This window comes from Sphingomonas silueang (assembly GCF_040049155.1).
Lineage (GTDB): Bacteria > Pseudomonadota > Alphaproteobacteria > Sphingomonadales > Sphingomonadaceae > Sphingomonas > Sphingomonas silueang.
Map to the genome: position 1 here is coordinate 1 of NZ_JBDZDK010000017.1, position 56,999 is coordinate 56,999.

Annotated in this window: 49 protein-coding genes, 2 tRNA genes and 1 pseudogene (1 of these 52 running past the window's edge); 36 read left to right on the forward strand and 16 right to left on the reverse strand. The window is 69.9% G+C overall.

What is annotated here, in order from left to right; all coding sequences use genetic code 11:
• A pseudogene (locus ABLE43_RS15070) lies at positions 1 to 110 on the forward strand (IS5/IS1182 family transposase); the annotation flags it as partial.
• Here the strand turns inward: ABLE43_RS15070 and ABLE43_RS15075 are convergent.
• The 3 genes from ABLE43_RS15075 to ABLE43_RS15085 all read right to left on the reverse strand — a co-directional run bounded on the left by ABLE43_RS15075 (position 100) and on the right by ABLE43_RS15085 (position 2,486).
• On the reverse strand, positions 100 to 387 hold the full coding sequence (locus ABLE43_RS15075; protein ID WP_348979202.1) for a hypothetical protein: 288 nt from the start codon (positions 385 to 387) through the stop codon (positions 100 to 102). The pseudogene ABLE43_RS15070 and the gene ABLE43_RS15075 overlap by 11 nt on opposite strands.
• Positions 388 to 1,050: 663 nt before the next feature.
• The gene (locus ABLE43_RS15080) at positions 1,051 to 2,241 is read right to left on the reverse strand and encodes a tyrosine-type recombinase/integrase (RefSeq protein ID WP_348979203.1); all 1,191 of its coding nucleotides are present in this window, start codon (positions 2,239 to 2,241) and stop codon (positions 1,051 to 1,053) included.
• A 154-nt stretch (positions 2,242 to 2,395) separates the two neighbouring features.
• A tRNA-Ser gene (locus tag ABLE43_RS15085) sits at positions 2,396 to 2,486 on the reverse strand.
• A gap of 90 nt (positions 2,487 to 2,576) precedes the next feature.
• Here ABLE43_RS15085 and ABLE43_RS15090 point away from each other — a divergent pair.
• The gene (locus ABLE43_RS15090) at positions 2,577 to 3,437 is read left to right on the forward strand and encodes a peptidylprolyl isomerase (protein ID WP_348979204.1); all 861 of its coding nucleotides are present in this window, start codon (positions 2,577 to 2,579) and stop codon (positions 3,435 to 3,437) included.
• Between the two features lie 149 nt (positions 3,438 to 3,586).
• Here ABLE43_RS15090 and ABLE43_RS15095 read toward each other — a convergent pair whose 3' ends face one another.
• From ABLE43_RS15095 to sdhC, 6 genes are all read right to left on the reverse strand, one after another.
• Positions 3,587 to 4,231 (reverse strand): nucleotidyltransferase family protein, encoded by a 645-nt coding sequence (locus tag ABLE43_RS15095; RefSeq protein WP_348979205.1) that lies wholly within the window; start codon positions 4,229 to 4,231, stop codon positions 3,587 to 3,589.
• Positions 4,221 to 5,132 carry an XdhC family protein gene (locus tag ABLE43_RS15100; protein WP_348979206.1) on the reverse strand — a complete coding sequence of 304 codons (912 nt, stop codon included), beginning with the start codon at positions 5,130 to 5,132 and terminating at the stop codon, positions 4,221 to 4,223. Before ABLE43_RS15100 ends, ABLE43_RS15095 begins: the two co-directional genes overlap by 11 nt.
• A gap of 50 nt (positions 5,133 to 5,182) precedes the next feature.
• Complete coding sequence (locus ABLE43_RS15105) at positions 5,183 to 5,752, reverse strand: ATP-dependent Clp protease proteolytic subunit (RefSeq protein WP_348979207.1); 570 nt, start codon at positions 5,750 to 5,752, stop codon at positions 5,183 to 5,185.
• 396 nt (positions 5,753 to 6,148) lie between these two features.
• Complete coding sequence (gene sdhA / locus ABLE43_RS15110; protein WP_348979208.1) at positions 6,149 to 7,969, reverse strand: succinate dehydrogenase flavoprotein subunit; 1,821 nt, start codon at positions 7,967 to 7,969, stop codon at positions 6,149 to 6,151.
• Positions 7,969 to 8,355, reverse strand: coding sequence for a succinate dehydrogenase, hydrophobic membrane anchor protein (gene sdhD, locus ABLE43_RS15115; protein WP_348979209.1), 387 nt, complete (start codon positions 8,353 to 8,355; stop codon positions 7,969 to 7,971). Before sdhD ends, sdhA begins: the two co-directional genes overlap by 1 nt.
• Entirely contained in the window at positions 8,355 to 8,765 is a 411-nt protein-coding gene (gene sdhC / locus ABLE43_RS15120; RefSeq protein ID WP_348979210.1) for a succinate dehydrogenase, cytochrome b556 subunit, read from the reverse strand. The genes sdhD and sdhC overlap by 1 nt, the downstream gene beginning before the upstream one ends.
• Positions 8,766 to 8,937: 172 nt before the next feature.
• On the opposite strand from sdhC, the gene ABLE43_RS15125 reads away from it, so the two are divergent.
• From ABLE43_RS15125 to ABLE43_RS15135, 3 genes are all read left to right on the forward strand, one after another.
• Positions 8,938 to 10,311: a methyl-accepting chemotaxis protein gene (locus tag ABLE43_RS15125; protein WP_425475278.1), complete on the forward strand. Its 1,374-nt coding sequence runs from the start codon at positions 8,938 to 8,940 to the stop codon at positions 10,309 to 10,311.
• A gap of 187 nt (positions 10,312 to 10,498) precedes the next feature.
• Positions 10,499 to 11,194 (forward strand): SDR family NAD(P)-dependent oxidoreductase, encoded by a 696-nt coding sequence (locus ABLE43_RS15130; RefSeq protein WP_348979212.1) that lies wholly within the window; start codon positions 10,499 to 10,501, stop codon positions 11,192 to 11,194.
• Positions 11,191 to 12,126, forward strand: a complete 936-nt coding sequence (locus ABLE43_RS15135; protein ID WP_348979213.1) for a 50S ribosomal protein L11 methyltransferase — start codon at positions 11,191 to 11,193, stop codon at positions 12,124 to 12,126. The genes ABLE43_RS15130 and ABLE43_RS15135 overlap by 4 nt, the downstream gene beginning before the upstream one ends.
• 136 nt (positions 12,127 to 12,262) lie before the next feature.
• Here ABLE43_RS15135 and phhA read toward each other — a convergent pair whose 3' ends face one another.
• Positions 12,263 to 13,129, reverse strand: a complete 867-nt coding sequence (gene phhA / locus ABLE43_RS15140; protein WP_348979214.1) for a phenylalanine 4-monooxygenase — start codon at positions 13,127 to 13,129, stop codon at positions 12,263 to 12,265.
• 21 nt (positions 13,130 to 13,150) lie between these two features.
• On the opposite strand from phhA, the gene ABLE43_RS15145 reads away from it, so the two are divergent.
• Positions 13,151 to 13,807: a TIGR02117 family protein gene (locus tag ABLE43_RS15145; RefSeq protein ID WP_348979215.1), complete on the forward strand. Its 657-nt coding sequence runs from the start codon at positions 13,151 to 13,153 to the stop codon at positions 13,805 to 13,807.
• Positions 13,798 to 14,544 (forward strand): alpha/beta hydrolase, encoded by a 747-nt coding sequence (locus ABLE43_RS15150; RefSeq protein ID WP_348979216.1) that lies wholly within the window; start codon positions 13,798 to 13,800, stop codon positions 14,542 to 14,544. The genes ABLE43_RS15145 and ABLE43_RS15150 overlap by 10 nt, the downstream gene beginning before the upstream one ends.
• Here ABLE43_RS15150 and ABLE43_RS15155 read toward each other — a convergent pair.
• Together ABLE43_RS15155 and ABLE43_RS15160 are read right to left on the reverse strand one after the other, a co-directional pair.
• On the reverse strand, positions 14,524 to 15,669 hold the full coding sequence (locus tag ABLE43_RS15155; protein ID WP_348979217.1) for a sensor histidine kinase: 1,146 nt from the start codon (positions 15,667 to 15,669) through the stop codon (positions 14,524 to 14,526). The two genes, ABLE43_RS15150 and ABLE43_RS15155, sit on opposite strands and share 21 nt — an antisense overlap.
• Entirely contained in the window at positions 15,659 to 16,930 is a 1,272-nt protein-coding gene (locus tag ABLE43_RS15160) for a sigma-54-dependent transcriptional regulator (protein ID WP_348979218.1), read from the reverse strand. Before ABLE43_RS15160 ends, ABLE43_RS15155 begins: the two co-directional genes overlap by 11 nt.
• Positions 16,931 to 16,972: 42 nt before the next feature.
• Here ABLE43_RS15160 and ABLE43_RS15165 point away from each other — a divergent pair, with 42 nt between their 5' ends.
• The 5 genes from ABLE43_RS15165 to ABLE43_RS15185 are packed head-to-tail and all read left to right on the forward strand — an operon-like array spanning position 16,973 to position 25,124.
• On the forward strand, positions 16,973 to 18,277 hold the full coding sequence (locus ABLE43_RS15165) for an efflux RND transporter periplasmic adaptor subunit (RefSeq protein WP_348979219.1): 1,305 nt from the start codon (positions 16,973 to 16,975) through the stop codon (positions 18,275 to 18,277).
• Positions 18,278 to 18,290: 13 nt separating this feature from the next.
• Complete coding sequence (locus tag ABLE43_RS15170; RefSeq protein WP_348979220.1) at positions 18,291 to 18,968, forward strand: ABC transporter ATP-binding protein; 678 nt, start codon at positions 18,291 to 18,293, stop codon at positions 18,966 to 18,968.
• Positions 18,969 to 18,981: 13 nt separating this feature from the next.
• Complete coding sequence (locus ABLE43_RS15175) at positions 18,982 to 21,408, forward strand: FtsX-like permease family protein (protein ID WP_348979221.1); 2,427 nt, start codon at positions 18,982 to 18,984, stop codon at positions 21,406 to 21,408.
• Positions 21,409 to 21,439: 31 nt separating this feature from the next.
• Positions 21,440 to 23,869, forward strand: a complete 2,430-nt coding sequence (locus ABLE43_RS15180; protein WP_348979222.1) for an ABC transporter permease — start codon at positions 21,440 to 21,442, stop codon at positions 23,867 to 23,869.
• Complete coding sequence (locus ABLE43_RS15185) at positions 23,862 to 25,124, forward strand: TolC family outer membrane protein (protein WP_348979223.1); 1,263 nt, start codon at positions 23,862 to 23,864, stop codon at positions 25,122 to 25,124. The genes ABLE43_RS15180 and ABLE43_RS15185 overlap by 8 nt, the downstream gene beginning before the upstream one ends.
• 85 nt (positions 25,125 to 25,209) lie before the next feature.
• Here the strand turns inward: ABLE43_RS15185 and ABLE43_RS15190 are convergent, their stop codons facing one another.
• The 3 genes from ABLE43_RS15190 to ABLE43_RS15200 all read right to left on the reverse strand — a co-directional run bounded on the left by ABLE43_RS15190 (position 25,210) and on the right by ABLE43_RS15200 (position 29,614).
• The gene (locus ABLE43_RS15190; RefSeq protein WP_348979224.1) at positions 25,210 to 27,057 is read right to left on the reverse strand and encodes a GGDEF domain-containing protein; all 1,848 of its coding nucleotides are present in this window, start codon (positions 27,055 to 27,057) and stop codon (positions 25,210 to 25,212) included.
• 112 nt (positions 27,058 to 27,169) lie between these two features.
• Positions 27,170 to 27,661: a peptide-methionine (S)-S-oxide reductase gene (locus ABLE43_RS15195; protein WP_348979225.1), complete on the reverse strand. Its 492-nt coding sequence runs from the start codon at positions 27,659 to 27,661 to the stop codon at positions 27,170 to 27,172.
• 6 nt (positions 27,662 to 27,667) lie between these two features.
• On the reverse strand, positions 27,668 to 29,614 hold the full coding sequence (locus ABLE43_RS15200; RefSeq protein WP_348979226.1) for a S9 family peptidase: 1,947 nt from the start codon (positions 29,612 to 29,614) through the stop codon (positions 27,668 to 27,670).
• 139 nt (positions 29,615 to 29,753) lie between these two features.
• On the opposite strand from ABLE43_RS15200, the gene ABLE43_RS15205 reads away from it, so the two are divergent.
• From ABLE43_RS15205 to ABLE43_RS15225, 4 genes are all read left to right on the forward strand, one after another.
• Complete coding sequence (locus ABLE43_RS15205) at positions 29,754 to 30,173, forward strand: VOC family protein (protein WP_348979265.1); 420 nt, start codon at positions 29,754 to 29,756, stop codon at positions 30,171 to 30,173.
• On the forward strand, positions 30,170 to 30,892 hold the full coding sequence (locus ABLE43_RS23190; RefSeq protein WP_425475279.1) for a DUF1428 domain-containing protein: 723 nt from the start codon (positions 30,170 to 30,172) through the stop codon (positions 30,890 to 30,892). Before ABLE43_RS15205 ends, ABLE43_RS23190 begins: the two co-directional genes overlap by 4 nt.
• The gene (locus ABLE43_RS15220; protein ID WP_348979227.1) at positions 30,892 to 31,677 is read left to right on the forward strand and encodes a VOC family protein; all 786 of its coding nucleotides are present in this window, start codon (positions 30,892 to 30,894) and stop codon (positions 31,675 to 31,677) included. The genes ABLE43_RS23190 and ABLE43_RS15220 overlap by 1 nt, the downstream gene beginning before the upstream one ends.
• Positions 31,678 to 31,750: 73 nt before the next feature.
• On the forward strand, positions 31,751 to 34,174 hold the full coding sequence (locus ABLE43_RS15225; protein WP_348979228.1) for a prolyl oligopeptidase family serine peptidase: 2,424 nt from the start codon (positions 31,751 to 31,753) through the stop codon (positions 34,172 to 34,174).
• Here the strand turns inward: ABLE43_RS15225 and ABLE43_RS15230 are convergent, their stop codons facing one another.
• Complete coding sequence (locus ABLE43_RS15230) at positions 34,175 to 34,624, reverse strand: tRNA (cytidine(34)-2'-O)-methyltransferase (protein WP_348979229.1); 450 nt, start codon at positions 34,622 to 34,624, stop codon at positions 34,175 to 34,177. It abuts the gene before it with no gap.
• 142 nt (positions 34,625 to 34,766) lie between these two features.
• On the opposite strand from ABLE43_RS15230, the gene ABLE43_RS15235 reads away from it, so the two are divergent.
• The 20 genes from ABLE43_RS15235 to ABLE43_RS15330 all read left to right on the forward strand — a co-directional run.
• On the forward strand, positions 34,767 to 37,238 hold the full coding sequence (locus ABLE43_RS15235) for a putative bifunctional diguanylate cyclase/phosphodiesterase (protein ID WP_348979230.1): 2,472 nt from the start codon (positions 34,767 to 34,769) through the stop codon (positions 37,236 to 37,238).
• Between the two features lie 45 nt (positions 37,239 to 37,283).
• Entirely contained in the window at positions 37,284 to 39,233 is a 1,950-nt protein-coding gene (locus ABLE43_RS15240; RefSeq protein ID WP_348979231.1) for a beta-propeller domain-containing protein, read from the forward strand.
• Between the two features lie 209 nt (positions 39,234 to 39,442).
• A complete protein-coding gene (locus ABLE43_RS15245) occupies positions 39,443 to 42,400 on the forward strand; it encodes a TonB-dependent receptor (protein WP_348979232.1) in 2,958 nt (985 codons plus the stop codon).
• Between the two features lie 163 nt (positions 42,401 to 42,563).
• Positions 42,564 to 44,960 carry a glycoside hydrolase family 2 TIM barrel-domain containing protein gene (locus ABLE43_RS15250; protein ID WP_348979233.1) on the forward strand — a complete coding sequence of 799 codons (2,397 nt, stop codon included), beginning with the start codon at positions 42,564 to 42,566 and terminating at the stop codon, positions 44,958 to 44,960.
• A 60-nt stretch (positions 44,961 to 45,020) separates the two neighbouring features.
• Positions 45,021 to 45,884: a glycoside hydrolase family 16 protein gene (locus ABLE43_RS15255; protein WP_348979234.1), complete on the forward strand. Its 864-nt coding sequence runs from the start codon at positions 45,021 to 45,023 to the stop codon at positions 45,882 to 45,884.
• A 59-nt stretch (positions 45,885 to 45,943) separates the two neighbouring features.
• Positions 45,944 to 46,029: transfer RNA gene (locus ABLE43_RS15260), tRNA-Leu, on the forward strand.
• Between the two features lie 405 nt (positions 46,030 to 46,434).
• Complete coding sequence (locus ABLE43_RS15265) at positions 46,435 to 48,024, forward strand: right-handed parallel beta-helix repeat-containing protein (protein ID WP_348979235.1); 1,590 nt, start codon at positions 46,435 to 46,437, stop codon at positions 48,022 to 48,024.
• Positions 48,025 to 48,364: 340 nt separating this feature from the next.
• Positions 48,365 to 49,063, forward strand: a complete 699-nt coding sequence (locus ABLE43_RS15270; protein ID WP_348979236.1) for a flagellar hook-basal body protein — start codon at positions 48,365 to 48,367, stop codon at positions 49,061 to 49,063.
• Positions 49,060 to 49,827 (forward strand): flagellar hook-basal body protein, encoded by a 768-nt coding sequence (locus ABLE43_RS15275; protein WP_348979237.1) that lies wholly within the window; start codon positions 49,060 to 49,062, stop codon positions 49,825 to 49,827. Before ABLE43_RS15270 ends, ABLE43_RS15275 begins: the two co-directional genes overlap by 4 nt.
• A gap of 10 nt (positions 49,828 to 49,837) precedes the next feature.
• Positions 49,838 to 50,473: a hypothetical protein gene (locus ABLE43_RS15280; RefSeq protein ID WP_348979238.1), complete on the forward strand. Its 636-nt coding sequence runs from the start codon at positions 49,838 to 49,840 to the stop codon at positions 50,471 to 50,473.
• On the forward strand, positions 50,470 to 51,039 hold the full coding sequence (locus tag ABLE43_RS15285) for a flagellar basal body L-ring protein FlgH (RefSeq protein WP_348979239.1): 570 nt from the start codon (positions 50,470 to 50,472) through the stop codon (positions 51,037 to 51,039). The genes ABLE43_RS15280 and ABLE43_RS15285 overlap by 4 nt, the downstream gene beginning before the upstream one ends.
• On the forward strand, positions 51,039 to 52,154 hold the full coding sequence (locus ABLE43_RS15290) for a flagellar basal body P-ring protein FlgI (protein WP_348979240.1): 1,116 nt from the start codon (positions 51,039 to 51,041) through the stop codon (positions 52,152 to 52,154). The genes ABLE43_RS15285 and ABLE43_RS15290 overlap by 1 nt, the downstream gene beginning before the upstream one ends.
• An 11-nt stretch (positions 52,155 to 52,165) precedes the next feature.
• The gene (locus ABLE43_RS15295; protein ID WP_348979241.1) at positions 52,166 to 52,510 is read left to right on the forward strand and encodes a flagellar basal body rod protein FlgB; all 345 of its coding nucleotides are present in this window, start codon (positions 52,166 to 52,168) and stop codon (positions 52,508 to 52,510) included.
• A 2-nt stretch (positions 52,511 to 52,512) separates the two neighbouring features.
• Entirely contained in the window at positions 52,513 to 52,932 is a 420-nt protein-coding gene (gene flgC / locus ABLE43_RS15300; protein WP_348979242.1) for a flagellar basal body rod protein FlgC, read from the forward strand.
• Entirely contained in the window at positions 52,929 to 53,246 is a 318-nt protein-coding gene (gene fliE, locus ABLE43_RS15305; RefSeq protein ID WP_348979243.1) for a flagellar hook-basal body complex protein FliE, read from the forward strand. The genes flgC and fliE overlap by 4 nt, the downstream gene beginning before the upstream one ends.
• A complete protein-coding gene (gene fliF, locus ABLE43_RS15310; RefSeq protein WP_348979244.1) occupies positions 53,246 to 54,472 on the forward strand; it encodes a flagellar basal-body MS-ring/collar protein FliF in 1,227 nt (408 codons plus the stop codon). Before fliE ends, fliF begins: the two co-directional genes overlap by 1 nt.
• On the forward strand, positions 54,459 to 54,758 hold the full coding sequence (locus ABLE43_RS15315) for a hypothetical protein (protein WP_348979245.1): 300 nt from the start codon (positions 54,459 to 54,461) through the stop codon (positions 54,756 to 54,758). Before fliF ends, ABLE43_RS15315 begins: the two co-directional genes overlap by 14 nt.
• A gap of 3 nt (positions 54,759 to 54,761) precedes the next feature.
• Entirely contained in the window at positions 54,762 to 55,430 is a 669-nt protein-coding gene (locus ABLE43_RS15320; RefSeq protein WP_348979246.1) for a FliH/SctL family protein, read from the forward strand.
• On the forward strand, positions 55,427 to 56,737 hold the full coding sequence (locus tag ABLE43_RS15325) for a FliI/YscN family ATPase (protein WP_348979247.1): 1,311 nt from the start codon (positions 55,427 to 55,429) through the stop codon (positions 56,735 to 56,737). Before ABLE43_RS15320 ends, ABLE43_RS15325 begins: the two co-directional genes overlap by 4 nt.
• Positions 56,730 to 56,999, forward strand: partial view of a hypothetical protein gene (locus ABLE43_RS15330; RefSeq protein WP_348979248.1) — the 5' portion only. Its footprint extends 174 nt past the window's final position; the window shows 270 of its 444 coding nt (coding positions 1-270); the start codon lies at positions 56,730 to 56,732; its stop codon lies beyond the right edge, outside the window. The genes ABLE43_RS15325 and ABLE43_RS15330 overlap by 8 nt, the downstream gene beginning before the upstream one ends.

The following is a 56,999-nucleotide window of genomic DNA, read 5'->3' on the forward strand; positions in this document are numbered from 1 at the left end:
GCCGCCTCAAGGACTGGCGACGCATCCACACCCGCTACGACCGATGCGCCCACGCCTTCATGTCGGCCATCGCACTCGCCGCTTCCGTCATCTTCTGGATCAATCAATGAGTCCTGAGCCTAGCGCCTTGATCTTGAGCTGATCGAAGGCGGACCCCGCCTTGAGGAGAGGGTCGAGCGCGGTGATCTTGCCGCTGGCGATCGCCATCGCCTTTTCCATTGCGGGCGAATAGAGGCCGCGCGCCGCGCGACTGAGTCGATCGTCGCCAAGCACGCCGATCGCGGTGAGCTTGTCGATCGAACGCTGGGTTTCCAGCGCGCGATCAAGGGCGCTGCCAGTGCCGAAGCCCGCCGCTAGATCGGCGAGTGATTTTCCTGATCCGGTCATGGCTGTCCCGCCCTTTTGTCCGTTTGCGCCTCAATATAGGAAGCGCACCCGAACCTTACACCTGACGTCATGACGGCATTTGTTCCGGAGCAAAGCCCGCCACCCCGCAAAGGGCGGCCGCCCCTGCTATGACCTCCGATGGAAGCCCCCCATCGTCACCGCGCGCAAAGAAAATGGCGCGGTGATGCGAGACATGGACCGGCGCATGCATCCAGCGCTGCGGTTCAAGTCCCTAGATGCGCGGGCCGGACAAAACCGAGCACTTTTTAATACTGGCCTTAAGCGGCTCAAAAATACGATCGCGGGCAGTCGACTTACGATCGTAAGCTCGTCACCAGACTTCTTGGATTTCGGAAGAACGTGGCCCACTTTCCATGACGTTTCACTCGAAGGCAAGACCGGTTTCGGCGTTAGCGGACGCTAATGCGAAGGTCGCAGGATGGCTTGAACTGGTCGCAAATGGCCGTTCCGCTTACTTGATCGAGGCTGCCGCCAGCGCCCCGCAGCAAAAGTTGGTCGTTGGAAGCAGTTAACTGCGACCGATGCCAGCTTAGCGCAATTAGCTATCGGTGGGAAGGTCAAGGACTAACACGGACCGCACTGCCCTAAAAGTTCTTGACGTACTTTCCACTCTAGAACTACTTTTGTTGTTCGAGTGCAAGGTCAGGCGTTGGACTCATCGTCCTGGCTATCCGCCAACGGAGGGGGCGTCTTTTTGCAGAACGCCGCCCATTCACGCATGAGCAGCCGGCGTTTGTCGAGAAAGTCGGTCCGACGATAGGCCGCCTCGACTTTATTCGAAACGGTGTGAGCAAGCACCGCCTCTGCGATCTCCCCCGAATAGTCAGTCTGCTCCGCGACCCAGTCCCGGAATGCCGACCGAAACCCGTGCACCGTCACCGCGAGGTCCATGTCACGTAGGATCTTGAGGAGCGTCATATCCGACAGCGGCTTCTTCACGTTCTGGCCCGGGAACACCAAGTCGCTGGCGCCAACCTTGAACGTCTTGGCGTGCTCGAACACCGCCACCGCTTCGGGTGCGAGGGGCACGACATGCACTCGCCCCATTTTCATCCGCTCGGCGGGGATCGTCCACAATGCAGCTTCGAGGTCGAGCTCAGACCAAGTCGCCCCCCGGATTTCGCCCGACCGCGCCGCCGTCAGGATGAGTGCTTCCAGCGCGACGCGGCCCACCGATTCCCGCTCGCCTAGCTTTTCAAGGAAGTTCGGTACGGATGCATAAGGCAGGGCCGCGAAATGGTTCTCCTTTTTGGGCTGACGAGGCAGCCCCTTGGAAAGTGATCGCATCGGCGCCTCGGTCGCACGAAAGCCGCGTGCGTATGACCAGTCGAGAACGGTGCCGATGCGCTGCCGTACACGGCGCGCCGTTTCGGGCTTCGTCAGCCAGATCGGAGCCAGCACGTCCCGGATCAGGGGGCCTTCGATTTCGCTGACCAAGCGGTCACCCATCTTGGGGAAGGCGTAGCTCTTCAGCGTCGCGATCCACTGATCCTGATGCTTGCCGTTCTTCCACGCCTCCTTGTGTTCCCCATGGACCATCTCGGCGGCCTTGCGGAACGTCGGAATGACCTGTCGCTCCTGCTTCCGCTCCGCGACAGGGTCGATGCCTTGTGCGATCTTCTGGCGCGTGAGGAACGCAGCCTCTCTGGCATCCTTGAGAGAAACCGCTTTCAGTGAGCCCAGTCCGATGTCCTGGCGTTTTCCCTTATTCTGGACGCGAAGGACCCAGCTGGCTGCCCCTTTGCCGTTGATTTCGAGAAACAGGCCGTCCCCGTCCGAATAGCGTCCGGGCTCGATCAGCGAACGGATTTTAAGCGCCGTGAGCTTTCCCATGCCACCTCACCTCAATTTTTCCCCACACTCTTCCCCACACCTCGCGTGAGATTGTGTCGGATCGACTGAAACGCAGCGGCATCAAAAAAGCGCTGATTTCTGCGGTTTTGTAGCAGATTTCTGGGGGTTTTGCGAGGCCCATAGAGGGCTAAAATGGCGGAGCGGGAGGGATTCGAACCCTCGATACGGTTTTGCCGTATACTCACTTTCCAGGCGAGCGCCTTCGACCACTCGGCCACCGCTCCGCATATGCCGGAAGCATGGCGCATTAGGGGGGGAAAGCGTTTCGTGCAAGCGGTTGCGCGATCGGGAATCGGCATGGCAGGATGCACGCCATGCCAGCCCTTCTCGCCCTCGCCGCGTTGCTTCAGACGCCTGCCGCCCCGCCGCCGCCGACCCCGGCCGATGCCGTCCCCGCCGACTGGCGGGCGATCCCGGCGGACGAGCTGCTGGTGATGACGCTGGCGGGCGACCGGCGGATCGTGATCCGGCTGGCACCGCGCTATGCGCCGGTGCATGTCGCCAATCTGCGCAAGCTGGCGGCGGCGCACTGGTGGGACAACACCTCGGTCTATCGGGTGCAGGACAATTATGTCGCGCAATGGGGCGACGTTACCGAGAAGAAGCCGTTGCCGCCGGGCGTCGTCGCCAATCCGCCCGCCGAATATGAGACGACGCCCTATGACGCGGTGACGACGATGACCCGGCGCGATCCCTATGCGGCGCGGAGCGGGCACAGCGCCGACGGCTGGCCGGTGGCGGGCGACGGGCAGCGGGGATGGCTGGCGCATTGCTACGGCATGGTCGGGGTCGGGCGCGACATGGCGCCGAGCACCGGCAGCGGTGCGGAACTCTATGCGGTGATCGGGCACGGCCCGCGCCATCTCGACCGCAATATCGCGCTAGTCGGGCGCGTGGTGGAGGGGATGGAGCATCTGTCGTCGCTGCCGCGCGGCACCGGCACGATGGGCTTCTATGGCCCCGAACAGACGCCGACGCCGATCCTGTCGGTCCGGCTGGCGAGCGAGCTGCCCGCCGCCGAACGCCCGCGGTTCGAGTATCGCGCCGCGGGCAACGCCCGCTATGCGCTGTGGCTCAAGGGACGCGAAAATCGCGAGCCGCCGTTCTTCACGGTGCCCGCGGGCGGGGCGGACATCTGCAACGCGATGCCGCCGGTGCGCCGCGCGCCGGAGTGACGCGGGTTCGGCGTCCTGCGACGGACGCTATACCTGGCGCTTGCGGCACGCCCCTCGACGTCGCCCGCGACGAACGGGTCGATGTGCCGGGATCGCCGGATACGGCGTGATTCCGCGAGATCGGACCCGGCGCTTCCGCGCCGATAGCGTCAGCGCAGCTGCTCGTCGCGCCACCAGGGTTCGGCACGGGGCAGGGTGATCGCGTCATGCTCGCCCGGTGCCTCGGCGATCGCGCGCAGCTTTTCCAGATCCTCGGGCGTGTCGATGTCGATGAGTTCGGCGGGTGCGGTGACGACATGCCGCCCGGCGCGCACCAGGTCGCGGGCGCCGGCATCGCCCTCGAGCGCTTCGAGAAAGTCGAACCGGCCCTTGCCGAACACCGCGGGGGGGCAGGGCCTGGTTCCGTCGCTCGATGCGACAACCGCATCGTCACGGGTCGCACCGTCGAGCAGGCGATAGACATGCGCGGCGGTGATGCGCGGCATGTCGGCCAGCGCGATCACGACGCCGTCGACCCCCGCGGCGCGGGCGCGCGTGAGGCCGAGTTGCACCGAACGCGACATGCCCGCCGCCGGATCGTCGTTGACGATCACGTCGAACCCGCGCGACGCGAAGTCGAGCGTGGTGCCGTCGATCACCGCGATGCGGGTGCGGAACGGCATCGCCTCCAGCGCGGTCACGACGTGGAAGGCGACCGGCTTGTGCAGGAACGGTTGCGCCAGCTTGTCGGCGTCGCCGAAGCGGCGCGATCGCCCCGCCGCCAGCAGGATCAGGGCGGTATCCTCAGCGCGCATGAAAGCTCCTCACCATGGCCGCCGCGATCGACAGCGCGATTTCGGAGGGGCCGATCGCCCCGATGTCCAGCCCGACCGGGCCGTCGATCCGGTCGAGATCGGCCTCGCCGACACCCGCCGCCGCCAGCCGTTCGCGGCGCGCGGCATGGCTGCGCCGCGAACCGAGCGCCCCGACATAGGCGGTGGGCGCCTTGAGCGCCTCGACCAGCGCGGGATCGTCGATCTTGGTGTCGTGGCTGAGCGTCACGACGGCGGTCGCCGCATCGGGCCTGAGCGCGGCCAGCGCCTCGTCGGGCCAGCGGTCGTCGAGGGTCACGCCGGGGAAGCGCTCCTCGGTCAGGAAGCGGGCACGCGGGTCGATTACCGTGGTGGCGATGCGGAGCGCGCGCGCCATCTCCGCCAGCCCCTGCGCGATCTGCACCGCACCGACGATCAGCAGGCGGCGGGGCGGGTCGTAGCGGTTGCGGAAGCCGTCCTGCTCGCCCGGCTGCGTCCGCCCGCTCGCGAGGTCGGTCGTAAGGGTGATGCCGTCCCCGGCGGCGCGGGCGGCGGCGATGGTGTCGAACAGCACGGGATCGAACCCGTGCCGCGACACCGGCTGCACCATCACCTCGATCTCGCCGCCGCACGGCAACCCGACTTCCCATGCGGCGGCATCGGCGACGCCATAGCGCTTCACCACGAACGGCGCGCCCGCGATCACCTCGGCGGCGGTGGCGAGGATGTCGCTCTCGACGCAGCCGCCCGATACCGAACCCTCGAACCGTCCGTCGCCGTGCACCAGCATGTGGCTGCCGCGCGGGCGGGGGGCCGACCCCCAGGTCGAGGTGACGGTCGCCAGTGCGAGCGGCGCCCCGGCCCAGGCATGAGCGGCGGCGAGGACGGAATCATTATCGGCCATAGGCTTGCCATGTGGGGCAGGGCGGCGGATTGCGCCAGCCCCGGAACGGTTCAGATGACGTCGAGCACGAGGCCGCGCACCTTGGCCTCCTCGGCATCGATATACCAGTTGGACGGCGCCTTATCGACCAGTTCCTCGAACGGCACCTGCGATCCGGCGACGATGGCGCGGAAGCCCTCTTCCTCGATACGGATCGAATGTTCGATCTCGTGCAGCTTGGCCTTCAGCGTGGCGCTGAGCGACTTGAGCGGGCCGGACAGTTCGATCGTGCTGGTCATCTGCCGCTCGTGCAGCATCAGCCGGGTGTGCTTGGTCAGGAACCGCTTGTTGACCGGGAAGGCCGACATGAAGGTCGAACCCGCCGAATAGACCGCGACCTTGCCGAGGAACAGCGCCTCGCGCCCGGTATAGTCGCGCAGCAGGCGGATGTCGTCGCCCATCGCGCGCGCGACCTCCGGGTCACCGCCCAGCGTCGAGATCGACACGACCAGCGGGCCGTCGGTCGGCGCACCGAGCACCTGGTCGCGGAAGCTCTGGTACATCGCATGATCGACCGGCCCGGCGAGGTGGACGTGCGGGCGGGCGAGCAGCGGATAGTCGTTGATGGTGGTATCGGACATGGCGGGAACCCCCTGTGGAAAAGTCTGCGCCGGAACCGGGGGGCGGGGGGTAAGGTTCCGGGCGTTGGTGGTGGAATGGTAGATTTGTTTCACGCGAAGGCGCGAAGGCACGAAGGAGATAGTGGTTCGCGCAGAGGCGCAGAGGCGCGGAGAGAATGCGCTTGCGGATGGCGTCCGCCGCGCAAGCGGCCTTCCGACGTCTGATTCCGCACAATGTACGGTATCGCTGTTGCGAGACGGGGCCACGGGCGCGGCCTCTCCGCGCCTCCGCGCCTCCGCGCGAACCAACTTCTTATACTGCGCCTTCATCGCGTCTTCGCGCCTTCGCGTGACAACGAAAAAGGGCGACCGGCCCGCAGACCGATCGCCCCTTCCAAAACCCGAGGAGAGCCAGCGTCAGTACACGCGCTTCTTCGGCTTGATATATTCCGCCTCGTCGGTGAGCGTATAGTCGTGCACCGGGCGGTAATCGATCGCCGTGGTGCCGAGCGCGCCGCCCCAGCCGTCGAAGGTCGCGATGGTGTGCTTCATCCAGTGCGCGTCGTCGCGCTCGGGGAAGTCCTCGTTCACATGCGCGCCGCGGCTTTCCTTGCGGTTCTGCGCCGACCTGATCGTTACCACCGCCTGCGACAGCAGGTTGTCGAGTTCGAGCGTCTCGATCAGGTCGGTGTTCCAGATCAGCGAACGGTCGGTGACATGCACGTCGGCGAGCGACTTGTAGATGCCGTCCATCAGCTCGACGCCCTCGTTCAGCAGCGCGTCGTCGCGGAACACGGCGCAGTGCTTCTGCATCGTCTTCTGCATGTCGAGCCGGATCCTGGCGGTCGGCGTCGATCCGTTGGCGTTGCGGAACTTGTCGAGCCGCGCGAGCGCCAGATCGGCCGAGTCCTTGGGCAGCGGCTTGTGCGGCGTGCCGGGCTTCAGCGTCTCCTTGAGGCGCAGGCCGGTCGCGCGACCGAACACCACGAGGTCGATCAGCGAGTTGGAGCCGAGCCGGTTGGCGCCGTGCACCGACACGCAGGCCGCTTCGCCGACCGAGAACAGCCCGGGCACCACCGCATCGGCATCGTCGCCGCGCTTGGTGACGACTTCGCCGTGATAGTTGGTCGGGATGCCGCCCATGTTGTAGTGGACCGTCGGCGTCACCGGCAGCGGCTGGCGCGTCAGGTCGACGCCGGCGAAGATCTTGCCGGTTTCGGTGATGCCGGGCAGGCGCTCGGCCAGCACCTTGGGATCGATATGGTCGAGGTGCAGGAAGATATGGTCGCCGTCCTTGCCGACGCCGCGCCCTTCGCGCATCTCCATCGCCATCGAGCGGCTGACGACGTCGCGCGACGCGAGGTCCTTGGCCGAGGGGGCGTAGCGTTCCATGAACCGCTCGCCGTCCTTGTTGGTGAGGTAGCCGCCTTCGCCGCGCGCGCCCTCGGTAATCAGCACGCCCGCGCCGTAGATGCCGGTCGGGTGGAACTGCACGAACTCCATGTCCTGCAGCGGCAGGCCCGCACGCAGCACCATGCCGCCGCCGTCGCCGGTGCAGCTGTGCGCCGAGGTGGCGGAGTAATAGCAGCGGCCATAGCCGCCGGTCGCCAGCACCACGGCATGCGAACGGAAGCGGTGGATCGAGCCGTCCTCCATGCACAGCGCGATGACGCCGCGGCACACCTTCTGACCATCGGGGCCGTCCTCCATGATGAGGTCGAGCGCGAAATATTCGATGAAGAAGTCGGCGTCATACTTCAACGACTGCTGGTACAGCGCGTGGAGCATGGCGTGGCCGGTGCGGTCGGCGGCGGCGCAAGTGCGCTGCACCGGCGGGCCTTCGCCCATGTTCTGCATATGCCCGCCGAACGGGCGCTGATAGATCGTCCCGTCCTCGTTGCGGCTGAACGGCACGCCCGCGTGTTCCAGCTCGATCACCGCCTGCGGTGCCTCGCGCACCATATATTCGATCGCGTCCTGGTCGCCCAGCCAGTCCGATCCCTTGACGGTATCGTACATGTGCCACGACCAGTGGTCGGGCGAATTGTTGCCGAGCGAGGCGGCGATGCCGCCCTGCGCCGCCACGGTGTGCGACCGGGTCGGGAACACCTTGGTGATGCAGGCGGTCTTCAGGCCCGCCTCGGCGATGCCCTGCGTCGCGCGCAGGCCCGATCCACCGGCGCCCACGACGACCGCGTCATAGGTGTGGTCGATGATCTTGTATGCGTCGGTGGCCATTATGCGGGCGTCCCGGTGAAAGCGATCTTGAGGATCGAGAAGGCGGCGAGCAGCCACGCCGCGCCATAGGCGAAGTTGACCGCGATCATCAGCACGACCTTGGTCTCGTCATGCTGGTAATCCTCGATCACCGTCTGGAGGCCGAGCTTGGCGTGATAGACGACCGAGGTGACGAGCAGCAGCAGCGGCACCGCGCCCCATGCCGAACCGACCCACGCGACCATCGTGTCATAGCCATAGTCGGGCAGCAGCGCGAGGCTGAGGATCAGCCACGTCATCAGCAGCAGGTTCGACCCCGCCGTCAGCCGCTGTTGCCAGAAATGATGCGCGCCCGTCCTGGCGGACCCGAGGCCGCGGACGCGACCGATGCTCGTACCGTTACCCATCAGTGCTTCCCCACGATCAGCCAGGCCCACAGCGCCACCGTCGCCGCGACCGCGAACACGATCGTGGCGATCGCGCTCCGGCGGTTGCCCTTGAGTTCAAAATTGGCGCCGACATCCATGAAGAAGTGGCGCACGCCGTTGCCGACATGCTGGAACAGCGCATAGCTCAGCCCGATGCCGAAGAGATAGCCGAGCACCGCGTACGGCCCGGTGAACCACGACAGGAACCGCGCATAGCTGTCCGCGCCCCCGGCAAGCGCCGCCGCCCACCACACGAATACCGCCAGGCCGACCGTACCCATCGCCACGCCGGTGCCGCGGTGCAGCACCGACACGATCATGTTGGGACCTGGCCGCCAGATCGACAGATGCGGCGAAATCGGGCGATTCTTGGGGCGGACGCTGGCCAATTCAGTCTTCCTTCGGCGGATCGAAGCCTTTCGGCACGTTGCGGCCTATCTACGCCCCCGTCCCTATAGTGCAAGAGTGCACGCGGGCCCGGGTCCAAGTTCGTATTCCCGCGCAACCTGCCGTTAACGCCTGCGCGTTAACCTCGATTCGTCCAGATCAGGCGAGAGCGCGATGCCAACAGGGGGTTTTCAGCACGTGGCGACCAAGCAGCTTCCACCGGCCGAAAGCGTCAGCGCGACGATCGACCTCGCCGAGCGCCTGCGGGTGTTCAACATCACCGACGACGATGTGCTGGGCGCGCGGGCGCTGTGGACCGTGATCGAGCCCGGCGCGCGCGAGATCGCGACCAGCCATTTCGATCAGGCCCGGCGCGTCGGCGCGCTGCCCAGCCTGCATACCGATTTCGAGCGGATGGTGCAGCTCGGCATCAACTATCTGCGCAACCGGTTTACCGACCTGACCGGCATCGCCTGGGTCCAGTCGGTCGAGCGGACGATCGCATCGGCCTTTTCGCAGGGGATTTCGCTGACCGCGATCCTGTCGATGGGCGACATGGGCGCGCGCACCACGCTCGAGGTGCTGCGGCGCGGCATCGACGACGACGTGACCTTCCGCCAGGCGGCGGAGCTGCTGTTCCGGATGCGCTCGCTCGAAACCGAAATCTTCGTGGCGCTCTACAACGCCTATTTCCAGCACGACCTCCAGGTCGCGCGCGACCAGCTGGCGCACGAGTTCCGCGACAATATCGGCGCGACGGTCGAGCGGGCGGGGCATGAAAGCGACGCATTGCGGGCGCGCGCCGGGCGCACCTCGGCCAGCGCGCGGGGCATGCTGGGCAAGGCGTCCGAAGTCGCCGCCGCCGCCGAACAGTCGGCGGTCGCGATGCGCGAGGCGGCGGCGACCTCCGCCGGGCTGATCCGCGCGATCGAGGATGCGCGCACCGAAGTGGAGGCGGCGGCCGAGATCGCCACCCGCGCGTCGAAGCAGGCGGGCACTGCGGTCGGCATGTCCGAAACCCTGTCCGATCATGCCAAGTCGATCGAATCGATCCTCGGCCTGATCCGCGACATCGCCGGGCAGACCAACCTGCTGGCGCTCAACGCCACGATCGAGGCGGCGCGTGCCGGAGACGCCGGGCGCGGCTTCGCGGTGGTCGCGCAGGAGGTGAAGAGCCTCGCCAGCCAGACCGCGCGCGCGACCGACGACATCGCCGCCAAGATCGCCGCGATCCAGGCCGCGACCCGGTCCACCGTCGAGACCAACGCCTCGATCCGCGCGACGGTGAGCGAGGTGCAGGAAAGCGCGATCCGCATCCGCCACGCGATGGAGGTGCAGGCGCAGACCGTGACCGCGATCACCGCCGCCGTCGACGAAACCGCGCTGGCCGCCGATTCGATGTCCTCGACCATCGCCGCGATCCGCGAGGACACCGAAACCGTCGCCTCCGCGATCGACCGGGTGGGCGAGGGGTTCACCTCGCTCGACCAGGAACTGGGCGCGCTCAAGAACAGTGCGGTGGATTTCATCGGCAAGGTCGCGGCGTAGGGGGAGGCACCCTTCGCCATACCCACTCCGTCATCCCGGCGAAGGGCGGGATCCGCCGTGCCACTGGATCCGAACCCGGCGGCGCTTGCGGAGCCATGGATCCCGGCCTTCGCCGGGATGACGAGAAGGTAATCGAACCGCTGTCACCGGTTCCAAGCGCTGCGGTTTGCTTCTAAAGCCTGCGCCCATGGCCAATATCCTCCTCACCGGCGGGTCGCGCGGGATCGGCGCGGCGATCGCCGCGCTGCTCGCCGACGACCACCAGCTCGCCGTGCAATCGACCACCGGCGATTTCGCCGCCGACTTCGCCGATCCCGCCGCCCCCGCCGAGCTGTGGGCACGGGCGCTGGACCGGTTCGGCGGGCGGATCGACATCGTCGTCAACAACGCCGGGGTGTTCGACGCCAACCCGATCGACCTGCCGCATGACCGGTGGGTCGCGGGCTGGGAGCGGACGATGCGGATCAACCTGACCGCCGCCGCCGAACTGTCGCGGCTGGCCGTCGCGCACTGGCTGGAGACGGACACGCCCGGCCGGATCGTCAACATCGCCAGCCGCGCGGCGCATCGCGGCGACAGTCCGGCCCACTGGCATTATGCCGCGTCGAAGGCGGGAATGGTCGCCATGACCAAGACGATCGCCCGCGCCCATGCGCGCCACGGCATCCTCGCCTTCGCCATCTGTCCCGGCTTCACCATGACCGGCATGGCGGAGGATTATCTGGAGAGCCGGGGCGGGGACAGGCTGCTCGCCGATATCCCGCTCGGCCGCGTCGCCATGCCGGAAGAGGTCGCGACCATGGCCCGCTTCTGCGCGCTGGAGGCGCCCGCGTCGATGACCGGCGCGGTGCTCGACGTGAACGGCGCGAGCTACGTCCGATGAGCTGGAAGCTGACGCTGCCCTGCACCCGCGCCGAGGCGGAGGCGATCGACGCCGCCGAGGATCTCGGGATCGATCCGCCGCCGGTGCTGATGACGACCGAGACGGTCGAGGACGATACCGAGACGTGGCGGCTCGACGCCTATTTCGAGGCGGCCCCCGACGACGCGATGATCGCCGCCGTCGCCGCGCTGGTGCCGAGTGCGGCGGGCCATCCGCCTGCCGTCGAGCAACTGGGCGACGAGGATTGGGTGACGATGAGCCAGGCGGGGCTGGAGCCGCTGCACGTCGGGCGCTTCTATGTCCATACCGCCGCGCAAGGGGCCGCGCCGCCGCCGGGAACGCGCGCGTTCCTGATCGATGCGGGCCGGGCGTTCGGGACGGGGCATCACGAGACGACCAGCGGGTGCCTTGCCATGCTCGACGCCTTGGCCGATGCGTCCTTTGCCAACGTGATCGATTTCGGGACGGGCACCGGGCTGCTCGCCTTCGCCGCGCGGGAGCTGTGGCCGGACGCACGGGTGATCGCGACCGATATCGATCCGGTCGCGATCGAGGTGACTGCCGCCAATGCCCGGCTGAACGCGGTCGGGCGGGTCGAACTGGTGGTCGCCGACGGTGCGCTGTCCGACGCGATCACGGCGGCGGCGCCCTATGACCTGCTGATCGCCAACATCCTCGCCGGGCCGCTGATCTCGATGGCCCCGGAGGTCGCGGCGGTGGCGGCGCCGGGGGCGACGATCGTGCTCGCCGGGCTGCTGGAGACGCAGCGCGAGGGCGTGGTCGCCGCCTATGCCGCGTGCGGCGCGACGCTGGACGCAGTGGACCGGCGCGGCGACTGGAGCGTGCTGCGGCTGACCGCCGGGCAGGAACGCTTCGTGCCGACCGCGCCGATCGATCCCAAGGGAAGGGACGGCTGGGCGCTGGACCTCTGAGTTCCTCCCCGGCACGGGGAGGGGGACCAGCCGCAGGCTGGTGGAGGGGGGTATCCGCGTCGCGACCGCTGCGTCCGTGGCGCTCCCCCTCCACCACCGCCTTCGGCGGCGGTCCCCCTCCCCGTGCCGGGGAGGATCAGGGTTTCGACCGTGCGTATGCCTGCGTGCCGTGCGTGACCACGATGTCGCCCTCGACGATCGCGTCGACCGCGATCTCGGGCTGGTCGCGGATCGCGGCGTAGACCGGCGCGAAGTCGGTCTCGACCGTCAGCCGCAGCAGTTCGTCGAACGACGGGATGACGAAATAGGTCTGCTGGAAATCGTCGATGCGATAGTCGGTGCGCATGACGCGCGGCAGGTCGAGCATCACCCGGTTGGGGCTGGGGTCGTCCAGCGAGAAGCGGGTTTCCGCCGCGCTCGACACGATGCCCGCGCCATAGATGCGCAGACCATCGTCCTCTTGCACCAGCCCGAATTCGACCGTGTACCAATAGAGCCGCGCCAGTTGCTTCAGCGACCCCAGTTCCAGCGCGCGCAGGCCGCCGCGGCCATAGGCGGCGAGATAGTCGGCGAACACCGGGTCGGCCAGCATCGGCACATGGCCGAACACGTCGTGGAACACGTCCGGTTCCTGGAGATAATCGAGCTGGTCGGGCCGCCGGATGAAGTTCCCCGCGACGAAGCGGCGGTTGGCCATATGGGTGAAGAACACGTCGTCGGGCACCAGCCCCGGCACCGCCACCACCCGCCAGCCGGTCAACGCCTCCAGCCGGTCCGACAGTTCCTCGAAATCGGGAATGCCCGATTCGGACAGCTTCAGCGCGTCCAGCCCGCGCAGGAACGCCGCCGACGCGCGGCCGGGCAGCAGCGCCATCTGCCGCGCGTACAGCGTGTCCCACGTCGCATGGTCCTCCGGCGTATAGGCGTCCCACCCCTGCGCGATGGTCCAGTCGGCATTGGCCCCGGCGGGCGGGCGGTCGAGCACATGGGTTTCACTTGCCATGAACGCAGCGTAGCATGGGCCATGACGATCCGGAAAGCGCTCAGCGGTATATCGGGTATGCTCGGCGGCATCGTGCTGATCCTGCTGTGCTATGTGCTGGCCGGGCTGATCGGCGGGGCGATTCCGGCGGGGGGCGTGCAATCGTCGGAAAGAGCGGTGCGAATCTATGTCGAGGACAACGGCATCCACACCGGCGTCGTCGTGCCGCGTGCCGCGCTGGGCCTGGGCTTCGACGATCTGGTACGGCCGGGCGACCTGCGCGATTCGCGCTATGCCGCGCATGGCTGGCGGTCGTTCGGCTGGGGCGAGCGCGGCTTCTATCTCGGCACGCCGACCTGGGCCGATGCGAAGCCCGCCACCATTCTCGCCGCCGCGATCGGCAGCGACGCGGTGGTGATGCATGTCGATCACCTCGCCGATCCCGCCGGGCAGCCGGGGGTCTATCCGGTGGAGCTGAGCGCGGCGCAGTATCGCCGCCTCGTCGCCGCGATCCGGGCGAGCTTCGCGTCGGGCGGCGCGATCCCCGGCTATGGCCCGTCCGACGCCTTCTATCCGGCGCGGGGCCGGTACAGCGCGGTCCGCACCTGCAACGCATGGACCGGCGCGGTGCTGCGTGCGGCGGGCGTGCCGATGGGGGCATGGACCCCGTTCCCGCGCACGGTGACGGCATGGCTGTGATCCCGCCCGGCCCGCCGCCGCTGGGGCAGTTCCTCGTCGAGACGCCGCGCGCCGCGCTGGCGCTCGCCGGGCTGCCGTTCCAATGGCGCGATGCGCTGGCCGGGGTGCCCAAGGGTGACGGGGGGCCGGTGCTGCTGCTGCCGGGGCTGTTCAACAGCGACCGCTCGATGGCGCTGATGGCGCGCTATCTCCGCGCGATCGGCCATGCGCCGCACGGCTGGGGGCTGGGGCGCAACTTCGGACAACGCAGCATCGGGCGCGAAGGCGCGGCGCTGCTCGCGCGGATCGAGGGGCTGGCGCAGGCGAGCGGTCGTCCGGTCGCGCTGGTGGGCGTCAGCATGGGCGGGATCATGGCACGCTTCGCCGCGCACCGCGTGCCGGACGTGGTGGAACAGGTGGTGACGGTCGCCGCGCCCTATGCCGGACCGGCGCGGGCGACGCGCGTGTGGCGGCTGTACGAATGGATCAGCGGCGAATCGGTCGACGATCCTGCCGTGGTCGCGCTGGCGGAGGAGGTGCGCCGCCCGCTGCCGGTTCCCGCGACCGCGATCTGGAGCGCCAGCGACGGGCTGGTCAACGGCCTGTGCTGCCGGGTGGAGGGCGAACCGGGTTGTCGCGCGATCGAGGTCGACAGCAGCCATTACGGCGTCCAGACCCGCCCCGCCGTGTGGCGCGCGGTGGCGGAGGCGCTGGCGGCGAACGTTCCGCCCGCCGCCTTACGCCGCCGGGACGGATAGCGCGAAGGTCGTCGCGCCGAGGGGCAGCAACTGAAGTTCGCCGCCATGGCCGCGCGCGATCCGCCGGGCGAGGCTCAGGCCGATGCCCGACCCCTCGGGCTTGGTCGTGAAGAACGGGCGGAAGATGCGCGCGCGATCGGGCGCGGCGATACCGGACCCTGAATCCGCGATCCGCACGGCCAGTTCCCCGGCGTGCAGCGCGAACCCGAGGGTGACGGTCGCGGGCGGGGCAGCGGCGAGGGCGGCTTCCGCGCCGTTCTGGAGCAGCGCCCAGAGCGCCTGCGCCAGCTGGTCGCGATCGACCCGTGCGGCGCCGCCGGGCGGCGGATCGACGTGGAGCGCCACCGCATCGCCGTAGCGGACCGCGAACAGCCGGGCGAGGTCGCCCGCCAGATCGGCCAGCGCGACCGGCGCGCGCACCGGATCGGGCAGGCGCGACAGCGTGCGATAGGCGCGGGTGAAGCCCTCCAGCCCCTCGACCCGGCGCGCGAGCGTCGCGAGGATATCGGGCAGCAGCGCATCGCCCTGCGCCGCCGCCGTCACCGCGCTGTCGGCCAGCGACACGATCGGCGACAGGCCGTTCAACAGTTCGTGACCGAGGATGTCGATCATCTCCGCCCCCGCCCGCGCCTCCGCCGCCCGCTCCTCGCTCTCGACGTCGATCAGCGCCAGCAGCCGGTGCCCGGCCCCGGTATCGACCGCGTTGATCCGCCAGCGCCGCCCTTCGTGCGACAGGTGTCGGGCACTGTCGTCGAGCAGCGCCGGGGCGGCGGGGAGGATGCGGTCGTCGGTACCGAACAGCGCGCGGGCGGCGCGGTTGAGCGCATGCGCCCCGGTCGGATCGACCCGGACCAGCGGCACCGGCACCTGATCGAGCAGCACGCCGAGCGGGCTCGGGTCGGACGGGCCGCCTGCCGGGGACGGCTGCGGGATCGCCGGGGCACGCAGCGCCGCCCAGAGCGTCGACCCGACGATCCACAAGGCGCACAGCGCGGCACCGCCCACCGTCCCCCACCAGCCCGCGCACCACGCGACGACGAACATCGCGCCCGATCCGAACAGCAGCAGTTGCGCCGCCACCCCGTCGCCCACGGCACGACCGCGCGTGGGCCGCTCAAAGACCATGGCGTTCCATGCGCCGGTACAGCGCCCCCCGGCTGAGCCCCAGCGCCGCGGCGGCATGGGTGACGTTGTGGTGATGTTCGCGCAGCGCCGCCTCGATCACCGCGCGTTCGTTCTCCTCGAGGTCGAAGCGCGCGGGCGGCGTCGCGCGGTCCTCGATCGGGGTCGGGGCGGCGGGCGGCAGCAGCAGCGCGGCGTCGATCATGTCACCCTCGCCGAGCAGCACGGCGCGCTCGATCGCGGCGGCGAGGCCGCGCACCTGATCGGGCCAGATCGCCTGATGCAGCGCGGCCTCTGCCGCCGGGGTCAGGCGCGGCACCGCCCGGCCATGACGCTCGGCGGCGAGCCGGACGAAATGGCGTGCCAGCAGCAGCGCATCCTGCCCGCGCGCGGCGAGCGGCGGCATGGCGATCTCCACCGCGGCGATACGCCGGGCGAGCGCCGGGGCGATCGCGGCGGCATGGTCGGCGACGGCGATGCAGCGCGCGCCCGTGGGCAGCCGGTCGAGCAGGCGCGCCTGTTCCACCTCGCCCAGCCGGTCGGGATGGCGCAGCAGCAGGACGCGCGCGTCCGCATCGATCCGGTCCCATGCCGCTGCATCGCGCAGATCGATGCGGGGCATCGCCGCATCGGCCTCACGCGACGCAGCATGGATCGCGGCGGCGGCAAGGCTGCGCCCGCTGCCCGGCAGCCCCGTCACCACCACCCCGGCGCCAGTCGGGCCGACGCGGCGGATCAGCTCGCGGACGTGCTGCATGGCCGCGCTGTCGCCGATCAGCCTTGCAGGTTCGGCGGCGACCGGCAGCGCAGCGACGGGTGCGGGCGACCGCGCAGCGGCGGCGCGGGCGAGCTTCGCCAGCAGGTCGGCGTTGCGCCACGGCTTCATCACGAAGTCGCGCGCGCCCGCCCGCATCGCTTCCACCGCGATGCGGATGCCGCTGTGCGCGGTGATGACGACGATCGCGGCACGGGGATCGTCGGCAAGGATGCGCGCGAGCAGTGCCAGCCCCTCCGCCCCGTCGGTCTGCCCGGCGGCATAGTTCAGGTCGAGCAGCACCGCGTCATAGCGCGCGCTCGCCAGCCGCGAGAGCGCCGCCTCCGGTCCGTCGGCCCGGTCCAGCCGGTGCCCCGCCAGCGTCGTCGCCAGCGCCAGCGATTCGGCGATATGCGGATTGTCGTCGACCAGCAGGATTGACAGGCCGCCGGACTGTCCATTGGTGGACACCGCGTCCGGGGGTGGACGGCGGCGATCGTCCGCTATCATGTAAAATCCTTATTAAACAGTAATTTAGGAAAATGGGCGATCGTGCGCGACACTGTCCGCATGATGACCGAACAGCCGACACACGCAAGCCCTTCTCCCGGCGCGGCGATGGACCGCCCCGTCGCCCGTGCGCCCCGCCCGTGGTGGCGGCGGCGCGCGGTGCTGGTCGTGGTCGCGTTGCTGCTGGCGGGCGTGGGCGTGTGGCGGTTCCTGCCCGCCAGCGGATCGACCAACGTCGCCGCCGCCGATATCGAGACGGGCGAGGTGGTCCGCGCCCCGTTCGAGGATTTCCTGCCGGTGCGCGCCACCGTCGCGCCGCGCGTCACGACGCTGGTCGGCGTGCTGTCGGGCGGGCAGGTCGAGCGGCTGCTGGTGCAAGACGGGACGATGGTCGCCGCCGGACAGCCGCTGGCGACGCTGTCGAACCCCGAACTGCGCCTCGACGTGCTGACGCGCGAGGCGCAGATCGCCAGCCAGCTGGGCGGCGTCGCGGGCGAGGGGCTGGGGATCGAGCGCAACAGCCTCGACCGGGCGGGGCAGGTGGCGCAGGCCGAATATGACCTCATCAAGGCGCGGCGCGACCTGTCGGTGCGCCAGCAGTTGCACGATCAGGGCTTCGTATCCGACGCGGGGGTCAAGAGCTTCCAGGAGGAAGCCGCCTATCAGGAAAAGCGCCTCGCCCAGCTGCGCGCGGGCCGCGCGGCGGAGGCGCGGATCACCGCGACGCAGAGCGCGCGGCTGGCCGATACGCAGAACCGGCTGGCGGGCAATCTGGCGGCGGTACGCGGCGGGCTGGCGGCGCTGACGATCCGCGCACCCGCGGGCGGGCGGCTGACCAACTTCACGCTCCAGCCGGGACAGACGCTCAAGCCCGGCGATCCGGCAGGGCAGGTCGACAGCGAAGGATCGTGGAAGCTGGAGGCGGACGTCGACGAATATTTCCTCGGCCGGGTCGCGGTGGGGCAGAAGGCGCGCACCGCCGACGGCGCACGCCTGACCGTTTCCAAGGTGCTCCCCGCGGTCAAGGACGGGCGCTTCCGCGTCGAGCTGACCTTCGATGGCGCAGCACCCGCGGGCCTCAATCGCGGGCAGACGCTCGACATCCGCGTCACGCTGGGCAGCACCGCGACCGCGCTGGTCGCGCCGGTCGGCGGCTGGCTGGAGGCGGGCGGGGGCAACGGCGCCTTCGTGCTCGACGCCGACGGGGGCCATGCCCGCCGCCGCGCCGTCCGCACCGGTCGCCGCAACCCGACCCACGTCGAGATCCTCGGCGGGCTGAACGCGGGCGATCGCATCGTCACCAGCAACACCGCGTCCGTGAAGGGCGACATCCTCAACATCCGCTAACCGGGGTACACCCATGATCCGTCTAGAGAATATCCAGCGCCGCTATACCTCCGACGAGGTGGAGACGACCGCGCTGGCCGACATCAACCTGCACGTCGAGGCGGGCGAGTTCGTCGCCATCATGGGTCCGTCGGGCTGCGGCAAGTCGACGCTGCTCAACACGCTGGGCACCGTCGATCGCCCGACCGGGGGCAGGTATCTGTTCGGCGAACGCGACCTCGCGGCGTTGCGCGAGGCGGAACTGGCCGCATTTCGCGGCGCGACGCTGGGCTTCGTGTTCCAGAGCTTCAACCTGATCGACGAACTGACGATCGAGGAGAATGTCGCGCTCGGCCTCGCCTATCGCAAGGATGCGGGCGACCGGCGCGCGCGCGTCGCGGCGGCGATGGACAAGGTCGGCATCGCCCACCGCGCCCGCCACTTCCCCCACCAGTTGTCGGGCGGGCAGCAGCAGCGCGCCGCCATCGCCCGCGCGATCGTCGGCGACCCCAAGCTGATCCTCGCGGACGAGCCGACCGGCAACCTCGACACCGCCAACGGCGAGGCGGTGATGAACATCCTTCAGGGGCTGAACGACGAAGGCGCGACGATCGTGATGGTGACGCACTCGCCGAGCCATGCCGACATGGCCAGGCGCCGCATCGACATGCTCGACGGGCGCATCGTCGCCTCCGCCATGCGCGCGATCTGAGCGGAGCGCAGCGGTGCCCGGCCACGCCCTGCCCATGGTCTACCGTTCGCTCACGCGCGACCGGCGGCATGCGATCCTCAATATCGGCGGGCTGGCAGTGGGGATCGCGGTCTGCCTGATCCTCGCGCTGTACGTCCGCTTCGAGACGAGTTTCGAGCGGTGGCTGCCGCACCATGACGAACTGTATCTGGTGCAGAGCGAACTGACCCTGCCGGGCAGCCCGTTCAACGGCGCCTATCCCGGCACGATGGCGGGCATGCTGGAACAGATGCGGGCGGATTTCCCCGGCCTCGTCGGCACCCGCATCCGCGGCGGCAAGGACGGCGGGGCGGTGCTGCGCGAAGGCGAAGCGCTGCGGATGGACGTGGCGCAGGTCGATCCGTCGTTCTTCGACGTGTTCGCGCTGCCGATGGCGCAGGGCGACGGGCGGGCGACGCTGGCCGATCCGGCGGGCGCGCTGGTCAGCCGCAGCACCGCGCGGCGGCTGTTCGGGACGATCGATCCGGTCGGGCAGACGCTGACGATCGCGGTCGATGCCCCGCAGACCTACCGCGTCGGCGGGGTGTTCGAGGACCTGCCTGCCAACACCGACATCCGCCTGTCGATCCTGATCCCGATTCCGGCCAAGGCGCCGCCCGCCGCATGGGACTGGTACCAATGGGGTACGGCATCACTCTCCACCTTCCTGCGCTTTCCCACGCCGCAGGCGGCGCGGGCGTTCGAGGCGCGGATGCCCGCCTTCGTCCGGCGGCATGCCGGGCAGGTGCTGGGGCCGCAGCCGGACAAGGTGATCGCGCTGCCGCTGCTGCCGATCGCCGACATCCACCTCCAGCCGCCCGGCGCGGAAAGCGCGGTGCAGCGGATGACGATCGTGGCGCTCGGCATCGTCGGGGTGCTGACGCTGCTGATCGCCGTCGTCAATTACGTGAACCTCGCCACCGCCCGCGCCGGGCTGCGCGCCCGCGAAGTCGCGATCCGCAAGGTGCTGGGCGCGGACCGGCGCGCGCTGGTCCGCCAGTTCCTGGGCGAATCGGTCGCGACGGTGCTGCTGGCGACGCTGGTCGGGCTGATCCTTGCCGAGGTCGGCCTGCCGCTGGTCAATGCGGCGGGCGGTCTGTCGCTGGCCATTCCCTATGCGCTGGTCGTGCCGCTGCTCGCCGGACTCGCGCTGGTGGTGGGGGTGATTGCCGGGCTGTATCCGGCGGTGCTGCTGTCGCGCTTTCCCGCGGCGGCGGTGCTGGCGTCGGCGCAGGCACCGGGCGGCGGGCGCGCGGGAACGCGGGTGCGCGAGGCGCTGGTGGTCGTCCAGTTCGCGCTCGCCACCGCCTTCATCGCGGGCACGATCGTGCTGGCGGCGCAGACGGCGCATGTCCGCAAGTCGGACCTGGGGTTCGCACGCGACGGGCTGATCCTCGTGCCCTCGCTCGCCGATCGCCGTATTCTGCCCGACCAGTCGCGCCCGATCCTCGCCGCCTTCCGCCGCCTGCCCGGCGTCGTTGCCGTCGGCGCGGCGGATGTCGGCGCGGGCGGCACCGAAGCCGGGAATATCGACGTCCTGCCGCTGCCCGGTCGGCCCGATCCGGGGCTGACGATCATGGCCGTGGTGGTCGGACCGGACTTCTTCCGCGCCTATGGCCCGCGCCTGCTTGCCGGGCGGCTGTTCGATGACGCGCACGGCGCGGACGACGCGAGCGACTGGACCAAATGGGACAAGGGCCGCAACATCGTGGTCAATGGGCATGCGGTACGTGCGCTGGGCTTCGCGTCCCCGACCGACGCGATCGGCAAGACGGTCGGCGGGGCGATGCCGCGCACGATCATCGGCGTGATCGACCGGTTGCGCTTCACCTCGCCACGCACGCCCGAGCAGGCGGTATATTACCAGTACAACCGCGACGTGCCGCCGACGCCCACCGCCGCGATCCGCTTCACGGGCGACAGCCGTGTCATGCTGGCGGCGGTGCGCGACACCTGGCGGCGGCTCGCCCCGCAGGTGCCGCTGGTGGCCGAGACCGCCGACCGGCGGCTGGCGGCCTTCTATGCCGCCGACGACCGCGCGGCGCGGCTGTTCGCCCTCGGCGCGGGGCTGGCGGTACTGATCGCCTGCATCGGGCTGTGGGCGCTGGCCGCGTTCAACACGCAGCGGCGGGTAAAGGAGATCGGCATCCGCAAGACGCTGGGCGCATCGTGCGCCGACATCGTGCGGCTGCTGGTGTGGCAGTTCCTGCGCCCGGTGCTGCTCGCGAACCTGATCGCCTGGCCGCTCGCATACGGCGCGATGCGGCTGTGGCTCGCCGGGTTCGGCGACCGGGTCGCGCTGTCGCCGCTCTACTTCCTTGCGGCGAGCCTCGCCGCCGCGCTCATCGCCGTGGGTACCACGTTCGGCCAGTCGCTGCGCGCCAGTCGCGCGGCACCGGCCCATGCGCTGCGCCACGCCTGAACCCCCATCCTCCCGCACGGACCTGTCGCCCATGAACCGCTTCGCCTTGCTGTCGCTCTACCGCTCGCTCACCCGCCACAAGCTCTATGCCGCGCTCAACATCGGCGGGCTGGCGGTGGGGATCGCGGTGTTCCTGATCCTCGGCCTGTATGTCCGGTTCGAGACGAGCTTCGAGAAATGGCTGCCCGATCACGACAAGACCTATGTCGTGCAGACCGTATGGACGATTCCCGAAAGCCCGGCGAGCGGAGCCTATCCCTATACGATGGGCGGGTTGCTGGACCAGATGCGCGAGGATTTCCCCGGCGTCGTGGGAACGCGCTATCGCGGCGGGGAAAATGCGGGATCGGTGGTGCGCGGCGGACGGGCGGTCGCCGATGCGGTCGCGATGGTCGATCCGTCGTTCTTCGCCGTGTTCCGCCTGCCCATGGCGCGCGGCGACGCCGCGACCGCGCTGGCCCAGCCGACGAGCGTGGTCATCAGCGAGACGGTTGCCAAACGCTATTTCGGGGAAACCGACCCGATCGGCCAGCCGCTGACCGTGGCGATGGACAGCACCAACAATTACCGCGTGACCGGCGTGTTCCGCGACCTGCCGACCACCAGCGACTTCAAGCTGGGGGTGCTGATCCCGCTGCCGCGCACCCCGCCGTCGGACAATTGGTACCATTGGGGCAGTGCGTCGCTCTCCACCTATCTGCGGTTCGAGACGCCCGCCGCCGCCCGCGCGTTCGAGGGCAAGCTGGACGCATTCGTCAACCGCCGGGGCAAGGAACTGGCGGCAGCGGGCCAGAAGCCCACCGACTCGCAGCATCTGCAACTGTTGCCGGTCACCGACATGCACCTCGAACCCGAAGGCGCGCAGAGCAGCAGTCGCAAGATCGCCGTCGTGACGCTGGGGCTGGTAGGCGTATTCACCCTGCTGATCGCGATCGTGAACTATGTGAACCTCGCCACCGCCCGCGCGGGCCTGCGCGCACGCGAGGTGGCGATGCGCAAGGTGCTGGGCGCGGACCGGGGGGTGCTGATCCGCCAGTTCCTGGGCGAGGCGGTGCTGACCGTGGCGGTCGCCGCGCTGGTCGGGCTGATCCTTGCCGAATTGGGGCTGCCGCTGGTCAATGCCGCGGGCGGGCTGGTGCTGACCATCCCGTACGCGGTGGTGGTGCCCGCGCTGGTCGTGCTGGCGCTGGTCGTCGGGGCGGCGGCGGGGGCGTATCCGGCGCTGCTGCTGTCGCGCTATCCGGCGGCGGCGGTGCTGGCGTCGGCGCGCTCGCCCGGCGGCGGTCGCGCGGGGGCGCGGGTCCGCGAGCTGCTGGTGATGGCGCAGTTCGGCCTCGCCATCGCGTTCATGATCGGCACCGCCGTGCTGGTCGCGCAGACCCGCCACGTCCGCAACAGCGACCTGGGGTTCGATCGCGACGGACTGCTGGTCGTGCGGTCGATGGCGGACTCGCTGGTCGAACCCGGCCGCAAGAACAGCCTCGTCGCCGCGATGAAGGCGTTGCCGCAGGTGCGCGACGTGGCGCTGGGCAATGCCGCGGTCGGGGGAAGCGGTACGTCCAACAACGACAATGTGCCGCTGCCCGGTGTCGACGGTCCGGGGCCGTCGCTGACCTGGGTGCTGACCGGGCCGCACTTCTTCGAGGTGCATGGCGCGCGGCTGGTCGCCGGGCGCTGGTTCGACGATGCGCATGCCGCCGACGACGCCGCTTCGCAGGATTTGTCGAAGGGCATCAACATCGTCGTCAACCGTCGCGCGCTGCCGACGCTGCGCTTCCGCAGCCCGCAGGAGGCGATCGGCAAGACGGTGGGCGGAAGCCGGCCGCGCACGATCATCGGCGTGATCGACGACCTGCGTTTCGACACGCCGCGCAACCCCAACGCGCCGACCTATTATATCTATTACCGCGATCCCTCGAAGATCGACACCAGTGTCGCCACGCTGCGGGTGAGCGGCGATCCGCGCGCCGCGCTGGCCGGGGTCCGCGCCTTCTGGCAACGGGCGGTACCGCAGGTGCCGTTCCAGGGCGATACGGGCAACGCATGGCTTGCCCAGTTCTATGCGGCGGACGAACGCGCGACCCGGCTGTTCGGGATCGGTGCGGCGCTGGCGGTGCTGATCGGCTGCGTCGGGCTGTGGGGGCTGGCATCGTTCAACACCCAGCGGCGGGTGAAGGAGATCGGCATCCGCAAGACGCTGGGCGCTTCGTCCGGCGATATCGTCCGGCTGCTGGTGGGTCAGTTCCTGCGTCCGGTGCTGCTCGCCAATCTCGTCGCATGGCCGCTGGCATGGGTCGCGATGCGCAGCTGGCTGGCAGGGTTCGAGGATCATGTGGCGCTGTCGCCGCTGTATTTCCTCGGCGCGGGGCTGCTGGCGACGATCATCGCGGTGCTGACGGTTTCGGGCCAGTCGCTGCGCGCCAGCCGCGCCGCCCCGGCATGGGCGCTGCGTCATGACTGAGCGCACGCGCCGCTGCGCGCTGCTGCTGGCGGGCGCGATGTTCCTCGCCCGCCCGGCGGGGGCCGAGACGCTGCCCGAGGCGCTGGCCGCCGCCTGGGCGAGCAACCCCGAACTGGCGGCGGCCCGCGCGCGGCAGGAGGCGCTGGCCGAACTGCCCGAACAGGCGCGCGCCGCCGGGCGGCCGACCGCCGCCGCCGGGGGCAATGCGGGCTATGACCGGCTGGGCTATGGCTCGGCGGGCAGTGCCGCCGTCTCCGCCAACCTGCCGATCTGGACCGGGGGGCGAGTGTCCTCCGCCGTCCGTGCCGCGAGCGGTGATGTCGCGGCAGGGGTCGAGCGGCTGCGCGATGCCGAGGCGGCGGTGCTGCAACGGGTGGTGTTCGCCTATGCCGACCTGCTGTTCAACCAGCAGGCGGTGGAGGTCGCGCGGGTCGGCATCGACCGGCTCGACCGGCAGCTGGCGGAGGCACGCTCGCGGCTGTCGCTGGGGCAGGCGACGCGGACCGACGTGGCGCAGCTGGAGGCCCAGCGGGCGAGCGTCGTCGCCAATCTGGCCGATGCCGAGGGCGCGCTGGCAGCGACGCAGGCGGCGTATCGCGCGGTCGTCGGGCGCGATGCGGGGACACTCTCGGCGGAGGTCGCGCCGTCGCCGCTGCTGCCGCGCACGCTGGCCGATGCACGGACCGGGGCGGAAGCGGCCAATCCGCTGCTGCTGGCGCAGCGTCGCACGACCGATGCGGCGGCGGCGCGGATCGCGCAGGCGCGCAGCGAGGGCGCGCCGTCGATCGACATCGGCGGCGGCTATGGCCGGGGCGTGCGCGAACTGGGCGGCGACTGGCGCGGGTATGCGAGTGCTGCGAGCATCGGGGCGAGCGTGCGCGTGCCGCTGCTGACCGGCGGGTTCGTCGCGTCGCGCGTACGGCAGGCGGAGGCGAACTGGCGCGCCGAACGCTTCACCGGCGAGGCGACGGCGCGCGAGGCGGTGCGCGGGGCCGATGCCGCCTGGGCCGCGCTGGCGGCGGCGCAGGCGCGGCTCACGGCGGGGCTGGACGGGCTGGCGGCGGCGGATGTGGCGCTGAAGGGCGTGCGCGCCGAATATGGCTTCGGCCTGCGTTCGACGATCGACATCCTCGTCGCCGACCAGAGCCTGCGCGCCGCGCAACTCGATGTCGCGCGGGCGCGGGCCGATGTGCTCACCGCGCAGGCGGCGCTGCTGCGCGTCACCGGGCGGATGCAGCCGGATGCGTTCCGGTGACGTCGGCACCCGTTGCCGTTCGTGCCGGGCGTCGCGCGTGGTGTCTCGACTGCGCCCGACCCGAACGGTGGGGTACGGGGCGGTCCTACCCGTTGACGACCTGCGCCACCGCAGGCGCTTCGCCCGCCCCGCGCCGGTCGTCTCCGGTACCCGTCGGGTCGCTCGCGATCACGCTGCGGTTGCGGCCCGCGCGCTTGGCTTCGTAGAGTGCGGCGTCGGCGCGGGCGACCATCGTCTCGAGGTCGCGTTCGCCCGGCGCGGCACCGGCGACGCCCGCGCTGAAATACAGCGGAAAGTCGAGTGCGGCGGCGGCGGCGCGGACGCGGTCGGTCACTGCCACCGCCTCCAGCGCGTCGAGACCGGGCAGGATCACCAGAAACTCCTCGCCGCCCCAGCGCGCGACGATGTCCGACTGGCGCACCGTGCCCTTCAGCACCATCGCGAGGTTGCGCAGCACCTCGTCGCCGGTCGCATGGCCGTGGGTGTCGTTGATCTTCTTGAAATGATCGACGTCGATCAGCGCGAGCGAGAAGGGCGTGCGCGCATCGGTCGCGCGGGCGAGCGCGGTCGTCCCCTGTTCCGTCGCGTGGCGGCGGTTGGCGAGGCCGGTCAGGCCGTCCGAGGTCGCCAGCCGCTGGAGCGCGCGGCGGTGGCGGCTGCCCAGCCACAGGAACAGCGCCAGCATCGCGATCAGCAGCGCCGCGCCGGTCGCGATCGCCCAGGTCCGCTGGCGCGCATAGCTGGCGCGTTCCTGCTCGAACGCGACCTCGCGGGCCAGCGCCTTGTTCCGGTCGACCTGCCGGTCGACCTCGATCTGCGTCCGCAACGTCGCCGCGTCGCGGCTCTTCAGCGCCTCGGTCTCCTTCTCGAACCGCTTGATATACTCGGCATAGTCCGCCGTCGCCTCGCGCCACTTGCCCAGCCCCGCATAGGCGCGGGCGCGGTGCAGGAAGGGCTTGGCCGGCGAGGTCGCGATGCTGGCCGCGCCGTTGATCTGTTGCGTCAGCAGGCTGACCGCTTCGTCATAGCGCTTCAGTCCCACCGCGATACGCCCGCGATAGGACAGCATCCGTGCGGCGGCGATGGTTTCGCCACCGAACAGGCGCACGGCGGCATCGCACATCGCCTCGGCGCGGCGGAACTGGTTGAGCGAGATGTAGGACTGGCACGCCGACTGTGCGGCGAAGGCGGCGAAACGGGTGTTGCCGATCGACCGGCTGATGCGAAACGCCTCGGCGAAATACGGTAGCGTGCCGGCAAAGTCCTTCTGAGCGACGAGGATCGTTCCGGCCCGCATCGCGGTCGACGCCTTCAGGAACTTGAGGCCGTGCCGTTGCGCGAAGGCGGCCCCTTCGGCCACCAGCGCCCGGGCCTCTGCAAAGTCGCCCCCCTTCATCAACAGAAGCGCGAGATCGATGGCGATCATGGCGCGCTGTTCCTCCAGCCCCGCCTGCATCGCCATGCGATAGGCGGTGCCCATCTCGCGGGCCCCCTCCACCGGATCGGACGTGACGCTGCCGACGATGGCGCGCGAACATATGTCGGCGATCGAACCGGGCTTCACATGGGCGCGCGCCGCCTTGATCCGGTCGAGCAGCGTTGCAAGCACCGCCGGGTCCGACTGGGCGAAGGCGAGTTGCGCCAGCAGTTCGATGTGCGGCGCATCGACGGGATCGGGCGCCAGCTTCAGCCCGGCTTCGGCGGCGCGGATCTCCTCGGCGCTGTTCTCGAGCGTGCTGTAGGCGAGCGCCTGCGTCGCGAGCAGCCATGCACGGTCGATGCGGTTCAGCCCCGGTTGCGCGAGCCGCGTCTCGATGGTGCGCAGCGCCCTGGCGGGATCGTCGGAAATCGCGGTCTGAAGCCCGGCGACGATCGGCGGGGAGCCCGCCGTGCACATGGCCTGTGCCGGTACCGCGAAGAGCCCGGCGAGCATCCCTGCCGCGGTACCAACCGCGATTCGCTTCGACGATTTCCGCATTTCATCCCCCCATGAAAGACAGGGGCGGATCGTAACCGGAAATGCTTAACGCCGTGTAACCGATACATCATCCGGTGTCGGGCAGGGCGAAGGCGGCGAAATCGCGGCGTATCACGGCGAGCTTGGGATCGATGTAGCGGCGACAGAAGGGGCGGTTCGGATCGGTCCGGTAATAGTCGCGGTAGCGTTCGGGCGAGGGATCGAACCCGGCGAAGCGCAGCACCGCCGTTTGCATGCGGGTACCCGAGTCGGCGGCGATCCGCGCGATCGTCGTTTCAGCCCGCGCCGCCTGATCTTCCGCGAACCAGTAGACCGCGCTGCGATACCGCCCGCCGGGCGAATAGCCGCTCGCCCCCGAATGGGTGCGCAGATGCACCTCGACCAGTATGTCCAGCGGGATGGCGGCGGGGGCGAAGGTGACGATCACCCCTTCCGCCCATGCGTCCGCCGGAGGATCGCTGCGCAGAAACCCCTGATCGACCTGCACGACGCCACGCAGCGACTGGAACACGCCTTCGGTGCACCAATGGCAGCCGCCGCCGAGACCGATGCGCGCCACGCCGCTTCAGCGCGGGGTCGCGTCGAACAGCTTGCGCAGGAACACCGTCTCCACCTCGCGGCGCAGGTCGTTGTTCGGCTTCTTCTGGAAACCGTGTCCCTCGTCGGCGAACAGGACGTACCACGTCTCGTTGCCCTGCTTGCGCAGGCTGGCGACGACCTGATCCGATTCCGACTGCGGCACGCGCGGGTCGTTGGCGCCCTGCATCACCAGCATCGGCCTGGTGATCCGCGCGACATTGGCGTTGGGCGAGATGCGTTCGAGGATCGCGCGCATCTTCGGATCGCGTTCGTCGCCATATTCGGCGCGGCGGTTGTCGCGGCGATAGGCCTCGGTGTTCTGGAGGAAGGTCACCCAGTTGCTGATGCCGTAGCGCTCGACCCCGCCGACCAGCCGGTCCGAATAATGGGTCATCACCGCAAGGCTCATATAGCCGCCGTAGGACTGGCCGTAGACCGCGACCCGCTTGGCATCCAGCCCCGGCTGCTGTCCGATCCAGTCGAGCAGCGCGCCGATGTCCCGGACCGAATCCTCGCGGCGTTCGGCGTTGTCGAGGTTCAGGTAGCGCTTGCCGTATCCGTCGCTGCCGCGGACGTTGGGCAGGATCACGGTCGCTTTCAGCACATCGGCGAAATATTGCGCGCCGTAATTCCAGCCGGGCCGGGTCTGCGCCTCCGGCCCGCCGTGGATGTCGATGATGACCGGGGTGCGCGTGCCCGGCGCCACGTCCTTCGGACGATAGACGAAGGCGGGGACGGAGAGGCCGTCGAACGACTTGAACCGGATCAGTTCGGGTTCGGCGAGCCGCGCGGGATCGAGGTCGCCCAGCTCCGACCAGGTCCAGCGGGTCAGCTTCGCGCCGTCCACGTCCCAGCTCCACACGTCGCCCGCCGAGGTGGCCGAGGTCAGCCCGATCGCGATCCGCCTGCCGTCGGGCGAGAAGCGCAGCGCGGTCAGCACGCCCTTGGGCAGGTCGGGCTGCGGCAGCGCGCGGCGGGTCACGCGGTCCTGCACCACCACGCGCGAGAAACCGTCCTCGTTGATCGCATAGGCCAGCACCCGAGCGTCGTCGGACAGGTCGTAGCTTTCGACGTTCCATTTGAGGCCCGGCGTCAGCACCGTCTGTCTGCCCGTCGCGAGATCGATCTCCACCAGTTGCCGCACGTCGCTGCCCTGGTCCGAAATCGCGATCAGCGAACGGCCGCCGGGCAGGTAGCGCGGGCTGTCATAGACCGCCGCCGGAGCCTGCGCGGCGATGCGCCGCGCGGTGCCGGTCGCGAGGTCCAGCTCGAACAACTGGTCCTCCCGGTTCGACAGGCTGCGCACGAAGATCAGCCGCGATGCATCGGGCGCGATGTCGGCGGGGGCGACCGATCCCTCCGCGCGATAGAGCGTGCGCGGCGTGCCGCCTTGCCGCGGATCGGTGCCGAGGATGGTGTAGGCGGCGCTGCCCCTGGTCGCGCGCGCCCATGCCATCAGCGACCCGTCCTTGCTGAAGATCGGCCCGTCGTTGCGGGTGCCCGCCTCGGTCAGTTGCCGGGCGGTGCCGGTGAGCCCCCGGGTATACAGCTGGAACCATTCGTCGCCGCCGTTGTCGCGGGTCAGCACGAAGCGGTCGGTGCCGGGGATCACGCTGGCCGCCGCCACCGGCTCGGCGCCGAACGTCACCTGCGTGCGCACCGCGCCGGGGGCGGCGACATGATGGAGCTGCTGCGTCGCGCCGAAGCGGGTGGCGATCAGCATCGATCCGTCGGGCAGCCAGTCCTCGAACAGCGCGGCGCGGCTGTTCTGGTAGCGCTGCACCGCCTCGCGCACGTCGTCGGGGATTTCGGGTACGCCGGTCAGGGTGGCGCTGCCCTCCTGCCGCTGGGCTATGGTCTGGGCCGGGGTCTGGGCGGGAGCGGTCGCGGCGAGCGCGATCAGGCTGGCGGACACGATCAGGTGACGAAGCATGGGCGGTTCATCGGCCAGCGCCGCCCCGATCGTCAAGCCGTGGGACGCTGCACCCGCCAACCCATTGTCCATGCCGTACAATCGGCGCATGATCGGGCCCGGAACGAGTCGCCGGGGAGAGGGTGTGGCCGTGACGAAAATGATCTTCGTGAACCTGCCGGTCGCCGACGTGGCGCGCGCGACCGGGTTCTACACGGCGCTGGGGTTCGAGCGCGATCCCCGCTTCTCGGGCGATCATGCCAGCGCGATGCAATGGTCCGACGCGATCGTCGTGATGCTGCTCCAGCGCGATGTCTTCGCCACCTTCACCCCGAAGCGCATCGCCGATCCCGCGCAGGAGGTCGGCGCGCTGCTGTCGCTGTCATTGGACAGTCGGGATGCGGTGGACGGCATCGCCGCCGCGGCGCTGGCGGCGGGCGGGAGCGAGGTGCATGCCGCCGAGGACATGGGCTATATGTACAGCCGCGCCTTCGCCGATCCCGACGGCCATGGTTGGGGCGTGCTGCACATGGATGTCGCGGCGATGTTGGCGGCACAGGCCGGGGAGGCGACGGCATGACCTATGTCGAGGGGTTCGTGACTCCGGTCGCGACCGTGGCACGCGCCGACTATGTCGCGCACGCCGATGCCGCCGCCCGCGTGCTCGCCGGGTGCGGCATCGCGCGGCAGGCGGAATATTGGGGCGACGACGTGCCCGACGGCCAGATCACCGATTTTGCGCGCGCGGTGCAGCGTGATGCGGACGAGACGGTCGTGTTCAGCTGGTTCGAATATCCCGATCGCGCCGCGCGCGATGCCGCCAATGCGGCGATGATGGCCGACCCGCGCATGGAGGCGATGGCGCAGTCGATGCCGTTCGACGGTCGCCGCATGATCCATGGCGGCTTCGCGGTGATCCTCGAGGAGGGGGCGGGCGTCGGCGACTATATCGACGGGTTCCTCGCCGCGGTGCCCGCCGCGAACCGCGATGCCTATCTGGCGTCGGCGCAGGAGGCGGCGGCACTGTTCCTCGAACATGGCGCGCTGCGCGTGGTCGAGGCATGGGGCGACGACGTGCCCGAGGGCAAGGTCACCGATTTCGCGCGGGCGGTGAAGGCATCGGCGGACGAGGCAGTCGTCTTTTCATGGATCGAATGGCCCGACCGCGATGCCCGCAACACCGGCTGGGCGCGGCTGGAGGCGGACCCGCGGATGATCGCGCCCGCCGACCTGCCGTTCGATGCGCGGCGGATGGTCTATGGCGGGTTCGTACGACTGCCGATCGGGGAGGGGAAGTGATGGCGCTGCACGACATCGAAGGACTGCCGATCTGGTTCGAGCTGGCCACCCCCGATCCGGCGGCGGCGAGGACATTCTATGAATCGGTGATCGGGTGGCGGACCGGCACGTCGTCGCATGCCGAGCACGGCGGTTACGGTCTCGCCTATGCCGCCGACGACGACATGGTCGCGGGGTTCATGGCCCCGCCGCCCGGCGCGCCCGGCGGCTGGTCGGTCTATTTCGGGACCGCCGATCTCGACGCGGTGCTGGCGCGCGCGACGGCGGCGGGCGGGCGCACGGTGTTCGGGCCGATGGATATTCCCCATGTCGGCCGCTTCGCGGTGCTGCTCGATCCGCAGGGCGTGTCGGTGCAGGTGATGCAGCCCGATGCCGAGGATGACACGCGCCCGTTCCGCCAGGCGGCGGATGCGCTGGGCCATGCCGTGTGGATCGAACTCGCCACACCCGATCCCGAGGGTGCCTTCGCCTTCTACGAGGCGTTGTTCGGCTGGACGAAGCAGGGCGGCATGCCGATGGGCGAGATGGGCGACTATGCCTTTTTCGGATCGGCGACGCTGACGCCGGGTGCGATCATGTCGAGCACGCTGACCGGCGCGCCTGCGCGGTGGAACAGCTATTTCCTCGTCGCCGACATCGATGCCGCGCTGGCGAGGGCGCAGGCGGGCGGTGGCAGCGTGGCGCAGGGGCCGGACCCGATACCGGGCGGCGATTTCTCCGCGAACATCGTCGATCCGGCGGGCCATGCGGTGGGACTGGTGGGTCCGCGACGCACCGTCGGCTGACGCATCCGGGCTTGCCGTGCCCGGTTCGCAGCGACATCATGGCCCCCGAAGATACCGGATCAAAAGGGGCTATATGGTTCGCAAGGCAGGAATTTTGCTGGTGCTGCTGGCATCGGGAAGCGCGTTCGCCGCTGAGCCGGGGGCGACCTATCACCGTGCGCCCGATGCGATCGCGCGTATCCTGGAGGCGCCGCCGACCCCCTCGGTCGCGGTCAGCCCCGATCATGCGACGCTGGCGATCCTCGGGCGCGAGAACCTGCCGACGATCGCCAACCTGTCGAAGCCGATCCTGCGGCTGGCCGGATATCGCATCGATCCGGCGACCAACGGCCCGGCGGAAGTGCGGGTCCAGTGGCTGAACGCGCTGTCGTTCAAGGATATCGCCAGCGGGCGGACGATCGCCGTGCAACTGCCGCCGGGCACGCGCTTCACCTCGCCCGACTGGTCGCCCGACGGGCGGCAACTGGCGTTCGTCGCGCAGGAGCCGAACGGCCTCGCGCTATGGGTGGCGGGGCGCGACGGCAGCGCCCGGCGGGTCGCGCAGGGGCTGAACGCAGCGTTCGGATCGGCCTATGTCTGGACGCCCGACAGCCGCGCGATCGTCGCGCGGATGGTCCCGGCAGGTCGCGGACCACGCCCGGCGGAGGTGGTGGCACCGACCGGCCCGGTGGTGCAGGAGAGCATGGGCCGCACCTCGGCGGCGCGCACCTATGAGGATCTGCTGAAGAACGCCGCCGACGAGGCGCTGTTCGACTATTACTTCACCGGCCAGCTCACCCGCATCGATCCGGGCAGCGGCGCTGCGACCCCGATCGGGCAGCCGGGACTCTATACGTCGTTCAGCCTGTCGCCGGACGGGCGCTACCTGCTGACCGAGCGGCTGAAGCGGCCCTATTCCTATCTGCTGCCCGCGCGCTATTTCCCGACGGAGATCGCGGTGGCGACCATCGACGGGCAGGCGGTACGCACGCTGGCCGACCGGCCGCTGGCCGACGACCTGCCGGTCGATTTCGACGCAACGTTCAAGGGGCCGCGCGACGCCGAATGGCGCAGCGACGCGCCCGCGACCCTCGTGTGGACCGAGGCGCTCGACGGCGGCGATCCCAAGGCGGACGTGCCGTTCCACGACCGGTTGCTGGCACAGGCCGCGCCCTTCACCGCCCAGCCGGTCGAACTGGGCCGCACGGTCAAGCGCCATGCCGCGACGATGTGGGGCGACGACGGCTTCGCGCTGCTGGTCGACCGCGAATGGAAGACGCGCACCGAACGCCGCTATGCGATCGCACCCGGGCAGGGGAGCACGGCGCGACTGCTGACGACGCGTAACTATCAGGACCAGTATGGCGACCCCGGCTTCCCCCTGACCGAGGAGAATGCGGCGGGCAAGCCGGTGATGCGCTTCACCCCCGATCGCAAGGCCGTGTTCGTCAGCGGCGAGGGCGCGACCAAGGCAGGAGCCTTCCCGTTCCTCGCGCGGATGAACGTCGCCGACGGGCAGCAGGCGCGGCTGTGGACCGCCAAGGCCCCCTATTACGAGAGCGTCGTGTCGCTGCTCGACGACAAGGGCAGCCGTATCCTGACCCGGCGGGAGAGCGCGACGCTCGCCCCCAACTACATGATCCGCAGCGTGCGCGGCGGGGCGGCGAAGCCCGTCACCGACTTCGCCGATCCGGCGCCCAGCTTCGCGCAGGTGACGCAGCGCACCATCACCTACAACCGCGCCGACGGGCTGCCGCTGTCGGGTACGCTCTACCTGCCCGCCGGCTATGACGCGAAACGCGACGGGCCGCTGCCGACGCTGCTCTGGGCCTATCCGTCCGAGTACACCGATGCGAAGGTCGCCGGGCAGACGGTGGACCAGGGCAACCGCTTCACCCGTCCGCGCGGGATCAGCCACCTGTTCCTGCTGACGCAGGGCTATGCGGTGCTCGACGATCCGGCGATGCCGATCATCGGCGAGAACGGCGCCGAACCCAACGACACCTATGTCAAGCAGCTGCGCGAGGATGCGCAAGCGGCGGTCGATGCGGTGGTGAAGCTGGGCGTGGCGGATCGGGACCGGATCGCGGTCGGCGGGCACAGTTACGGCGCGTTCATGACCGCCAACCTGCTGGCGCATACCGACCTGTTCCGCGCCGGGATCGCGCGGTCGGGGGCGTATAACCGTACGCTCACCCCGTTCGGCTTCCAGGCGGAACAGCGCACCTACTGGCAGGCGACGCCGACCTATACCGAGATGTCGCCATTCACCTATGCGAACAGGATCAAGGAGCCGATCCTGCTGATCCACGGTGCCGCCGACGACAATTCGGGTACCTTCCCGATCCAGTCGGAGCGGATGTATGCCGCGCTGAAGGGCAATGGCGCGACGGTGCGCTATGTCGTGCTGCCCAACGAACCGCACGGCTATCGCGCGCTGGAATCGACCGGCGAGACGCTGTGGCAGATGACCGACTGGCTCGACCGCTATGTGAAGCACGCCCGTCCGGCGAAATAGTCAGGGCAGGCCGTCCGTTCGCCGCAGCGCCTCGCCCAGCGCGAGCGCCGCGGCGATGGCGAGGTTCATCGATCGCACCTGCGGGCGCATCGGCAACCGCAGCGCGGCGTCGGCGCGCGCCGCGACGTGCGGCGGTACGCCCGCGCTTTCCTTGCCGAACAGCAGGATGTCGTCGGCGCGGAAATCGAAGCCATAGGGCGAGTCCGCGCCCCTGGTCGTGAACAGCACCAGCCGGGCCGTGCCGATGGTGCCGAGGAACGCGGCGAAACCGGCGTGGCGCGCGATCTCGACATGATCGATATAGTCCATCGCCGTCCGGCGCACCCGGCGGTCGTCCCACTGGAATCCCATCGGCTCGATCAGATCGACCGCAACCCCCATGCACGCGCCCAGGCGCAGCACGGTGCCGACGTTGGTCGCGATCTCGGGCTCGAACAGGGCGATGCGCATGGGTTGCGCCTGCCGCGTCGTGCCGGGCGGCGCAAGGCGTTTCGCCCTGTCGCATGACCCGCATTTTGCACGGGTGCGTCCGGCGAAAACCCTGTTAACCTCCTGAGCAATTACAGATGTGCCGGGGGGGGTGGGCGAAACGGTGAAGCGCAAGCTATTCTGGATTCTGGCGCTGCTTCTGCTCTGTTTCGCTGTCCTGTCGCAGCGGAGGATCGCGCCCGCGACGCCGCTGGACCGGCCGCTGTGCAGTGCGCTCCTGCCGGACGGGGCGGGCAATGACGCGGTTCGCCGTGCCCCGTACCGCTGCGACGCCGCGCGAGCGACGCGGGGGGACGGCTGGTTGTGGCTCCGCCTCGATGCCGCGAAGCTCGCGCACCTGCCGCCAGACTGGCACCTGCTGGTCGACCAGGCCCGATTCGACGCGATCGGCGTCGTCACGATCGGGCCGACCGGCGTGACGCGGGCGACATGGGCGGCGGACGGGCTGGCGGGGCATTGGGCGCCGGGGGGGATGCTGCGCTTCCCGATGGCCGTGCCCGGCGGCGAGGTCCGCGAACTCTACCTCGGCTTCCAGCGGATCGACGACCTGTCGCTGATGCGCAAGGTCGGCGCGGTATCCGCCGGTGAACAGCAGGAGGCCGATGCCCGCTGGCTGCTGCTGATGGGCATATTCGCGGGCACGCTGCTCTCGGCGCTGCTCTACAACCTCGTCATCAACACCGGTTCGCGTTACGCCTTCCAGCGCTGGTACCTGCTGTGGGTCGCGGTCGCCTTCGCCTATGGCCTCACCTGGACCAATGTCGCGGCCTTCGTGTTTCCGGCGATGGTCGGGCCGCTGGCGGTGCGGATCGATTTCGTGCTGGTCGGGCTGATGGTCGCGCTCGGCAACCTGTTCTTCTATTCGGTGATCGAACGGGGGATGGTGCCGCGCTGGCTGATGGCGACCGGGCGGGTGGTGGCGGTGCTGGGGGCGGTGCTCGGCGTCGTCGCGGCGCTGGACCGGGTGTTCCCGCCGGTGCCGACCGACCGCTGGCTGAACTATATGATCGCCGCGACCGCGCTCAGCGTCGCGCTGTCCTGCGCCGTCGCGGTGCGGCGCGGCAGCCGGGTGGTGTGGTTCTACCTGCTCGGCTGGGGGCCGGTGATCGGCGTGTTCATCGCCCGGCTGTTCCGCAACCTCGGCCTCGCGCCGCAGAACGACCTGGTCGACATGGCGACCTTCGCCGCGCTGGCGTTCGAGGCGCTGGTGCTCTCGCTCGCCATCGCCGACCGGTTCCGGCTGGTGCAGGGCGAACTGGAGGACGCCCGGCGGCGACAGGCGGTGGACCAGGCGGAGGCGCGGATGCTGCGCATCGCGGCGCAGACCGATTTCATGACCGGCCTCGGCAACCGCGCCGCCTTCCACGAGGCGAGCGACGCGCTGATCGCACGGCGGACGCCGTTCGGGCTGTATCTGATCGACGTCGATTTCCTGAAGGACGTGAACGACCGGCTGGGGCATGTCGGCGGCGATGCGTTGCTGGCGGCGGTAGGGGCGCTGCTGAAGGCGTTGCCCGATGCCTTTCCCGGCCTGCACGTCGCGCGGATCGGCGGCGACGAGTTCGCGATCCTGTGCCCCGGCGACGCCGATGTCCAGGCGGCGCTCGCCGCGCGGCTGGAGGCGATGCAGGGGGCGAGATGGACCTTCGGGCGCAACGAACGGACGCTGTCGCTCAGCATCGGCTTCGCCCGTTTTCCCGACGACGCGCCCGATGCCGACCATCTGTACCAGAACGCCGACCTCGCGCTCTACAGCGCCAAGCGGCTCGGACGATCGCGGCTCTATCGCTACGATCCGTTGCAGCGCATCCTGCGCGACCTTCAGGTCGAGTTCGTGCGCGACGCCGACGGTGCCCTCACGCGCGGCGAGTTCCTGCTCTACCTCCAGCCGATCGTCGAGCTGCCCGACGGTGTGCCGTCGGGGCATGAGGTGCTGCTGCGCTGGGATCATCCCGAATATGGGCTGATGGCGCCCGGACGCTTCGCCGATGTGCTCGTCGCCGAAAAGATCGGCCTGCAGATCCAGGAACAGGTGCTCGACCAGGCGCTGCGGCAGTTGCGGGCGGACCGCGACCTGACCGGATCGATCGCGCTGAACTTCACCGCCGCGCAGTTGAGCGGCCCGCGCGCCGCCGAGCGGGTGCTCGACCGGCTGGCGCATTACGGGATCGCCCCCGAACGGCTGTGCGTCGAGGTGACCGAGGGGGTGATGCTCGACCGCGCGACCGACACGATCCGCGCGACGCTGACCCGGCTGCATGACGCGGGCGTGGGCATCGCGCTCGACGATTTCGGCACCGGCTATGCCTCGCTCGCCCATCTGCGCAACCTGCCGGTCGACCGGATCAAGATCGACCAGTCGTTCGTCACCGGCATCGGCGAGGACGGTGGCGGCACGCTGGAGATCGTGCGCGCGATCGTCGGGCTGGGATCGGGGCTGGGCAAGGTGGTGGTGGCCGAGGGGGTCGAGACGGAGACGCAGGCGCGCATCCTCCACGTGCTCGGCTGCCGTCTCGCGCAAGGCTATCGCTTCGGGCGACCACGCCCATGGGTGCAGGTGAGCGCTGGCGCCTGAGCGGTCGCGTCGATAGGCTGGGCGCTCCACAAGGGGGGATACGACATGCGCTTGGGCTGGACGGGCGTGCTGACGGTGGTGTTCGGCTGCGGCACGATCGCGGCGGTCGGGGCCGGGTGCGGCGCGGTCGCGGCGGCACCGGTGCCGGTCCGCCCGCTGCGGGCCTTTGCCGACGAGCGCGCGCTGAAGCTGTTCGTCGCCCGCCGCGCCGAGCGCATCCGCCGGAGCGAAGCCGTGGCCGCGCTGCCGCCGATGATCGTCGCCGCCCCGCCGCCGGTCGTCGCCATGCCGTCCGTCGCGGCACCCGAAGCCGCCGGAATGAACGACATCGTCGTGACGAGCGCCAGGGCCGCCGAACCCGGCATCACCAACACGCAGGAGGCCGATGTCGACGAGGGCGGCATCGTCAAGGTGCATGGCCGCCACCTTGTGATCCTGCGGCGCGGGCGGCTGTTCACCGTCGCGCTGGGCGAGGGGACGATGCGCCCCGTCGACCGGATCGATGCCTTTCCGCCCGGCGGCACGGGCGAGGAGGCATGGTATGACGAGATGCTGGTGGCGGGCGACCGGGTGGTCGTCATCGGCTACAGCTATGGCCGCGGCGGGACCGAGATCAACCGCTTCCGCATCGACGCCGACGGGCGGCTGCGGTTCGAGGACAGCCATCAGCTCCGCTCGAACGATTATTATTCGGCATCCAACTATGCCTCGCGGCTGATCGGCAACCGACTGATCCTCTATACCGGGCTCGAGCTGAACCTCGCGGCACCGCTGGAGCCGCAGTTGCCCGCGCTGCGGCGCTGGCGGGGAAGCGACCGGGATGCGTTCCGCCGGATCGCGCCCGCGACGCGCATCTATGTGCCCGAACCCGTCCGGCGCGACCCCGGTGCCGTGATCGACACGCTGCACACCGTCACCACCTGCGACCTTGCCGCCGAGGTGCTGGACTGCCGGGCCAGCGGCGTGCTGGGATCGGAGTCGCGCGAATTCTATGTCTCGGGCAATGCCGTCCATGTGTGGATCGCCGATGCGTTCGAGCGGGGCAACCGCGCGCTCGTCTATCGCCTGCCGCTGGACGGCGGGCGGCCGGGCGCGGTGCAGGCGTGGGGCGGGCCGGTGGACCAGTTCTCGTTCCGTGAGGACCGCGCGGGCGGCACGCTCGACGTGCTGGTGCGGGCCGACGGCCACGGCTCGCGTATGTGGGCCGCGGAGGTGAGCGACGGCGACGCCGCGCTGCTGCGCCTGCCGATCGCGTCGTTCGGCGACGGATCGGGCATCGCCCCGCGCCGCGCCTATCGGGCGCTACCGCTCGAACCCTATCCCCACTGGTCGTTCCACAACCGCTTCGTCGGGCGCTGGCTGCTGTATGCGGCAGGCGAATTCGCCGAGGGCGCGCGGACCAAGACGGTGTTCGCCGCGCCGCTGGACGGCGGGCCGGTCGCGCGGCTGCCGGTGCCGCACGGCGTGGACCGGATCGACATCATGGGCAGCGATGCGGTGGCGATCGGCAACGATGCGCGGACGCAACTGGGGTTCAGCGCGATCGAACTGGCCGGGGCCGCCCCGCGTCTGGGCGACACGTCGCTGCTGCCCGCCGCGCGAGAGGGGGAACGGCGCAGCCAGGCGTTCTTCTACCGCCCCGATCCGGGCAGCGCCGACGGTGCGTCGGGCATCCTCGGCCTGCCGGTCACGCGCGACCTGAGGGAGGAAGCGGCGGCGCGCCTGCTCGGGTCCGGCTCGGCGATCGCGTTCCTGCGCCGCGAGGCCCGCCGTTTCCGGCCCGCGGGCGAGCTTGCCGCGCGGACCGAAGGGGTGCGCGACGACGGCTGCGTCGCGTCGTGCGTCGACTGGTACGGCAATGCCCGCCCGATCTTCCTGAACGGGCGCATCTTCGCGCTGATGGGCTATGAACTGGTCGAGGGGCGGCTGCGCGACGGCCGTATCGTCGAGGCTGGCCGCATCGACTTCGCCCCGCAGGCCGCGCCCGGGCGATAGGCGTCACCATCCGACGACCGGCACCCGCCGCGCGCATCCGCGCGGCGGCGCAATCTTGCGTCCGTAATTTGCAGTCCTGCCAAATATTTATGTCGCCGATCGTCGTCACGACGTGACACATGTTATCAATACGTCTATTATATAGATGTTAGTATCATAATATGGGATAGATCGGCGACAGGTCGACGTCCCCGTACAGGGAGAAGGATATGGCCGTTCGTACTGGTTCGCGTCGTGGCGTCTCGATCGCCGCGCTGGCCGTCGCCTTGGGCGCGGCTTCGCCCGCCGCCGCGCAGGAGGTGCCGAGCGATACCGGCGGCGATACCGCGACGCCGCAGCAGGTCGACGAGGGCGAGATCGTCGTCACCGGCTTCCGCGCCTCGCTGAACAGCGCACTGGGGCAGAAGCGGCGCGAGACGGCGGCGGTCGACAGCATCGTCGCCGAGGATATCGGCAAGTTCCCCGACGCGAACCTCGCCGAGTCGATGCAGCGCGTGCCGGGCGTGGCGCTGGCGCGCGGCGACGGGGGCGAGGGGCGCAACATCTCGGTCCGCGGGCTGGGGGCAGGCTTCACCCGCGTGCGGATCAACGGGATGGAGGGCACGGCGCAGACCGGATCGTCCGACATCTATGGCGCGGGCAACAACGGGCGCAGCTTCGATTTCAACGTGTTCCCGACCGAAATCTTCTCCTCGCTGTCGGTACGCAAGACGCCGTCGGCCGATGTCGAGGAGGGTTCGCTGGGCGCGACGGTCGATCTGACCGCGCCCAAGCCGCTCGACGCGCGCGAGGATTTCGTGCTGACCGCGACCGCGCGCGGCATCTGGAACGAGCTGTCGAAACAGGTCGATCCGCGTGCGTCGATGCTGGTGTCGAAGAAGTTCGCCGACGGCACGTTCGGCGTGCTCGCCTCGGTCGCGTACCAGAAGCGGCATCTGCGCGAGGTCGGCTATTCGGCGGTCGATATCCTGTCGGCCAACACCAACGGACTGTTCTGCTCGCCGGTGGGCGTGGCGCCGGTGTATCCGGCGGTCGGGACGAAGGGCGCGACCGCGACCGACTGTTCGACCGGCAATCCGCGCACCGGATCGGTCGAGGCATATAACCGCATCCTCGCGCTACGCCGTGCGGACCTGCCGGGCACGGCGGGCAGCGGCGCGTTCTTCCCGCGCCTGCCGCGCTATCTGAATTCGGAACAGGATCAGGAACGGATCGGCGGCACTTTCACGGTGCAGTTCAAGCCGGACGACAATACCGACATCTCGGTCGACCTGCTCTATTCGCGTTTCGACGTCGAGCGGCGCGACAATTATATCGCGGGCATCTCGTTCGGGCGGTCGATCGCCAACAACGGCCAGCCGATGGTGTCGGTGCGCGACGCACAGTTCAGCGACAAGGGCTCGCTGATCTACGGCCTGTTCGACGGGGTGGACGTGCGCTCCGAAGGCCTCGTCGATCATTTCGTCTCGACCTTCAAACAGGCCAATTTCAACCTGAAGCACCGCTTCAACGATGCGCTGGAACTGACCATGCTGGTCGGGCGCAACCAGTCGGTATGGGACGGGCGCAAGCGGTTGCAGACGTTCATGGACGTGATCGACAGCGACAATTTCTCGATCGATTTCCGCGAGAAGGGCAGCACGCCGACGATCGGCTTCGGCTTCGACGTCGCGAACCCGGCGAACTTCAGCTACGCCCCCGGCCTGTCGGACGGCACCGTGCTCGGCGGGTTCAGCTTTCAGGGGAAGCCGTCCAAGAACACCACCGACAACATGACCGGCGAGGTCAATCTCGGCTGGACCGTGGCCGAAGGCTTCACGGTCAAGGCGGGCGGCCAGTATCGCGAAAGCGATTTCGTCTCGTCGTTCCTGCGTCCCTATAACGCCGACACCGTGGTCCGCGCGCTGCCCGCCGGAACCTCGCTGGCCAGCATCACCCGCCAGATCACCGGCGTGGGCGACCTGTTCGGATCGGGCGCGCCCAATGCCTGGGCGGCGATCGATCCCGACAAATGGGCATCGACCTTCGGCTTCGACCAGGTCCGCTATTGCGGCGTCGAATGCGGCGGCGCGCGCAGCCGGGTGAAGGAAGAGGTCAAGGGCGCCTATCTGATGGGCAATTTCGACCTGAGCGACATGGTGGGGATGGGCGTACGCGGCGACGTGGGTGTCCGCTACGTCAAGACCGATCTGTTCACCTCGGGCTATATCGCGGTGGCACCGCCTGCGGGCCAGACCTCGCCGACCGGGCTGGTCGGGCAATATGCGCAGGCGCGGCGCGGCTATCAGGACTGGCTGCCCTCCGCCAATGTCGTCATCGAGCCGGTGCGCGACCTGCTGATCCGCCTGTCGGGGGCGAAGGTGATGACCCGCCCCGAACTGGGCGTGCTGACGCCGACCAGCGGGGTCAACCCGGTGACGCGGGTGGGCAACGTCAACAACCCGTTCCTCGAACCGATCCGCGCCAACACCTTCGACGCCGCGCTGGAGTGGTATTTCAAGCCGGGATCGCTGCTGTCGGTCGCCTATTTCTACAAGGATATCAAAAGCTACATCCAGAACGTCAACAGCCAGATCCCGTTCAACCAGCTCGGCCTGCCCAATGCGCTGCTGGAGAACAGCCAGACGTCACCGGACGAACTGTTCACCGTGTCGCAGCCGTTCAACACGCCGGGCGGCCCGCTGCAGGGCTTCGAGGTGAACGCGCAGGCGCGGCTCGACTTCCTGCCCGGCTTCCTCGGCAATCTCGGCGTGCTGGCGAACTACACCCGCGTCACGTCGGAGATCGAGTACATCCTCGCCAGCGTCGGCGGAGTGCCGACCGTCACCACCACCAATGATCTCGTCGGGCTGTCGAAGAACACCGCCTCGGGCACGCTGTATTACGAGGACGACCGCTTCAGCATCCGTTCGACCGCCAATTATCGCGACCGCTTCATCCGCGGCATTCCGGCGTCGCCGGGCAGCGATCTTCAGGGGAACAAGCCGACGCTCTATGTCGATGCGTCGGCCTCCTACGGCATCACCGACAATATCAAGCTGATCGTGGAGGCGACCAACCTGACCGACGAGCGCAACGTGCTCTACACCGACAGCCAGCGGCAGGACACGCTGTTCGAGACGCGGATCGGTCGCACCGTGACCGCGGGCGTCAACGTCCGCTTCTGATCCCCGACCGCCCCCGCGATGTTCGCCGAACGTACCCCCGCGCAGGCGGGGGTCCAGGGTCCGGCAAGCCGACGGCTGGTCCCCGTGGTCCTGGATCCCCGCCTGCGCGGGGATACGGTCGGCGATCCTGCGGGCTGGAGAAGTATTTTCCGGGAGTACCCATTTGGCCTCGTATCGCTCTTTTGCCCCCGTCGCGCTGCTGCTGGCCGGAACCGCCGCGGTCGCCGCCCCGCGCACCGTCACGCCCTTGGCCGACGACTGGCGCTTCGTGCAGGCCGATCCGGAAGGCGCGGAGACGCCCGGTCTGGACGACAGCGGATGGCGGACCGTCTCGGTCCCGCACGACTGGGCGATCGCCGGGCCGTTCGACCCGCAAGCCAGGGCGGCGGGCGAGAACGGCTTCCTGCCGAGCGGGGTCGCCTGGTACCGCAAGGCGCTCTCGCTCCAGCCGCAGCCGGGGCGGCGCTATTTCATCGAGTTCGACGGGATCATGGAGCGCAGCGGCGTGTGGGTGAACGGCCACCATGTCGGCCAGCGTCCGATGGGCTATGTCAGCCAGCGCTACGATATCACCCGGCACCTCGCCGCCAACGGGCGCAACGTGATCGCCGTGCGGGCCGACACCTCCGCCGCGCCCTCGTCACGCTGGTACACCGGCTCGGGCATCTATCGCCGGGTGCGGCTGATCGAGACGGGGGAGGTGCATATCCCGCAGGGCGGGGCGTTCGTCCGTACGACCGCGCTGACGCCGGCGCAGGCGACGCTGGCGGTCAGCGCCGATGTGACCAACCTGCGCGCGCTGCCGGTCGGCGCCCGGCTGGAGGTGGCGATCACCGATCCCGCCGGTCGCGCGGTCGCACGCGGGGCGAGTGCCCCGGCGACGGTCGCGGCGGGCCGCACCGCGACGCTCCTCGGCGAGGTGACGCTCGCCAACCCCCGCCGCTGGGACATCGCCGATCCGGCGCTCTACCGCGCGGACGTACGCATCGTCGCGGCGGACGGCCAGGTGCTGGACACGGAGCCGGTGCGCTTCGGCGTGCGCGAAGCACGGTTCGATCCCGCCACCGGCTTCTGGCTCAACGGGCGCAACTTCAAGCTGAAGGGCGTGGCGCTGCATCATGACGGCGGCGCGGTCGGCGCGGCGGTGCCGCTCGATGTGTGGCGGCAGCGGCTGGGCGCGCTCAAGGCACAGGGCGTCAACGCGGTCCGCACCGCGCACAACGTGCCCGCACCCGAGTTCCTCGACCTGACCGACGAGCTGGGCCTGATCGTGATGGACGAACTGTTCGACCAGTGGAACGTCGCCAAGACGCCCGAGGACTATCACCTGTTCTTCGGCGACTGGCACAAGCGCGACACGCTCGACATGGTGCGGCGCGACCGCAACCATCCCGGCATCGTGCTGTGGAGTGCGGGGAACGAGATCCACGACACCGCCTATCCGGTACAGGCCAAGGCGGCGCTGCGCAGCATCCTCGATATCGTGCATGCCGCCGATCCGTCGCGCCCCGTCACCATGGCGCTGTTCCGCCCGAACGTGACCAGGGACTATGACAACGGCCTTGCCGACATGCTCGACGTGGTGGGGCAGAATTACCGCGAGAACGAACTGATCGCCGCCAGCCGCCAGAATCCGAAGCGCAGCATCGTCGGGACGGAGAATGCGCACAACCGCAGCAACTGGGTGCCGGTGCGCGACTACAAGCCCTTCTCCGGCATGTTCCTGTGGACCGGGGTCGATTATCTGGGTGAGGCGAACCGTTCGGGCTGGCCCAATATCCAGAATCCGGCGGGGCTGCTCGACCGGACCGGACGGCAGAAGATCAGCGGCATGGAGCGCGAGAGCTGGTGGTCGGAGCGGCCCGTGCTGCACGTGGTGCGCAACGCCGATCCGGCGGCGGCAGGCCCGGCGACCGATGGTGCGGGCGGCCCGAACCAGCCGGTGCTGCCGACGATGATCGCGGTGGCGACGCCCAAGCCGAAGGTCGCGCTGTTCGACGACTGGACCCCCGAGGACCGCGGGGCGCATGACGAGACGATCGAGGTCTACAGCAATTGTCGCCGTGTCGAGGCGTTTCTGAACGGGCGGTCGCTGGGCGTGCAGCCGATCCATGAGGATGCGTCTCCCCGCCGCTGGGCGGTGCGCTATGCGCCGGGCGAGGTGCGCGCGGTCTGTCGCGATGCGGGCGCGGAGGGAGTGTCCGACAGCCTGAGGACGGCGGGCGCGCCGGTGCGGATCGCGCTGACCCCCGACCGGGCGCGCGTCGGGTCGGACTTCGATTCCGCCGTCTATGTCCGGGCGCGGGTGGTGGATGCGCAGGGCGTGACCGTGCCGCGCGCGACGCAGCGGCTGCGCTTCGCGGTCGAGGGTGCGGGGCGGCTGATCGCCACCGACAATGGTTCGTCGGTCGATCACACCCCCTTCGCCTCGGCGGAACGCGCGGTGCTGGAGGGACAGGCGGTGGCGCTGGTGCGGGGAAGCGGGCGCGGGCGGCTGCGCATCACCGCCAGCGCGGACGGACTGGCACCGGGCAGCGCGACGGTCATCGCGACGGAATAGGCCCCGGTTGCCCGGGCCGCCACTTCATGCGAACGTTCACATCAAAAGATGGAGAGCGATATGAAGGGTTTGTCGATCACGATCGCGTTGCTGGCCACAGGATGCGCGGCGACCGCGCAGCAGGCGCCGCCGCCGCCTGCCAAGTCGCTCGGCGCGAACAACTATCACGTCGATGTGGCGATGGCCCCGCCCAGCGCCGCCCCGGCCTTTGCCGACGAGTTCGACGGACCCACGATCGACACCGCGCGCTGGCGCTACGACACGTCGCGCAACAGGATCGGCTGGGCCAACAACGAGAAGCAATATTACGCCGCCGACCGCCCGGAGAACGCCCGGATCGAACAGGGCGTGCTGGTGCTGGAGGCGCGGCGCGAGGCGCTGCGCGACCGGCCCGACTGGGGCGGGCAGGCCTATAGCTCGGCGAAGCTGGTGACGCGGCAGGCGCTCGGCTACGGCTTCTACGAGGTTCGTGCGCAACTGCCGTGCGGGCGCGGCATCTGGCCCGCGATCTGGACGCTGCCGAAGGACGGCCAGTGGCCCGACATGGGCGAGATCGACATCATGGAGATGGTCGGCTGGAACCCCGGCGTCGTGCTCGGCACCGTCCACAGCGGCGCGTTCAACCATGTGAAGGGCACGCAGCGCGGCGCGGAGGTGCGACTGCCCACCGCCTGCACCGAAATGCACCGCTACCAGCTCGACTGGCAGCCGGATGTCATCACCATCGGTGTCGACGGGCGCGGGTACATGCAGGTGCGCAACGACCAGCCGGGCGGAGCGGCGGCATGGCCCTTCACCCGCCCGTTCGACCTGATCCTGAACGTCGCGGTCGGCGGCGACTGGGGCGGCCAGAAGGGTATCGACGACGCATCCTTCCCGCAGCGGATGCGGGTCGATTACGTCCGCCACTGGCCGAAGGGATAGGTGACGCGGCTTGACGCACCGGAGCGGATCGGCTTGGGGGATCCGCTCCGGCCCGGTCGGCGGACGTGGCGAAATCGGTAGACGCAGCGGACTTAAAATCCGCTTTCCTATGGAAGTGCGGGTTCGAGCCCCGCCGTCCGCACCAGCGGTATTCCGGCGTTTTGACGACCTGGGGCAGCTGGAATACGCCCTCCTGGTTGGGGGCATGTATATCTGGCGTAATCGTTTCATCGTCGAAATGCTGGCCGCGAGGGCCGGCGTACCGCAAGACCGTTGCGGGTGTCTTGCGTCCGCGTCGGAAGGTCAACCCAGCCCCACGAACCGCTCGATCACTGTATTGCGCATGATGCGCGGTCCCTTCGACGGTTGCAGTTTGGCCCCCGACCGGCGCGGACGAACTGCTTGGCTATGCCCCCAACGGCGTTCGCACATCCCGCCCGACCAGGCGCCCGTGAATATGCCCCGGCCAATGCGTGCCATCAAACCGCTGTCCTACAGCTTTGGTTCTATGTTTGTTCTCAATTGCCGATTCGCGGCAGGGAGAATGGGAATGGCTACGATCACGACCACAACCGTAACCACGCTTGCAGAGCTGAAGGCTGCGGCAACGAGCCAGGGGAGTATCGTCCATGATGCCTCTCTCTGGACATGGACGCCGGGCAATTACGCCGGGAAGGCCGACAACATCAACGTCGTCAAGGCGGACACCCAGCCGCTGACGGCAGGGGCGTGGGTACGCTTACGCGCCGAACATGTCGTGTTCGATCAGGCATCCACCGTCGCGATCCCACGAAAGGTCAGCGACAAGCTGCGCGAGACGGTGAGCATCGCCGACTTCGGGGCGACGACCGCCGCTGCCGACAATGTCGATGCGATCCAGCGTGCGATCGACGCCGTGGCTGCTGCGGGTGGCGGGGAGGTGCATGTACCGGCCGGGACCTATCGCATCGGCACGCCCGTTCTGGTCAAGTCGGGCGTCAGGCTCGCCGGTACGGGGGTCGCTTCGGTGCTGAAACTGATCGCGGTCGAAAGGGTCGATGCGGTACGCCTGTACGGCTCTTCGACCAATCCGATCGAAGATGCCGCCGTTGCCCTGCTGCGCATTTCCGGCGATGCCCGGTACGTGAATAATGATCATACCGTTACGAACGGTAACGGCATCAACACCGAGTTCGCGAACAGGTGCGTCGTCGATCAGGTCTGGGTGGACGGTTTCAGCGACGGCGGCATCGCGTTCTTCAACAGTTCCTACAACATCGTGTCCAACAGCCATGTATCGGAAACGGCACAGGGCATCAGCTTCAACGCGTACGCAGCCGATGCGCGCGGCAACAAGGCGATCGGCAACACGATCGTCGCCACCAACCTGTACAATCCGCTCCATCTGGAGGGAAGTTTCGGCGACGGCAAAGGCGAAGGGGTCGTGTGGGACACCATCCTCGCGAACAACGTGATCCGCGACGGGCGGGAAGCCGGGATCAACATCGAACTTGCGCCGCGCACGATCTGCATCGCCAATACGGTCCAGAACGCGGGCTATGGCCAAACCCTGATCGATATGGGGATCAAGGTTTTCGGATCACCGGACGTGATCCTGTCGGACAACATGATCGTCGGCGGTCGTGGCTATGCGATCGTCCTGGGTGCCGACAGTTCGCGTAGTTCGGTCGTGGGTAACAAAACACGGGACAACCAGAAGGGCTCGCTACTCATCACGGACAGCGCGCGTGAGGGAGGCGAGCAAATCCAGGCAAGCTACGATCATCATATCGAGGGAAATTACTTCACCGAGAACAAGGTCAAGGCCGAGAGAAACGCAACCATTGCGCCGGTCAATCTCTTCACCACGTCCGGGGAGGTCGCGCGGCATCACGCCGTCAACGGACGGTCCGCGTTTCAGACCTGCTACGATCTGAACGGCGTCGCGACCTGGCAATTCGGTCCGGTCGAGCGGGCTGACGGGATCGGGTTCGATATCTTCCGACGAACGCTGGAGATCGCTGCCATCCGCATCGACGGCCTCGGTCGGGTCAAGCTGGCCCTTCCGGTACATGATACGAACCAGGCGGCACTTGCTGCCGGTCTCCCTGCCGGTGTCGAATATCGTACGTCGACCGGGGAACGGCGCGTCGTCGTCTAAGACTGCAACGACAGGGGCGGCGTCATCGATTGGCGCCGCCCTTCTCTTCTGGAACCGCGATCCCGTGCCCGCATCGGCGCGATCCGGCGGGTTTCGGCGAACTGGCTCCATTTTCGAGTAGCGGTGGAACTGCGGGCGATCGCCTTCGGGGCAGGTGGCCGGAGGCGCACGCCGCCGCACGATCGCCCACCGACCGACGTCCGTTTCGCAAGCGATTCGATTGCCTTGGCCGCTTTGCTCGATAGCGGATCAAACCCCGCGCGCCTTCGCGGGCCGCCGGTGGCATCCGGGGAACCGGGATATGCGGCATCGCGGGGGCGATGCGTCCGGTGGGGGTGTGATGTCGGGACTGGTGGAATCGGCGACGGCCGTGATGCGCATGGCCGAACAGCGGCTGGAGGTGATCGCCCATAACGTCGCCAATCTGTCGACGCCGGGCTACCGGCGGCGGATCGGCTTTGCGACATTGGTGGACCGGGGCGACGCCGCGCCGACGATCGCCACCCACAGCGACGCGGCGGCGGGGGCGCTCAGCGAGAGCGGCAACCCTTTCGACCTCGCGATCGGCGGCGACGGCTATTTCCAGCTGCGCGCGGGGGATGCGACACTCTATTCGCGGCAGGGCCGGTTCCGGCGCGATCCCGAAGGGCGGCTGGTGACGCCGCAGGGCTATTTCCTGCAACGCGCAGGGGGCGGCGACCTGACGATCGACGGCACGACGCCGAAGGTCGCGCGCGACGGGACCGTGCTCGACGGCGAACGCCCGGTCGGACGGGTCGCGGTGATGCTGCCCGACAATGCCGCCGCGCTGCGCCCGGTGGGCGAAAGCTTCTTCGCCGCCGATGCCGCGGCGATGGCCGATGCGGGCGATCCGGTCGTCCGGCAGGGCATGGTGGAGGCGTCGAACGTCGTGCTGGGCGACGAGATGACGCGCAGCATGGCGGCGGTGCGCGAGGCGGAGACCGGCGCGCGGCTGATCCAGCTCTATGACGAACTGATGGGCAAGGCGGTCAACGCCTTTGCGGGGAACGGGCGATGAGCGGCGCCTATCACGTCGGCGCGGTGGCGCTGCGCACCCAGCAGCTGGCGCTCGACGCGCTGGCCAACAACATCGCCAACATCAACACCGGCGGGTTCAAGCGCGCCGACGTGCGCTTTGCCGATGTCGTGGCGGGCGGGGCGGACGGCGGCGTGCCGTCGGCGGACCTCGCGTCTGCCGCGCCGACGCTGGCCGGGGTCGCGCTCGACGTGCAGTTCATGCTGAACGAGGGCGGCGCGCTGCAACGCACCGGCGCGGCGATGGACGTGGCGATCGACGGCGGCGGGCTGATCGAGCTGATCGGTGCGGACGGGCGCACGCTGCTGTGGCGCGGCGGGCGGTTGCAGCTCGGGCCGGAGGGGCAGTTGACCGGGCCGGGCGGGCTGGCGCTGAAGGCCGCGATCACCGTGCCCGCCGATGCCGGCGCGATCGCGATCGCCGCCGACGGGACGGTCAGCGCGGAGACGGGCGGCGAGACGAGCGTGCTGGGGCAGATCCAGCTGGTGCGCGTGACCGATGCGGGCGGCGTCGAGCGGCTCGACGGCGGGCTGTACCGCGTGGCCGACGAGACGACGCTCGCCGCGTTCGTACCCGGCGAGGACGGGACCGGGCGGCTGGTGCAGGGCGCGCTGGAGGGATCGAACGTCCAGCTGACCGACGAGATGGTGCGGATGATGCTGGTGCAGCGCGCCTATGCCGCCAATGCGCAGGTGTTGCAGGCGGCGGACCAGCTGCTCGGCATCGCCAACGGGCTGCGGCGCTGAGGGCGTGGCGATGCTGCTGACAGCGATGGTCGCGGTGCTGCTGCCCGCAGTGACGGTCGAACGGCGCGAGGTGACGCTCGGCGATCTGGTGCGCCGGGCGGACGGCGGCCGGATCGCGGGCCGCGCGGCGGGGCTGGTGGTGCTGCGGCTGGCCGCCGGGCGGCAGGTGACTCGGCTCGACGCGGCGACGGTGCGCGCGCTGGTGCGGCGACGGCAGCCCTCGCTCGCGGTGCGCGGCGCGGGGAGCGTGGCGATCACGCTGCACGCCCCGGTCGTCGGCGCACAGGGATGCTGGACCGCCCGCCGCACGCTGGCGGCGGGCGAGGTGGTGACGACCGGCGATGTCGTGTCCGCGTCCTGCGACGGCGCGCCGGTCGATGCGATCGGCCATGATGGCGGGGATCGTGCCGCCCGCGCGCGCACGGCGCTTGCCGCAGGCGCACCGCTCGGCCGGTTCGTGCCCGCGCCGCGCGACCGGGTGGCGGCGGGCACAGCGCTGACGCTGCGCGCTGCCTATGGTCCGGTCGCGGTCGAGCGGGTCGTGACGACCCTCCAACCCGCGCGCGCCGGACGGCGGGTGTTCGTGCGCGACGCCGGAGGGCAGGTGCTGTCCGCCCCGCTCGCGCTGGCGGAGGATGCGCGATGAGCGCGGTACTGGGCATGCTCGCGTTGCTGGCGGGCGGATCGGCCACCGGCGACGACCTCTATCGCCGCGGGCAATGGAGCGCGCTCGCCGCCGACCAGCGTGCCGGGGCGGTCGGCGACGTGCTGACCGTCGTCGTGTTCCAGTCGGCGGAGGCGAGCAATTCGATGCAGAACAGCTCGCGCAAGCGCAGCGAGGTCGGCGCGACGCTGGACGCCGGATCGGCGGTCCGCGAAGGCGCGCGGGTGACGATCGGCGGCGGCTATGCCGGGCGCGGCGATGCCCGGCGCAGCGAGCGGCTGGTGACGCGGCTCAGCGTGACCGTCAGCGACGTCCTGCCCAACGGCGACCTGATCGTCACCGGGCGGCAGCGGATGCACGTCAACGGCGAGCGGACCGAGGTGCGGGTGCGCGGGCGGGTGCGCCCGGTCGACATTTCCGGCGACAATGCCGTCCTCTCTACCCGGATCGCCGATGCCGAGATCGATTACGGCGGGCGCGGCTTCGTGTCGCGCGGGGCGGGGCCGGGGCTGGTCAACCGGCTGTTCGCGCTGCTGGGGCTCGGCTGATGCGCGGGCTCGCGATGCTGTTGCTGGCACTGGCCGTCCCGCTCCCCGCATCGGCGCAGGAGGTGCCGATCAAGGCGCTCGGCCGGTTCGACGGCTGGCGGGAGAATGCGCTGGTCGGCTACGGCCTCGTCGTCGGCCTGTCGGGATCGGGCGACACGCGGCAGAATGCGGTGACGCGGCAGGCGCTGCGCAACGCGCTCGGGCGGCTCGGCACCAATGTCGATCCGGCGGAGATCAGCAGCCGCAACGTCGCGGTGGTGATGGTCACCGCCACGCTGCCGCCGTCGGCCAATGTCGGCGACCGGATCGATGCGACGATCGCGTCGATCGGCGATGCGCGCAGCCTGGCGGGCGGCACGCTGGTGATGACGCCGATGCTGGGGCCGGACGGGCGCACCTATGCGCTGGCGCAGGGGCCGTTGCTGGTCGGCGGGCATCGCTTCGACAGCCAGCTCAACCGCGAACAGCGCAACTATCCGACCTCGGCGATCCTGCAGGGCGGCGCGACGATCGAGGCGGCGGTCGACAGCTCGATCCTGAAGCCCGGCGGCGAATTGTCGTTCCTGCTGGCCGAGCCGAGCTTCTCCACTGCCGAGGCGATCGCGGCGGGCATCTCGCGGCGGCTGGGCGCAGGGGCCGCATGGGCACGCAACGCGGACGAGGTGCGGGTGCGCTTCGGCGGATCGGCGGCGCAGCTGACCGGTTTCCTCGCCGACCTCGAACGCATGACGGTGCGCCCCGACGCGCCGCCGCGCGTGGTCATCAACGAACGCACCGGCACCGTCGTCGCGGGCGGCGGCGTCACCCTGTCGCCGGTGGTGATCGCGCAGGGCGATATCCGGATATCGGTGGTGCAGGACAATGCGGCGTCGCAGCCGGACTTCTTCACCGGGTTCGCCAGCGACCCCGGCGGGGTGCGCAGCCTGATCGTGACCAACACCCGGTTGAACGTGGCCGAAGGGTCGGGCGACCGCACCTTCCGCTTTCCCAGCACCACGATCGGCGATCTGGTGCAGGCGCTGGCGAAGGCCAGGGTCGATACCGCGCGGATGATCGGCATTCTGCAGGCGATCAAGGCCGCCGGTGCCCTGCACGCCGAACTCGTCATCAAATGATGGAATTGCACATGGACGCAGTGACCCCGCTGGTGATCGTACGGGCGCTCGACGGATTGTCGGCGCGCGCGGAGACGACCGCCGCCAACATCGCCAACGCATCGACGCGGGGCTATCGCCCGTTGCGCGTCGCGTTCGAGACCGCGCTGCGCGATGCGGCGGCGCGCGGGCCGGACGCGGTCGCGGCGGTGCGCCCGCAGGTCGAACACCTGCCCCCTGCCGCCTATGGCAGCGAGTTGCGCGTCGACCTCGAACTCGCGACCGCTTCGGAAACGGCGCTGCGCTACGGCGCGCTGATCGACCTGCTCGGGCGGCAGATGGGGCTGATGCGCAGCGCCATCGCCGGGGGGCGCTGACCATGGACGCGGCGCGGATCAGCCGGAGCGGGCTGGATGTCGAATGGCAGCGGTTGCAGGTGATCGCGCAGAACTTCGCCAACATGAACACCAGCCGGGCGGGCGACGGCGCGCCCTATCGCGCGCAGCGGTTGCTGTCGGGACCGGCGCGGGGCTTTCGCGCGATGCTGCATGGCGCGCCGCAGGCGCAGGGGGTCGCGGTGCTGGGGCTGGAGCCGGTCGCCGGATCGGTGCGGCGGGTGCACGAACCCGGCCATCCGCATGCTGATGCCGCGGGCTTCGTCACCTATCCCGACATCGACCATGCGGGGGAGATGGCGCTGATGATCCGCACCGCGCGCGCCTATGAGGCCAATCTCACCGCGCTGGGCGTCGCGCACCAGATGATGAGCCGTGCGCTCGAACTGGGGAAGGGGGCATGAGCATCGCCGCCGTGCCCGCCCTGACGGGCGTCGATCCCGCCCCGCTCGCGCTGCGGCTGGGACCGGTCGCGCCGCCGCCCGCAGGCATCGCCGCACCCGATTTCGGCGCGCTGGTGCTGGCGGGGCTGCGCGGCGTCGAGGCGAAGGTCGGCGCGGCGGACGCGCTGGTCCGGCGCTTCGCGCTCGACGACGGCGTGCCGCTGCATCAGGTGACGATCGCGCTGGAGGAGGCGCGGCTGTCGGTCGAACTGGCGATGCAGGTCCGCGCCCGGCTGGTCGAGGGCTATCGCGAACTGATGAACATGCAGCTGTGATGCCGGTGTTCGCGGATCCGGCCCGGCGGCAATGGGCGATCGTCGGCGGCGTGTTCGCGCTGGTCGTGCTGCTGCTCGGCCTTGGCTATTACGCCTTCCTGCGCGGCGGCGATGCCGTGCTGGTCGAGCGGGTGCGGCCCGGCGAGGCGGCGGCGATCGTCGCCGAACTCGACAAGCGCGGCACCGCCTATCGCCTGCGCGACGGCGGCACGACGATCCTCGTCCCCGAAGGCGAGGCGGATGCGATCCGGCTGTCGCTGGTGCGATCGGACGCGGTGACCGGGTTCGAGCTGTTCAACAAGTCGGACATGGGCCTCACCAACTTCGCGCAGAAGATCAACTATCAGCGTGCGTTGCAGGGCGAACTGGTCCGCACGATCACGCTGATGGACGGCGTCGAGGCGGCGCGGGTGCATCTGGCGCTGCCCGAACGCGCGCTGTTCCGCGACGACCGTACCGAGCCGAGTGCTGCGGTGACGGTGACGATGCGCGGCGGGCTGACGCCCGATCCGGCGCGGGTGGCGGGGATCCAGCGGCTGGTGTCGGCGGCGGTGGCGGACCTGCCGCCCGAGCGGGTGGTGGTGCTCGACGCCGACGGGCGCGTGCTGACGCAGGGCAGTGCGGCCCCGGCGGGCGATGCCGTGGAACGATCCGCCGACGCGGCGGCGCGCAGCGCGGTGGAGCAATATTATCAGGCCCGCGCGCGCGGTGCGATCGACGCCGTGCTCCCGCAGCTCCGCTATCGGCTACAGGCGATGGCGATGCCGCAGGGCGACCAGCCGTTCGATCCGGCGCGCTGGACTCCGGGCGAGGCGGGGCAGGGGCGCAATTTCCGGCTGCGGCTGACGCTCGTCACCGCGCAGCCGATCGACCCGGCGACACAGGCGACGATCGAAGCGGCGGTCGCCCCGGCGGTGGGGATGCGGGAAGCGGACGGCGACCTGCTGACGTTCGAGACCGGATCGATCGCCGCCCCGCCGGTCGCAAGCGCGATCGCCCCCGCACCCCGCATGCCCACGCGCAGCGCCGCCCCGGTGCCGGTGGAGGTACCGGGGCCAAGGTCGGATGCGTGGTGGTGGCTGTTGCTGGCGGTACCGGTCGCGCTGCTCGTGCTGCTGCGGTGGCGAGCGGGGCGGGATGCGCCCGACGAGGAAGATCATGCGGCGTTCGCCCGCGCGCTGCAACGGCAACTGGCGCGGGAGGGGAGCGGCGATGGCGCGCGGTGACGCACTGGTCGCCCGGCTGCGGCGGCTGCCGCCCGAGGCGCAGGCCGATGTGCTGGCACGGCTGACCCCGGACGAGCGGCTGCGGGCGGCCGAATGGCTGTCCGACGGCGTCGTGCCGTCGCCCTATGGTGCGGACATCGCGTCGCGCATCGCCGATCCGGCACTGCCCGCGGCGGTGCGCGAGACGCTCGGCCGGATCGTCCGGCAAGAGCGCGGCGCGACCGTCGCCGCTTCGCCCGCGCCGTCGCTGCTCGACCGCATCCTCGGTCGGCGGGAGCGGCGCTGAGCGATGGCGGCGATCCTGAAACATGGCACGGTGGAGCAAAGCGTACGCCCCCTGCGCGCGGTGACGCCGCCCCCGGCAGCCGTGGTCGATCCGCTCGCCGAGGAACGCGCGGCGGCGCGGGCCGAGCGCGAGCGGCTGCACGCCGAGATTGCGGCGGTGAAGGCCGATGCCCGCCGCGCCGCGAGCGAGGCCGAAACCCGGACGAAGGCAATGGTCGAGGCTGCCCGCGCCGAAGGCGAGCGCGCGGGGGCCGCCGCCGCGCAGGACCGGGCCGATGCGCGGCTGGCGGCGCTGACCGCGGGGATCGCGACACAGACCGCCGACCTGCGCCGTCATTTCGCCGATGCCGATGCGCTGGCGGCGATCCTCGCCACCGCCGCGCTCGACCGGCTGTTCGGGGCGGACGCGCCGCTGGCGGCGATGGTCGCCGCCACCCTGTCGCGCAACGCGGCGCGGCTGCGCGACGAGGCGGTCGTGGCGGTCGCGGTCAGTGCGGCGGACTTTGCCGATCGGGAGGTACTCGACGCGGCGGTGGCGGCGCTGGGGGACGGGGTCGCGGTATCGATCGACGCACGCCTGCCGCCGGGCGCGTGCCGCGCGACCGTGCGGCTCGGCGCGATCGACCTCGACGTGCGGCAGCAATGGGCGCGGCTTGCGGAGGCGTTGCGATGACCGGCACGCTCCTGCTCGACCGGATCGCGGCAGCCGAGTTGCTAAGCGCGCATGGCCGCATCCGCCGTGCCGCCACGGGGCGGCTGGAGGCGACCGGCCCGGCGGCGCGGGTCGGCGAGCTGTGCCGGATCGGCGACGACGGCCTGCTCGCCGAAGTGGCGGTGGCGGGGGAGGACGGCCTGATCCTCGTGCCGGTCGAGGATCGCGCGCTGCCGCCGGTCGGGGCGCGGGTGGAACCGGCACCGTCGGCGGCGCGGGCCGGGGTCGGCGACGGCTATGGCGGGCGCGCGATCGATGCGCTGGGTCGTGCGATCGACGGCGGCAGCGATCCGGTGCCGGTCGCGCGCATGGCGATCGGCGGCAGCCTGCCCCCGCCGCTCGACCGGATCGCGCCGGAGCGGATGCTGACGACCGGCATCCGCGCGATCGACGGGCTGCTGACGCTGGGGATCGGCCAGCGCATCGGCATCTTCGCCGCCAGCGGCGTCGGCAAGACCAGCCTCGTCGAACAGATCGTGGCCCAGACCCCCGCCGACCGCCGCATCCTGTGCCTGGTCGGGGAGCGGGGGCGCGAGGTCGAGAGCTTCTGGCGCGGGCTGCGCGCACGCGACGACGCCGCGCGCTGCACCCTCGTCGCCGCCACGTCGGACGAGAGCGTGGTACTGCGCGCCCGTTCGGTATCGCTGGCGCTGTGCCTTGCCGAATATTGGCGCGACCGGGGCGAGCATGTCCTGCTGGTGATCGATTCGGTCACGCGGCTGGCGATGGCGCTCCGCGAGATCGGCCTTGCCGCGGGCGAGCCGCCGACCGCACGCGCCTATACCCCCAATGTCTTTGCCGCGCTGCCGCGGATGGTCGAGCGGTGCGGCGCGGTGCGCGGCGGCGGTGCGATCACGGCGGCGATGACGGTGTTGAGCGAGACCGACGACATCGACGACCCGATCGTCGAGGTGATGAAGTCGCTGCTCGACGGCCATGTCCTGCTGTCGCGCACGCTGGCGGAACAGGGGCATTTCCCGGCGATCGACGTGCCGCGCAGCATCAGCCGTCTCGCGTCGCGGCTGATGCCGCCCGACCATGCCGCCGCCGCGCGTCATGCCGTCGCGCAACTCGCCGTCCATGACGAGGCGCGGGTGATGATCGACAGCGGCATCTATCAGGCGGGCGGCAGCGCGGCGATCGACGCCGCGATCGCGGGGCGGGACGCGCTGCTCGCCTTCCTGCGCCAGGGCAGCGAGGTCGCCGAGCCGATCGCCGAAACCCGCCGCCGGTTGCAGGCGCTCGTCCACGGAGGGGCGCATGGCTGAGCGCAGGCTGGCCATGCTCGCCCGGTGCGAGCAGGCGCTGATCGCGCGGCGCGGGCAGGCGGAGGCCGCCCATGGACACGCGCTGCGCGCCGTGACCGGGGCGCGCCGGACGCGGATCGAGGCGACGGAAACGCTCGATCGCGTCGAACGGGCATGGGTCGAGCAGATGGACGAGGGCTTCGATCCGGTGCGCAGCGCCCTGTTCGGGCGGATGCTGCTGGCGGGCGCCGCCGATGTGGCGCGGGCCGAGGCGGCGGAGCAT

Coding starts and splice junctions, on each gene's coding strand:
- ABLE43_RS15075 (WP_348979202.1), bottom strand. CDS start 387: ATGACCGGATCAGGAAAATCACTCGCCGATCTAGCGGCGGGCTTCGGC.
- ABLE43_RS15080 (WP_348979203.1), bottom strand. CDS start 2,241: ATGGGAAAGCTCACGGCGCTTAAAATCCGTTCGCTGATCGAGCCCGGA.
- ABLE43_RS15090 (WP_348979204.1), top strand. CDS start 2,577: ATGCCAGCCCTTCTCGCCCTCGCCGCGTTGCTTCAGACGCCTGCCGCC.
- ABLE43_RS15095 (WP_348979205.1), bottom strand. CDS start 4,231: ATGCGCGCTGAGGATACCGCCCTGATCCTGCTGGCGGCGGGGCGATCG.
- ABLE43_RS15100 (WP_348979206.1), bottom strand. CDS start 5,132: ATGGCCGATAATGATTCCGTCCTCGCCGCCGCTCATGCCTGGGCCGGG.
- ABLE43_RS15105 (WP_348979207.1), bottom strand. CDS start 5,752: ATGTCCGATACCACCATCAACGACTATCCGCTGCTCGCCCGCCCGCAC.
- sdhA (WP_348979208.1), bottom strand. CDS start 7,969: ATGGCCACCGACGCATACAAGATCATCGACCACACCTATGACGCGGTC.
- sdhD (WP_348979209.1), bottom strand. CDS start 8,355: ATGGGTAACGGTACGAGCATCGGTCGCGTCCGCGGCCTCGGGTCCGCC.
- ABLE43_RS15125 (WP_425475278.1), top strand. CDS start 8,938: ATGCCAACAGGGGGTTTTCAGCACGTGGCGACCAAGCAGCTTCCACCG.
- ABLE43_RS15130 (WP_348979212.1), top strand. CDS start 10,499: ATGGCCAATATCCTCCTCACCGGCGGGTCGCGCGGGATCGGCGCGGCG.
- ABLE43_RS15135 (WP_348979213.1), top strand. CDS start 11,191: ATGAGCTGGAAGCTGACGCTGCCCTGCACCCGCGCCGAGGCGGAGGCG.
- phhA (WP_348979214.1), bottom strand. CDS start 13,129: ATGGCAAGTGAAACCCATGTGCTCGACCGCCCGCCCGCCGGGGCCAAT.
- ABLE43_RS15145 (WP_348979215.1), top strand. CDS start 13,151: ATGACGATCCGGAAAGCGCTCAGCGGTATATCGGGTATGCTCGGCGGC.
- ABLE43_RS15150 (WP_348979216.1), top strand. CDS start 13,798: ATGGCTGTGATCCCGCCCGGCCCGCCGCCGCTGGGGCAGTTCCTCGTC.
- ABLE43_RS15155 (WP_348979217.1), bottom strand. CDS start 15,669: ATGGTCTTTGAGCGGCCCACGCGCGGTCGTGCCGTGGGCGACGGGGTG.
- ABLE43_RS15160 (WP_348979218.1), bottom strand. CDS start 16,930: ATGATAGCGGACGATCGCCGCCGTCCACCCCCGGACGCGGTGTCCACC.
- ABLE43_RS15170 (WP_348979220.1), top strand. CDS start 18,291: ATGATCCGTCTAGAGAATATCCAGCGCCGCTATACCTCCGACGAGGTG.
- ABLE43_RS15180 (WP_348979222.1), top strand. CDS start 21,440: ATGAACCGCTTCGCCTTGCTGTCGCTCTACCGCTCGCTCACCCGCCAC.
- ABLE43_RS15185 (WP_348979223.1), top strand. CDS start 23,862: ATGACTGAGCGCACGCGCCGCTGCGCGCTGCTGCTGGCGGGCGCGATG.
- ABLE43_RS15190 (WP_348979224.1), bottom strand. CDS start 27,057: ATGCTCGCCGGGCTCTTCGCGGTACCGGCACAGGCCATGTGCACGGCG.
- ABLE43_RS15200 (WP_348979226.1), bottom strand. CDS start 29,614: ATGCTTCGTCACCTGATCGTGTCCGCCAGCCTGATCGCGCTCGCCGCG.
- ABLE43_RS15205 (WP_348979265.1), top strand. CDS start 29,754: ATGATCTTCGTGAACCTGCCGGTCGCCGACGTGGCGCGCGCGACCGGG.
- ABLE43_RS23190 (WP_425475279.1), top strand. CDS start 30,170: ATGACCTATGTCGAGGGGTTCGTGACTCCGGTCGCGACCGTGGCACGC.
- ABLE43_RS15220 (WP_348979227.1), top strand. CDS start 30,892: ATGGCGCTGCACGACATCGAAGGACTGCCGATCTGGTTCGAGCTGGCC.
- ABLE43_RS15225 (WP_348979228.1), top strand. CDS start 31,751: ATGGTTCGCAAGGCAGGAATTTTGCTGGTGCTGCTGGCATCGGGAAGC.
- ABLE43_RS15230 (WP_348979229.1), bottom strand. CDS start 34,624: ATGCGCATCGCCCTGTTCGAGCCCGAGATCGCGACCAACGTCGGCACC.
- ABLE43_RS15240 (WP_348979231.1), top strand. CDS start 37,284: ATGCGCTTGGGCTGGACGGGCGTGCTGACGGTGGTGTTCGGCTGCGGC.
- ABLE43_RS15245 (WP_348979232.1), top strand. CDS start 39,443: ATGGCCGTTCGTACTGGTTCGCGTCGTGGCGTCTCGATCGCCGCGCTG.
- ABLE43_RS15255 (WP_348979234.1), top strand. CDS start 45,021: ATGAAGGGTTTGTCGATCACGATCGCGTTGCTGGCCACAGGATGCGCG.
- ABLE43_RS15265 (WP_348979235.1), top strand. CDS start 46,435: ATGGCTACGATCACGACCACAACCGTAACCACGCTTGCAGAGCTGAAG.
- ABLE43_RS15270 (WP_348979236.1), top strand. CDS start 48,365: ATGTCGGGACTGGTGGAATCGGCGACGGCCGTGATGCGCATGGCCGAA.
- ABLE43_RS15275 (WP_348979237.1), top strand. CDS start 49,060: ATGAGCGGCGCCTATCACGTCGGCGCGGTGGCGCTGCGCACCCAGCAG.
- ABLE43_RS15280 (WP_348979238.1), top strand. CDS start 49,838: ATGCTGCTGACAGCGATGGTCGCGGTGCTGCTGCCCGCAGTGACGGTC.
- ABLE43_RS15285 (WP_348979239.1), top strand. CDS start 50,470: ATGAGCGCGGTACTGGGCATGCTCGCGTTGCTGGCGGGCGGATCGGCC.
- ABLE43_RS15290 (WP_348979240.1), top strand. CDS start 51,039: ATGCGCGGGCTCGCGATGCTGTTGCTGGCACTGGCCGTCCCGCTCCCC.
- ABLE43_RS15295 (WP_348979241.1), top strand. CDS start 52,166: ATGGACGCAGTGACCCCGCTGGTGATCGTACGGGCGCTCGACGGATTG.
- flgC (WP_348979242.1), top strand. CDS start 52,513: ATGGACGCGGCGCGGATCAGCCGGAGCGGGCTGGATGTCGAATGGCAG.
- fliE (WP_348979243.1), top strand. CDS start 52,929: ATGAGCATCGCCGCCGTGCCCGCCCTGACGGGCGTCGATCCCGCCCCG.
- fliF (WP_348979244.1), top strand. CDS start 53,246: ATGCCGGTGTTCGCGGATCCGGCCCGGCGGCAATGGGCGATCGTCGGC.
- ABLE43_RS15315 (WP_348979245.1), top strand. CDS start 54,459: ATGGCGCGCGGTGACGCACTGGTCGCCCGGCTGCGGCGGCTGCCGCCC.
- ABLE43_RS15320 (WP_348979246.1), top strand. CDS start 54,762: ATGGCGGCGATCCTGAAACATGGCACGGTGGAGCAAAGCGTACGCCCC.
- ABLE43_RS15325 (WP_348979247.1), top strand. CDS start 55,427: ATGACCGGCACGCTCCTGCTCGACCGGATCGCGGCAGCCGAGTTGCTA.